Source organism: Geobacillus sp. BMUD, from assembly GCF_013096845.1.
GTDB classification, from domain to species: Bacteria; Bacillota; Bacilli; order Bacillales; family Anoxybacillaceae; genus Geobacillus; species Geobacillus vulcani.
On the sequence record NZ_SDLA01000016.1, the window covers coordinates 1 to 57,671 of the forward strand.

Below are 57,671 nucleotides of genomic sequence, written 5' to 3' on the forward strand. Positions count from 1 at the left end.
GCCGCGTTTCGCTCTCGAAGCCAAATGTTCTTCACCCGCAGGGGCGCTCGCGCCCCGAGGGGGAAGGTTATTTGGCAGAAGAGAGCTAGGCGCTGGAACTGGACAATAGAAAAGCGCAGGCGAGCGGCTTCTTCCGACGGTTATCTAGTTTTGAAGGAATGAACTTCCTTCTTGACATTGTTTATTTTTCGAGTATAATAAATGATGTCATAATCCAAATGCTTGCCTAGTGGCTATGGCGGAGGGGAAACACCCGTTCCCATCCCGAACACGGAAGTTAAGCCCTCCAGCGCCGATGGTAGTTGGGGCCAGCGCCCCTGCAAGAGTAGGTCGCTGCTAGGCAGGCAAAAATGAGGGAGCTATACGGTTCTCTCATTTTTTTGCCTATTGTCATTAAGTCATTTTTAATGACGCCATTTTCAATCCTCTCCCCCAAAATTAAAGCGTGATCATCGTTTCCTAGACCCCCTTTTTTCATAAAAGCGATAGGAAACGGAAACTCGTGTAAGGGTGTCCTGTACGGCTTGGGACACCCTCTTTTTTTATTTTTTTCGGAAAGGCAGGTATCTCCTTTTGTGGACTCGTGGGGGAGATTATTCGCTTTTTTTGATGACAATTTTCTTTTTCGGCTCGTCAGGGATGAGTCGATGCAGGTGGATGAACAACAGGCCGTTATGGTATGTTGCTTCGATGCGGTCCTCTTTGACGGCGAACGGCAGTGGGATTGTTTTTTGAAATGGGCCTTGGAAAATGCCTTCTTCCACCAGCTCAAACCCTTTAAAGTTGAGATTAATGGCTGCCTTCACTTCCAACGTTTTATATGATACATACACTTCTGCATCTTCGATTTTTTCGAGCCCTGGGAGGCTGATGACAACGAGCAGCTCGTTGTCTTTTTTGTAGATGTTCATGCCGGATGACGGTTTGTTTGATGACGGCAACAACGGCTGGATGTTTCCCCAAAAATCATTTTGGAAAAATTGTTGCCAATGTTTTGTCCAATCGGCAAACGGCATAAATGGGTTTTCGTTGGCCATAACGTCTCCCTCCTCTGCTCCTTCATCATATGCCGTTATCTTCATTTGGTGATTGCAAAAACACGAACATTCGCTTTGTTAATATGTCGAATGTTCGATTTTTTCCTTGACACCTCTCAAAAACACCTGTTACTATAAAAGTAACTTCATACGTATATGAGAAGATCCCTCATATAATTTTGGGAATATGGCCCAAAAGTTTCTACCCAATAACCGTAAATTATTGGACTATGAGGGAAAGGATCGGTTTTGGCTTTTTTTCGATCAGCAACTGTCAAAGCCCAGAACGATGCTTTCCCTCGTTTATGGATGGGAACGCATATTCTGGGTTTTGTTGTGCTAGCAAAAGGAGTGAAACGATATGAACCCGCTCGTCGGAGTGGTAATGGGAAGTCACTCGGATTGGGAAACGATGAAGCACGCTTGTGCCATTTTAGAGGAATTGGGTGTTCCGTTTGAGAAAAAAGTCGTATCGGCACATCGGACGCCGGACGAGATGTTTCAGTATGCGGAGACAGCCGAGGAGCGCGGCATCCGTGTGATCATTGCTGGAGCTGGCGGGGCAGCTCATTTGCCGGGAATGATCGCGGCGAAAACGACGCTGCCCGTGATTGGAGTGCCGGTGCAATCCAAGGCGCTGAACGGATTGGATTCGTTATTGTCGATTGTGCAAATGCCAGGCGGGGTGCCGGTGGCGACGGTGGCGATCGGCAAGGCGGGGGCGACCAATGCCGGATTGCTCGCTGCGTCCATTCTTGGGCTTCTTGAGCCACACTATATGGAGGCGCTCAAAGCGCGACGGGAAGCCATTCGAAAACAAATTGTGGAAAGCAGTGATCAGCTTGGCTAAGCGGCGGATTGTTCCGGGACAGATGATCGGCATCATCGGCGGGGGCCAGCTCGGGCGGATGATGGCTTTGGCGGCGCGCGAGATGGGCTTTCGCATTGCCGTTCTCGATCCAACGCCTGATTCCCCGTGCGGGCAAGTGGCTGATGTGGAAATCACTGCGCCGTACCACGATCTGGATGCGATAGCTGAACTGGCGCGCATCAGTGATGTGATCACGTACGAGTTTGAAAACATCGATGCGCGGGCGCTTGAGTGGCTTGTGGAAAACGCCTATGTCCCACAAGGAAGCCGGTTGCTTGCGGTGACGCAAGATCGGGCGTTGGAGAAAGCGGCGATCGTCGCTGCCGGTTTGCCGGTGGCGCCCTATGTCGAAGTGAATGGGGCGGAGGAGCTCGAACAGGCCGTCCAGGCGATCGGATTCCCGTGTGTTTTGAAAACGCGGCGTGGCGGCTACGACGGCAAAGGGCAATATGTGCTGCGCGGCGAAGGCAATGTAGCCAACGCGGTTGATTTGCTTCGGCTTGGCCCATGCATTTTGGAAGGTTGGGTACCGTTTGTGAAAGAAATGTCGGTCATTGTCGCCCGCAACGGCGACGGGGAGACGGCTGTTTTTCCGGTGGCGGAAAACATTCATGTCGAGAACATTTTGCATCAAACGATCGTTCCAGCACGGATTCCACAACACATCGAGCAGCGGGCGGTCCTTTACGCCAAGACGTTGGCAGCATCATTTTCGCTCGTCGGGACGTTGGCGGTGGAAATGTTTTTGACAGGAGACGGGGATATTTATATTAATGAATTGGCCCCTAGACCGCACAACTCGGGTCATTATACAATCAATGCATGTGCCACGTCCCAATTCGCCCAGCACATCCGCGCCGTCTGCAACTGGCCGCTCGGGTCGACGGAATTGGTAAAGCCGGCCGTGATGGTCAATATTTTCGGCGAACATGTCGAGCCGATCGTTCGGCAAATTGATGCGTTTGCCGGTGCGGTTTACGTCCATCTGTACGGCAAGCATGAAGCGAAGCCGAAGCGGAAAATGGGCCATGTGACTGTACTGGCGGATGATGTTGAGGAAGCGCTGGCGCGAATCGAGTCGTGGCAAATTTGGCATGATCGGAGGCTGGAACGAGGATGATTGAACGTTACACAAGACCGGAAATGGGAGCGATTTGGACCGAGGAAAATCGCTTTCAGGCATGGCTTGAAGTGGAATTGCTCGCGTGCGAGGCGTGGGCCGAGCTTGGCGTCATTCCAAAAGAAGATGTCCGCCGTCTGCGTGAAAACGCGTCGTTTGACGTCAACCGCATTAAAGAAATCGAAGAAGAAACGCGCCATGATGTCGTCGCCTTCACCCGCGCTGTTTCTGAGACGCTTGGGGAAGAGCGAAAATGGGTACATTATGGCCTCACCTCGACCGATGTCGTCGATACGGCGTTAGGTTACTTGCTGAAACAGGCGAACGCCATTTTGCGGCGCGATTTGGAAAACTTCATTCAAGTGCTGAAAGAGAAAGCACGCGAACATAAATACACGGTCATGATGGGACGTACGCACGGCGTTCATGCCGAACCGACGACGTTCGGGCTGAAGCTGGCGCTTTGGTATGCGGAGATGGTGCGGAATTTGGAACGGTTTGAACAAGCAGCAAAGATGGTGGAAGTGGGAAAAATTTCTGGAGCGGTCGGCACATACGCCAATGTGGATCCGTTTGTGGAACAGTATGTTTGTGAAAAACTTGGCTTGACGCCGGCGCCGATTTCGACGCAAACGTTGCAGCGCGACCGCCACGCTTACTACATGGCGACGCTCGCGCTCATTGCGACATCGATTGAAAAATTTGCTGTGGAAATTCGCGGCTTGCAAAAAAGCGAAGTGCGTGAAGTCGAGGAGTTTTTTGCCAAAGGGCAGAAAGGTTCGTCAGCGATGCCGCATAAGCGCAATCCGATCGGTTCGGAAAACATGACCGGCATGGCGCGCGTCATTCGCGGATATATGGTGACGGCGTATGAAAATGTGCCGCTTTGGCATGAGCGCGACATTTCCCATTCGTCAGCGGAGCGCATCATTTTGCCGGATGCGACGATCGCGTTGAACTATATGTTGAACCGGTTTGCTAACATTGTGAAAAACTTGTTGGTGTATCCGGAAAATATGAAGAAAAATATGGAGCGCACATTCGGGCTCATTTACTCGCAGCGCGTCTTGCTCGCTTTGATTGACAAAGGGATGACGCGCGAGGAGGCGTACGATTTAGTGCAACCGAAAGCGATGGAAGCGTGGGAGAGACAAGTTCCGTTCCGCTCGCTTCTCGAGGCGGATGAGCGGATTACGAGCCGGTTGACGAAAGAAGAGCTCGACGATTGCTTTGATTACCGCCACCATTTGAAACACGTCGATACAATTTTTGCCCGCTTAGGATTAGAGTAAGTGGAAGCCGGCTGGCCTCATGCTGGCCGGTTACACGAAAAATTTTCAATCTTCTGGATAACGGAGGCTTGCATGATGCCGGCAAAACAACAGCTGTTGTATGAAGGGAAAGCGAAAAAAATTTACGCGACGGATGAACCGGATGTCCTTTGGGTGGAGTACAAAGACAGCGCCACGGCGTTTAACGGCGAGAAAAAGGCGACGATCGCCGGCAAAGGGCGGCTCAATAACGAGATTTCCAGTTTACTGTTTGCGAAATTGCAAGAAGCAGGCGTTGCCAATCATTTTATTGAAAAGCTGTCGCCAACGGAACAATTGGTCCGACGCGTGACGATCATCCCGCTGGAAGTCGTCGTCCGCAACGTCGTGGCCGGAAGTTTGGCGAAACGTCTCGGCTTGGCGGAAGGAACGCCGCTTGAGGCGCCGCTTGTCGAGTTTTACTACAAAAACGATGACCTTGGCGACCCGCTGCTCGTCGAAGACCACATTGCGATTTTGAAGCTCGCGAGCCGCGAGGAGATCGTCTGGCTGAAACGGGAAGCGCTGAAAGTGAACGACGTGTTGCGCGCCCATTTTGCCGAGCGAAAAGTGAGATTAATTGATTTTAAGCTTGAGTTTGGCCGCACGGCGGACGGCGCGATCCTTTTAGCGGATGAGGTGTCGCCGGATACGTGCCGGCTTTGGGACGCCGAGACGAATGAGAAATTGGATAAGGACGTATTTCGCCGTGATCTTGGCAGTTTAACCGAGGCGTACGAGGTTATTTTCCAACGGTTAGGGGGAGAATCGGCATGTATAAAGTAAAAGTGTATGTCACGTTGCGCGAAAGTGTGTTGGATCCGCAAGGGACAGCGGTGAAGGGGGCGCTGCACAGCTTATCGTATACGGAAGTGAAAGACGTCCGAATCGGCAAGTTTATGGAGCTGGTGATCGAAAAAAGCGATCGCGACCTTGATGAGATGGTCCGTGAAATGTGCGAGAAATTGTTGTCCAACCCGGTCATCGAAGATTACCGCTATGAAATCGAGGAGGCCGTCGCCCGATGAAGTTTGCCGTCATTGTCTTTCCGGGATCGAATTGCGATGTCGATATGTACCATGCGGTCGCCGATGAACTCGGCGAAGAAGTGGAATACGTTTGGCATGATGAAGAGAATCTCGATCGGTTCGACGCCATTTTGCTTCCGGGCGGCTTTTCGTACGGCGATTACTTGCGCTCAGGGGCGATCGCCCGCTTTTCCAAAGTGATGGCCGCCGTGAAGCAAGCCGCGGAAGCCGGGAAACCGGTGCTTGGGGTGTGCAACGGGTTTCAAATTTTGCTTGAAGCCGGCTTGCTTCCTGGGGCGATGCGCCGCAATCAAGGATTGAAATTCATCTGCCGGCCGGTGCAGCTTGTCGTGGAAAACAATGAAACGATGTTTACCTCTGCCTATGACAAGGGCGAAGTGATTACCATTCCGATCGCCCATGGTGAAGGGAATTATTATTGCGACGAACAAACGCTCCAGCGCCTTGTCGAAAACCGGCAAATCGTCTTCCGCTACCATGGGGAAAACCCGAACGGCAGCTTGGCGGATATCGCCGGCATTGTCAACGAGCGCGGCAACGTGCTCGGCATGATGCCGCATCCGGAGCGGGCGGTCGACGCTTTGCTCGGCAGCGCGGACGGATTGAAACTATTCCGATCGATCGTCAATTATTGGAGGGAGACTCATGTCGTTACTGCTTGAGCCGAGCGCGGCGGTGATCAAAGAACAAAAGCTGTATCGCGAGATGGGGCTGACCGATGAAGAGTTTGCCCGCATTGAAGCGATTTTGGGGAGGCTGCCGAACTATACGGAAACCGGCATTTTTGCCGTCATGTGGTCGGAGCATTGCAGCTACAAAAACTCGAAGCCGGTGCTGAAAAAATTCCCGACCGATGGTCCGCACGTATTGCAGGGGCCAGGCGAGGGTGCCGGCATTGTCGATATCGGCGACGGGCTGGCGGTAGCGTTTAAAATCGAAAGCCATAATCACCCGTCGGCGATCGAGCCGTACCAAGGAGCAGCGACGGGGGTCGGCGGCATCATCCGCGACGTCTTTTCGATGGGAGCGCGGCCGATTGCGCTGCTTAACTCGCTCCGATTTGGCGAATTGACATCGCCGCGCGTCAACTATTTGTTCGAACAGGTTGTCGCCGGCATTGCAGGGTATGGCAACTGCGTCGGCATCCCGACCGTCGGCGGCGAGGTGCAGTTCGATCCGGCGTATGAAGGCAATCCATTGGTCAACGCCATGTGCGTTGGGATCATCCGCCATGAGGACATTCAGCGCGGCATCGCGACCGGGGTCGGCAACACGGTCATGTACGTCGGGGCGAAAACGGGCCGCGACGGCATCCACGGGGCGACGTTTGCTTCGGAAGAGTTGAGCGAACAGTCGGAAGCGAAGCGTCCGGCCGTGCAAGTCGGCGACCCGTTTATGGAAAAACTGCTGCTTGAGGCGTGTCTTGAAGCAGTCAAGTCCGATGCGTTAGTCGGCATTCAAGATATGGGCGCCGCCGGACTGACGAGCTCGTCGGCCGAGATGGCGAGCAAAGGCGGCTTTGGCATTGAAATGAATTTGGATCTTGTTCCCCAGCGCGAGGCGGGCATGACGCCGTATGAAATGATGTTGTCCGAATCGCAGGAGCGGATGCTGCTTGTCGTCAAGCAAGGCCGTGAAGACGAAATCGCTGCGATTTTTGCGAAATATGGCCTCGAGGCGAAAGCGATCGGCAAAGTAACCGATGATAAAATGCTTCGTCTGTTTTTCCGCGGCGAGGTGGCGGCCGAGATTCCGGTCGATGCCTTGGCGAAAGACGCACCGGTGTATCATAAACCGTCTGCGGAGCCGGCTTATTACCGTGAGTTTCAAGCGATGCCGCCGTATATTCCGCACATTGAAGATTACAGTCAAACATTGCTCGCGCTGCTCGCCCAGCCGACGATTGCCAGCAAAGAATGGGTGTACGATCAGTACGACTATATGGTACGGACGAATACGGTTGTCGCTCCAGGATCAGACGCGGCCGTCGTGCGCATCCGCGGTACAAACAAGGCGCTTGCGTTGACGACGGATTGCAACTCGCGCTACTTGTATTTGGATCCAGAGATGGGCGGGAAAATCGCGGTCGCCGAGGCGGCGCGCAATGTCGTCTGTTCCGGAGCGAAGCCGCTCGCCATTACCGACTGCCTCAACTTCGGCAGCCCGGAAAAGCCGGACATTTTCTGGCAGCTGGAAAAAGCGGTCGACGGGATGAGCGAAGCGTGCCGGGCGCTTGAGACGCCGGTCGTGAGCGGCAACGTCTCGCTTTACAATGAAACGAACGGCGAGGCGGTGTACCCGACGCCGGTTGTCGGCATGGTCGGCCTGATTGAAGACCTTTCCCATATCACGACGCAATCGTTTAAGCAAGCAGGTGACTTGATTTACGTGATCGGCGAGGCGAAGCCGGAGTTTGGCGGCAGCGAGCTGCAAAAGTTTCTAGAAGGCCGCATTTTCGGAAAAGCGCCGGAAATTGATTTGAAAGTGGAAGCAAGCCGCCAGCGCCAGCTGCTTGCGGCGATCCGCGCGGGGGTGGTGGCGTCCGCGCATGATGTGGCTGAAGGGGGCTTAGCCGTTGCGCTTGCCGAGTGTGTCATGGGGGCTTCAGGGCTTGGCGCGAAGGTGACGATCCGCGGTGATCTCATCAGTGAACTGTTCAGCGAAACGCAGTCTCGTTTTGTGGTTTCGGTGAAAAAGGAACATCAAGAAGCATTTGAGCAGCTTGTAGAAGCGAAACGGATCGGGGAAGTGACGGATGACGGCACATTCACCGTGAACGGGGAGCAGGGGGAAACGATCATCCGCCTTTCGGTCGACGACATGCGAAACGTCTGGAAAGGGGCCATTCCATGCTTGCTGAAATCAAAGGATTGAACGAGGAGTGCGGCATTTTCGGCATTTGGGGGCATGAAGACGCCGCCCGGCTCACATACTACGGCCTTCACAGCTTGCAGCACCGTGGGCAGGAAGGGGCTGGCATCGTGGTGGCGGGCGGCGGAAACTTGTCTGGCCATAAAGGGCTTGGCTTGGTGACGGACGTGTTTCAAAGCGGTACGCTCGATGCGCTTTGTGGGTCGGCGGCGATCGGCCATGTCCGCTATTCGACGGCGGGTGGGGGCGGCTATGAAAACGTTCAGCCGCTCTTATTCCGCTCGCAAACCGGCGCGATGGCGCTCGCCCATAACGGCAACTTGACGAACGCCATCGAGCTGAAGCTTGCGCTTGAAGCGCAAGGAAGCATTTTTCAGACGACATCGGATACGGAAGTGTTCGCCCATCTCATTCGCCGCAGCCAAGCGCCGACGTTTGTCGAGCAAATGAAAGAGGCGCTCAGTCAGATCGAAGGGGCGTTTGCGTTTTTGTTGCTGACGGAAACGGCGCTGTATGCGGCGCTGGATCCGCACGGGTTTCGGCCGCTTTCGATCGGCAGGCTCGGTTCAGCGTATGTCGTGGCGTCGGAAACGTGCGCGTTTGATGTCATCGGCGCCACATATGAGCGAGAAGTGTCGCCAGGGGAATTGCTCATCATCAGCCATGAAGGGGTGCGTTCGGAACGGTTTGCTCCGGAGCAGCCGCGGTCGATTTGCAGCATGGAATACATTTATTTCGCTCGTCCGGACAGCCATGTCGACGGCATCAATGTCCACACGGCCCGAAAAAACTTAGGAAAGCGGCTCGCCTTGGAAGCGCCGGCAGAGGCCGACATCGTCACCGGCGTGCCGGACTCAAGCATTTCGGTCGCCATCGGTTACGCTGAGGCGAGCGGCATTCCATACGAATTGGGCTTGATTAAAAACCGATATGTCGGGCGGACGTTCATCCAGCCGTCGCAGGCGTTGCGCGAGCAAGGAGTGAAAATGAAGCTGTCGCCGGTGCGCGGGGTTGTGGCCGGCAAGCGGGTCGTGATGGTGGATGATTCGATCGTGCGCGGAACGACGAGCCGGCGCATCGTCTCGATGCTCCGCGAAGCGGGAGCAGTCGAAGTGCACGTGCGCATCAGCGCGCCGCCGATCACCCATCCTTGCTTTTACGGCATTGATACGTCGTCAAAGGAAGAATTGATCGCGGCGAATCGTACGATTGAAGAGATTCGGCGCTTGATTGGCGCTGACTCCCTCGCCTTTATCAGCCAGGAAGGAATGCTTGAGGCCATCGGGCGTCCGGACGTTTCGCCGCAGCGCGGGCAATGTTTGGCGTGTTTCACTGGCCAATATCCAACCCGCCTCGGCCAAGCGGTCCGTCCTTGCTTGACGGTGAAATAAACGACGCGCTGAACAACGGCGGCTGTCGCACAGGTGAGCGCGTTTTCTCGGAAAGAAGCGCCACCGAGCGGAGGCGCCGCTTCAAAGGATGGTTTCGTTATGGTGTCATGGTCTCCTTTCATCGCCAACTTTCTCGTGGAGCGATGGGAGACGAAAAGGAGGAAAGGAACGTGGCAAAGGCATACAAACAAGCAGGGGTCGACATTGAGGCCGGTTATCGGTCCGTCGCCCTGATGAAAGAGCACGTGCAAAAAACGATGCGTCCGGAAGTGATAGGGGGGATCGGCGGGTTTGGCGGCTTATTTGATCTTTCGGCGCTCAACTACCGCCATCCGGTGCTTGTGTCCGGCACGGATGGCGTCGGAACGAAACTGAAGCTCGCGTTTTTGCTTGACCGGCACGATACGATCGGCATCGATTGTGTGGCGATGTGTGTCAACGACATCGCGGTGCAAGGGGCGGATCCGCTCTTTTTTCTTGATTATATTGCTTGCGGCAAGGCGGTGCCGGAGAAAATCGCCGCCATCGTCAAAGGGGTGGCCGACGGCTGCGTCGAGGCTGGCTGCGCCTTGATCGGAGGAGAGACAGCAGAGATGCCGGGCATGTATGCTGACAATGAGTATGATTTGGCTGGGTTTGCGGTCGGCATTGCGGAAAAAGATCAGCTCGTGACCGGAGAGGCGATTCAAGCGGGCGATGCGCTCGTCGGATTGCCATCGAGCGGCCTGCACAGCAACGGCTATTCGCTTGTGCGCCGCATCGTGTTCGAGCAGGCGAAGTTGGAGCTTGACCGCATTTACGAGCCGCTTGATGTTCCGCTCGGCGAGGAGTTGTTGAAGCCGACGCGCATTTACGCGAAACGGTTGCGCTCTGTGCGCGAGCGGTTTACGATCAAAGGGATGGCGCATATTACCGGCGGCGGGTTTATCGAAAACATTCCCCGCATGCTGCCTTCGGGGCTTGGCGCGCGCATTCAGCTCGGTTCATGGCCGGTGCTGCCGATTTTTGAGCTTCTGCGTAAAATGGGCCGTCTGGAAGAGCAAGAGATGTTTTCCGTCTTTAATATGGGCATCGGCCTTGTGCTCGCCGTCAGTCCGGAAACGGCTTCGCCGCTTGTTGAGTGGCTTTCGGAACAAGGCGAACCGGCGTACATCATCGGCAACGTGGTCGAAGGCGCGGGCGTGTCGTTTGCTGGAGGGAGCCGGGGATGAAGCGGTTGGCGGTGTTCGCTTCGGGAAGCGGCACGAACTTTCAAGCGATCGTGGATGCGGCCAAACGCGGCGATTTGCCGGCGGAGATTGCTCTCCTTGTTTGCGACCGGCCGGGGGCGAAAGTGATCGAGCGGGCGGTGCGCGAAAACGTGCCGGCATTCGTGTTTTCCCCAAAAGACTACCCGTCCAAAGCCGCGTTTGAGAGCGAGATTTTGCTTGAACTAAAGGGGCGTCAAATCGACTGGATTGCGTTGGCCGGCTACATGCGCTTGATCGGGCCGACGCTGCTTTCCGCTTATGACGGGAAAATTGTCAACATTCATCCGTCGCTGTTGCCGGCGTTTCCGGGTAAAGATGCGATCGGTCAAGCGTACCGGGCCGGCGTATCGGAAACAGGCGTCACCGTTCATTACGTTGATGAGGGGATGGACACCGGACCGGTCATCGCCCAGCGTGCTGTTCCGATCGTGCCGGGAGAGCCGATCGAAGCGCTTGAGGCGCGCATTCATCAAGTCGAACATGAGCTATATCCGGCGGTGTTGCGCATGCTGCTAGGGGAAAAGGAACAACAAGAAGAAAGGATCGAAAACGATGGCAGTGAAACGAGCATTGATCAGCGTGTCCAATAAGGAAGGCATCATTCCGTTTGCGAAGCAGCTGGTCGAACTTGGCATTGACATCATTTCGACCGGTGGGACGAAACGAGCGCTTGAGGAAGCAGGCGTTCCCGTCATTTCGATTTCCGATGTCACCGGTTTTCCGGAAATTTTGGACGGGCGCGTCAAAACGCTGCATCCGGCCATTCACGGCGGCATTTTGGCGGTGCGCAGCGATGAGCGCCACCAAGCGGCGCTCGCAGAGCATGGCATTCGCCCGATCGATTTGGTCGTCGTCAACCTGTATCCGTTCCAACAAACGATCGCCAAACCGGACGTGACGCTGGCTGAGGCGATTGAGAACATCGATATCGGCGGTCCGACGATGGTGCGCGCGGCAGCCAAGAACTATGCCGATGTCGCCATTGTCGTCGATCCAGCCGACTATCCGATGGTGATCGAGGAACTGAAAACAACCGGCTCGATCCAAGCAAAAACGCGGCAACAGCTGGCGGCGAAAGCGTTCCGCCATACGGCGGCGTATGACGCGATGATTGCCGAGTATTTAACAAACCTCGCTGGAGAGGACTACCCGGAAACGCTCACCATCACGTACACGAAAAAACAATCATTGCGCTATGGCGAGAATCCGCATCAATCGGCGGCGTTTTACGCCAAACCGCTTGGCGCGGCGTTCTCGATTGCCAAGGCAGTACAGCTGCACGGCAAAGAGTTGTCGTACAACAACATTAACGACGCCAATGCGGCGATCAACCTTATTCGCGAATTTCAAGAGCCGGCTGTGGCAGCCATCAAACATATGAATCCGTGCGGCGTCGGCGTCGGCGCGACGCTTCTTGAGGCGTTTACGAAGGCGTACGAGGCGGACCCGGTGTCGATTTTCGGCGGGATTATTGCGGTCAACCGTGAAGTGGACAAAGAAACAGCCGAACGGATGCATGACATCTTTTTGGAAATCGTCATCGCTCCGTCATTCAGCGACGAGGCGCTTGCCATTTTGACGAAAAAGAAAAACATCCGTCTATTGACGCTTGATTTTACTGCGCCGGACGTCAAGGAAAACATGCTCGTTTCCGTCAATGGCGGTTTGCTCGTACAAGAGGCCGATACGTTCACGCTCGAAGACGCTGAATGGCATGTCGTTACGAAGCGCGGGCCGACCGAGGCTGAGCGCGAGCAGCTCCGCTTCGCCTGGAAAGTGGTGAAACACGTCAAATCCAACGCCATCGTTCTGGCGAAAAACGGCATGACCGTTGGCGTCGGCGCTGGGCAAATGAACCGGGTGGGTGCGGCCAAGATTGCGATCGAACAAGCGGGAGAACAGGCGGCTGGTGCTGTGTTGGCTTCCGATGCGTTCTTCCCGATGGACGATACTGTTGAAGCGGCGGCGAAAGCCGGCATTACGGCGATCATCCAGCCGGGCGGCTCGATCCGCGATGCGGATTCGATCCGCAAGGCCGATGAATATGGCATCGCCATGGTCTTCACCGGCGTGCGCCACTTTAAACATTAGGCGGGGCAAAGGAGAGGGAGACGATGAATGTACTCGTGATCGGACGCGGCGGACGTGAGCACGCCATCGCTTGGAAAGCGGCGCAAAGCCCGCTTGTCGGTAAGCTGTATGCGGCGCCGGGCAACCCGGGAATGAGGGATGTAGCGGAGTTGGTCGGCATCGATGAACTCAACATAGAGGCGCTAGTGCAATTTGCAAAAGAACGGGCGATCGATTTGACGATTGTCGGGCCGGAAGCGCCGCTTGCTTCCGGCATTGTTGACCGTTTTATGGCCGAGGGGCTTCGCATTTTCGGCCCAAGCCAAGCGGCGGCGCTCATCGAGGGAAGCAAGGCGTTCGCCAAAGAACTGATGAAAAAATACGGCATTCCAACGGCGGACCATGCGGCCTTTACGTCGTACGAAGAGGCGAAAGCTTACATTGAACAAAAAGGTGCGCCGATCGTCATTAAAGCGGACGGGCTGGCCGCCGGAAAAGGCGTCACCATCGCCCAAACGGTGGAAGAAGCGCTTGCCGCGGCGAAGGCAGCGCTTGTCGACAGACAATTCGGCACAGCCGGCAGTCAAGTCGTCATTGAGGAGTATTTAGAAGGGGAAGAATTTTCGTTTATGGCGTTCGTGAACGGCGAGAAGGTGTATCCGCTCGCCATCGCCCAAGACCATAAACGGGCCTATGACGGTGACACAGGACCAAACACCGGCGGCATGGGGGCCTACTCACCGGTTCCGCAAATTCCAGCGGAGACCGTCGCCATCGCATTCGAAACGATTTTGTGTCCAATGGCGAACGCGTTAGTGGCTGAAGGGCGTCCGTTTACAGGTGTTCTTTACGCCGGATTGATGGCGACGGCCGACGGGCCGAAAGTCATCGAGTTCAACGCCCGCTTCGGCGACCCAGAGGCGCAAGTGGTGCTGCCGCGCCTCAAAACCGATCTCGTAGAAGCGATTTTGGCGGTCATGGAAGGAAGACAGCTGGAGCTTGAATGGACGGATGAGGCAGTGCTTGGCGTCGTGCTGGCAGCGAAAGGCTATCCCGGCGCGTACGAGCGCGGGGCCGAAATCCGGGGGTTGGACGAGATCTCTTCTGATGCGTTGGTGTTCCACGCCGGCACGAAACAGGAAGGCGGCGCATGGTATACGAATGGCGGACGCGTTCTCCTGTTGGCCGCCAAAGGGGGAACGCTTGCCGAAGCGAAGGAAAGAGCGTACGAGCAATTGGCGGCGATCGAATGCGACGGCTTATTTTACCGGCGCGACATCGGCCGGCGCGCTATCGAACGCGCCTCCGCCGCATATACACGTATAAAAGGGCGATAATGCCGCCGATTAACGCGGCCAAAACAAACGACATATCGGTCATATACTCGAGCAACATGATGGTTCACTCCTTTGCAGTCGAAGGTGTCCCAACGACGGGACACCTTTTTTGATGGTATTTGGCCAGTCCGCAGTGCCGGCTGCCGATCATTTTGCTTTTTTTCTTTCGCTGACAGTTGGCGTTTTTCACTAGCCGTTGCGAACGGTGCTCTTTCGATCCATAGCAGCACGTATCGTTCAAGATGAGGAAAATTTTACCTAATAACAGTGGGACGGAAGACATCGGCAAAAGTGGTGAGCAACGCCGAGTGGATGTCTTTCCTCATGTCGGATTGACGACCGCTTCCTTTTCCTCTTCAAGCAGCTGCCGGCGCTGCATATTGTCAAACAAGGCGGTCATCGGACAAAAACGGGTGATTCCTTCCCCAACTTTCATCGCCCCAAGCAAAGCAGCCCATAAATACGATGTACACCATGGCCGCCGGGCGAGGCGGGCGGTGGCCCAGGCGATGACGGTTAGTCCGAACGTAATGCGAATGAGGGCGTTTACAATGCCAATGTTCGCCATTCGTTGTCCCCTCTTTCTTTCAATATTTTTTATTGTGAAAGTCGCTTTTGTACGTTAAAATGGTTACATGGAACGATTAGGAAACAAGGGACGGGGTGGCAATGGGCGAACAACGTTACCGATGGAAAGGCAGCGAGCTGCGCGAACAGGCAGCGATCATGGATGGCAAACAATCACCGACGAAAGTATTGGTGAACGCGACATATTTGCATTCGTATTTTCGTGAATGGGTAAAGGGAAATATATGGATACATGGCGACCGCATCGTGTATGCCGGCGAGCGGTTCCCCGATCGTGTCGACGACGCATGCGAGATCGTCGATTGCCGTGGGTATGTGCTCGTTCCCGGCTACATTGAGCCGCATGTGCATCCGTTTCAATTATATAATCCCCATTCGTTTGCCCGTTATGCAGCGGCGCACGGAACAACAACACTCCTCAACGACAACTTGTTTTTGCTTTTGCAGCTGAATGATGAAGAGGCGTTTTTCTTTTTGCAAGCTGTGAATGCGCTTCCAACATCAATGTATTGGTGGTGTCGATTTGATGGACAGACGGAGCTTGAACGCGAAGAGGAGCAAGTGTCCAATGCGCGGATCAAGCGATGGCTTGATCAAGAGGTGGTGCTTCAGGGGGGCGAACTGACCTCATGGCCGAAAGTGGTGAGCGGCGATGACATCATCTTGTATTGGATGCAAGAAGCGCATCGGCGGCGCCGTAAAATTGAAGGGCATTTTCCTGGGGCGTCGGAAAGGACGCTTGTCAAAATGGCGCTCTTTGGCGCGGATGGCGACCATGAGGCAATGACGGGAAAAGAGGTGCATATGCGCCTTTGGCACGGCTATACCGTCGCGCTCCGGCACTCCTCAATTCGCCCGGATTTGCCGGTGCTGCTCGAAGAAATGAAAGCGCTTGGCATCCGGCATTATGATAAATGCTTGTTGACGACAGACGGTTCGCCGCCCTCTTTTTACGAAGACGGGGTGATTGACCGGCTCATCCGCCTAGCAATGGAGCACGATGTACCGGTGATCGACGCCTACGCCATGGCGACGATCAACGCCGCACGTCACTACGGCATTGAGCATCTTCACGGCAGCATCGCCACAGGAAGAATCGCCCATATCAATTTTTTGCGTTCGGCTCATGATCCGACGCCGGCGCAAGTGCTCGCCAAAGGCGAATGGGTGAAGCGCGATGGAGAAGCGCCGCCTCTCTGGCCGGAGCTGGAATGGGGGCGGTTTGGCATTCGGCCGCTGTCGTTGCCATGGGAGATTGACTGGGATGATTTGCAATTTTCGATGCCGATGGGGTTGCGTATGGAAAACGCCGTCATTTTAAAGCCGTATTCCGTGTCGATCGATACGTCGCGCGACCGTTTAGGATATGACCATGATGAATGTTTTCTCGCCTTGTTTGACCGAAATGGCCGCTGGCGCGTCAATACCATGTTGAAAGGCTTTGCATCGGCGCTTGGCGGGTTGGCGAGCTCCTACTCCAACACGGGGGATTTGATTTTGATTGGCAAGCGCAAGGACGATATGATGCTTGCCTTCCGACGGATGAAGGAAATCGGCGGCGGCATTGTTCTTGCTGAAGAGGGGGACATTTTGTTTGAGCTTCCGCTTCCATTGGGCGGCATGATGTCTCCTATGGAAATGGACGAACTGATCCAAGAGGAAAAAACGTTTGTCCGCTTGTTGCGCGAGCGTGGATATTCCTTCGAAGATCCGGTGTATTCGTTGCTTTTTTTGCAGTCAACCCATCTGCCATATGTGCGCGTCACGCAACGAGGGATTTATGATGTGATGCACAAAACGGTACTCTTTCCTTCGATAATGCGGTAAAATAAAAAAGAAAAGGTTGTGTGTCCATTGAAACGTTGGCTGTTCACCATCAGTTGCACGGCATTGTTGTTAGGTGGCTGCACGACCAAAAGCGAGCCGAAGCAGGCCGAGCCGGCCAAACCAGCTCCCCGGCAGGAGCAGCCGTCCGAGCCTCCGGCTGAGGAAAAACAAACGTTTCCGCTGACGGGGCTGCCGGCGGAAGGAACGATCGACCGACGGGTTGTCGGGGTCATGATCAACAACCATCCGAAAGCGCGGCCGCAGTCGGGGCTTTACGCGGCAGACATCGTGTATGAGGTGCTCGCCGAGGGCGATATTACTCGTTTTTTGGCATTATACCAAAGCGAATGGCCCAAGCGGGTCGGACCAGTGCGAAGCGCACGTGATTACTATATTGACTTGAGCGAAGGCTACCATGCACTGTATGTATGCCACGGCTGGAGCCCAGAAGCGAAAGCACGTCTTGAAGGAGGCGGCATCGACTATTTGAACGGATTGTTTTACGACGGCACGCTGTTTCAGCGCGTCTCGTTCCGCAAGGCGCCGCACAACTCCTACATTACGTTTGCCAACATCGAAAAAGGAGCGAAACAAAACGGCTACGCTTGGACGGACCACGTAGCCCCGCTATCGTTTCGCACCGATGAGCCGAGCGGCCAAAAGGTCGAGACGGTTCACATCGCCTATTCGCACCGCGCCTACGCTCAAGTTGAATACAAATATGTCCCTGAACAAAAAGGGTATTACCGGTACAGCGGCGGCGAGCAAACGATTGATTATGATACGCATAAGCCGGTTGTCGTGCAAAACGTCATGATTATCGCTGCTCGGCATCAAGTCATCGACAGCCACGGACGGCGCGACATCGATCTCACCTCCGGCGGCAAGGGGTACTTGTTTCAGGATGGTGTCATGCAGCCGATCGAATGGAAAAACGTCGACGGCCGGCTGCTGCCGTACCATAACGGGGCTCCGATCGGATTCGTGCCGGGAAAAACGTGGATCCATATCGTGCCGGAACTGGCAATCGTTCAATGGAAATAGTGAAACCGCCTTTTGTCCGCTGCAAGGCAGGAGGAGCTGTGGATGGATACATCGGTCGGTAGCTGGAAGACGGCTGCCGATTATCACATTTTCGCGCCAAAAGCAAGGAGGGAACAACTATGCAAATTGACAAACTGCGCGGCAGAGAGTTGGATCAATTGTTTAAGGCGATTTTATCGCTGCGCGATTTAGAAGAGTGTTACCGTTTTTTCGATGATTTATGCACGGTGAATGAAATCCAAGCGCTCGCCCAGCGGCTCGAGGTCGCCCGCATGTTGCGCGAAGGGTATACGTACCATAAAATCGAAACGGAAACCGGAGCGAGCACGGCGACGATTTCGCGCGTCAAGCGCTGCCTCAACTACGGCAATGACGCTTACGCCATGGCCCTTGACCGGATCAAAGAGGAGCAGCAAGAAGAGCACGAGGGGAAAGAGGCAAACGAAGCGGTCACAGACTGATGCAGCTAGGAGATTCCTTCCATTTGTAAAGGAACTCCTTTTCTTTTTGCGGATTTGTTATAATGGAACAATGGAGAATGAGTGGAGGTTTACGGCTATGGAAGAGATTCGCGCTTGGCGCCATGTGTTTAAACTCGACCCGAATAAACCGATTGATGACGAGCGCCTTGAGCGCCTTTGCGAGTCGGGTACGGATGCCGTCATCGTTGGGGGAACCGATGGGGTGACGATCGACAACGTGCTTGATTTATTGGCCCGCATTCGCCGTTTTTCGGTGCCATGCGCGCTCGAAGTCACGGATGTCGAAGTGTTGACGCCGGGGTTTGACGTATATTTGATCCCGATCGCCTTAAACAGCCGGCAGCCGGAATGGATCATCGGCCGCCATCACGAGGCGGTGAAACAATACGGCGATATGATGAACTGGGATGAGATTGCCGCGGAGGGTTATTGCATTTTAAATCCGGAATGCAAGGCCGCCAAGCTGACGAGAGCCGATACGCAGCTTGACGTCGACGATATTGTGGCCTATGCCCGTTTGGCTGAGCATTTGTACAAGCTGCCGATTTTTTACCTTGAGTATAGCGGCGCTTATGGTGATCCGTCTGTCGTGGAAAAAGTGAAACAAGCGCTTGATCGGACGCAGCTGTTTTACGGCGGCGGCATCACAACGCCTGAGCAGGCGGTGCATATGGCGCGCTATGCCGATACGGTCGTCATCGGCAATGCGATTTACGACGCGTTCGAACAGGCGTTGGCGACGGTGGCGGCGGTGAAGCAGGTGGCTGGCCAACGCACCGGCGATGATGGAAAATAGAACATACGTTTATTGGTGGTGGACATGATGAATTTTTTATCGGAAAAGCTGCTTGCCCATTTAAACAAAGAGCAGCAAGAAGCCGTTAAAACGACAGAAGGCCCGTTGCTCATCATGGCGGGGGCGGGCAGCGGAAAAACGCGCGTGCTGACGCACCGGATCGCCTATTTGATGGCGGAAAAACAGGTGGCGCCGTGGAATATTTTAGCCATTACGTTTACGAACAAAGCGGCGCGGGAAATGAAGGAGCGGGTGCAGGCGCTTTTAGGCGGGGCGGCGGAAGACGTATGGATTTCGACGTTTCACTCGATGTGCGTCCGCGTGTTGCGCCGCGACATTGACCGCATCGGCATCAACCGCAATTTTTCCATCCTCGACCCGACGGATCAGCTTTCGGTCATTAAAGCGATTTTGAAAGACAAAAATATCGATCCGAAAAAATTTGAGCCGCGGACGATTTTAGCGACGATCAGCGGGGCGAAAAACGATTTGCTCACGCCGGAGCAATTCGCGAAGCGGGCGTCGACGTATTATGAAACGGTCGTCAGCGACGTGTATCAAGAGTATCAACAGCGCCTTCTCCGCAATCATTCGCTCGATTTCGATGATTTAATCATGACGACGATCCACTTGTTTGACCGCGTGCCGGATGTGCTTCAATATTACCAGTATAAGTTTCAGTACATCCATATCGATGAATACCAGGATACGAACCGCGCTCAATATACGCTGGTGAAAAAGCTCGCGGAGCGATTCCAAAATATTTGCGCCGTTGGCGATGCCGACCAGTCAATTTACCGGTGGCGCGGGGCCGACATCCGCAACATTTTGTCGTTTGAGCGCGACTACCCGAACGCGAAAGTGATTCTGCTTGAGCAAAACTACCGTTCGACGAAACGTATTTTGCAGGCGGCAAATGAAGTCATTGCGCATAACGTCAACCGAAAGCCCAAGCGGTTGTGGACGGAAAATCCGGAAGGGAAGCCGATCATCTATTATGAAGCGATGAACGAGGCGGATGAAGCGCAATTTGTTGCCCGCCGCATTCAAGAGGCGGTGGAACGCGGGGAGCGCCGCTACCGCGATTTTGCCGTGCTTTATCGAACGAATGCCCAGTCGCGGATCGTCGAGGAAATGTTTTTAAAAGCGAACATTCCGTACCAAATCGTCGGCGGCTTAAAGTTCTATGACCGGAAAGAAATCAAAGACATTCTCGCTTACTTGCGCGTCATCGCCAATCCTGATGACGATTTGAGCTTGCTGCGCATCATCAACGTGCCAAAGCGCGGCATCGGCGCCTCTACGATCGACAAACTTGTCCGCTATGCAGCCGAGCATGAGCTGTCCTTGTTTGAAGCGCTCGGCGAGCTGGAGATGATTGGTTTCAGCGCGAAAACAGCAGGGGCGCTTGCGGCGTTTCGTGGGCAGCTTGAACAATGGGCGCAACTGCAAGAATACGTTTCTGTCACCGAACTCGTCGAAGAAGTGCTCGACCAATCGGGCTACCGCGAGATGCTCAAGTCGGAACGGACAATTGAAGCGCAAAGCCGGCTTGAGAACTTGGACGAATTTTTGTCGGTGACAAAGCATTTCGAAAATGTCAGCGATGATAAATCGCTCATCGCCTTTTTAACTGACTTGGCGCTCATTTCCGACTTGGACGAGCTGAATGGGGCGGATCAGGCAACCGAGGGCGATGCCGTTGTCTTCATGACGCTGCACGCCGCCAAAGGGCTTGAGTTTCCGGTCGTGTTTTTGATTGGCATGGAGGAAGGGATTTTCCCGCATCTTCGTTCATTGGAGAATGAGGATGAAATGGAAGAAGAGCGGCGGCTGGCGTATGTCGGTATTACCCGCGCCCAGGAAGAGCTCGTATTGACGAATGCACAAATGCGGACGCTGTTTGGCAACATCCAAATGAACCGGCCCTCGCGCTTTTTAGATGAGATTCCAGCGCATTTGCTGGAGACGGTCTCGCGCGGAAAACCGTCCGTTTCCCGTTCAGCGCCCGCTCGCTTGCAGGCAGGCGGCGCCATCGGAGTGTGGAAAGTCGGCGACAGGGCCAACCACCGAAAATGGGGGATCGGTACGGTTGTCAGCGTCCGCGGCGAAGGCGACGAACAAGAACTCGATATCGCTTTCCCGAGCCCGATCGGCATTAAACGGCTGCTCGCTAAATTTGCGCCGATTGAGAAAGTGTAAGAAAGGAGAACGGGTGAACGTATGGACCGCCAACAAGCCGAACGGCGCGCGGCCGAGCTGCGCGAACTGCTCAACCGCTATGGCTATGAATATTATGTGCTCGACCGGCCGTCCGTCCCGGACGCCGAGTATGACCGGCTCATGCAAGAGTTGATGGCCATCGAGGAACAGTATCCGGAATTGAAAACGAGCGACTCGCCGACCCAGCGCATCGGCGGCCCGCCGCTTGAGGCGTTTCGCAAAGTGACGCACATTGTTCCCATGATGAGTCTGGCAAACGCGTTTGACGAAGGGGATTTGCGCGATTTCGACCGCCGCGTCCGCCAAGAAGTCGGCGAAGCTGCGTACGTGTGCGAATTGAAAATCGACGGCCTCGCCGTTTCCGTCCGCTATGAAGACGGCTATTTCGTTCAAGGAGCGACGCGCGGCGACGGAACGACCGGCGAGGACATTACGGAAAATTTGAAAACGATCCGCTCGCTGCCGCTTCGGCTGAGGGAGCCGGTGTCGCTTGAGGCGCGCGGCGAGGCGTTCATGCCGAAAGCGTCGTTCCTGCGCTTGAATGAGGAGCGGAAAGCCCGAGGCGAGGAGCTGTTTGCCAACCCGCGCAACGCTGCGGCCGGCTCGCTTCGCCAGCTCGACCCGAAAGTGGCGGCGTCGCGCCAGCTCGATTTGTTCGTTTACGGATTGGCTAATGCCGAAGAGCTTGGCATTGAGTCGCACAGTGAGGCGCTCGACTATTTGCAGGTGCTTGGGTTTAAAGTGAATCCCGAGCGGCGGCGCTGCGCCAACATCGATGAGGTGCTCGCTTTTATTAACGATTGGCACGAAAAACGGCCGCAGCTGCCGTACGAGATCGACGGCATCGTCATTAAAGTCGACTCGTTCGCCCAACAGCGGGAGCTTGGTGCAACGGCCAAAAGCCCGCGCTGGGCCATCGCTTACAAATTTCCAGCTGAGGAAGTGGTGACGACGCTGATCGGCATTGAAGTGAACGTCGGCCGCACCGGCGTTGTCACTCCGACGGCGATCCTCGAACCAGTGCGCGTCGCCGGAACGACCGTGCAGCGCGCCACTCTTCATAATGAAGATTTTATCCGCGAAAAAGACATCCGCATCGGCGATGCGGTCATTATCAAAAAAGCAGGCGACATCATTCCGGAAGTGGTCGGCGTCGTCGTCGACCGGCGCGACGGGGACGAAACGCCGTTTGTCATGCCGACGCATTGTCCGGAATGTCAAAGTGAGCTCGTCCGCCTAGAGGGGGAAGTGGCGCTCCGTTGCTTAAACCCGAAATGTCCGGCCCAGCTGCGCGAACGGCTCATCCATTTTGCCTCAAGGGCAGCCATGAACATTGAAGGGTTGGGCGAAAAAGTCGTCACCCAACTGTTTAACGCTGGTCTCGTCCACGACGTCGCCGATTTGTATCGGCTGACGAAAGAACAGCTCATCGGTTTGGAACGGATGGGCGAAAAGTCGGCAGCCAACCTGCTCGCGGCAATTGAAGCGTCAAAGCAAAACTCGCTCGAGCGGCTGCTGTTCGGCCTTGGCATCCGCTACGTCGGAGCGAAAGCTGCTCAACTTTTGGCCGAGCATTTTGAAACGATGGAACGGCTGGAGAGAGCGACGAAAGAGGAATTGATGGCCGTGCCGGAAATCGGCGAGAAAATGGCGGACTCGATCATCGCCTTCTTTTCCCAGCCAGAAGCGGCCGAACTGTTGAATGAGTTGCGGCTTTACGGCGTCAACATGGCATACAAAGGGTCGAAGCGGGCGGCTGAGGCGCCTGCTGACTCCCCCTTCGCCGGCAAAACGGTCGTTTTGACCGGAAAGCTTATGTCTATGTCGCGCAATGAGGCGAAAGAACAAATCGAGCGGCTGGGCGGACGCGTTACTGGCAGCGTCAGCCGCAGCACCGACATCGTCATCGCCGGCGAAGATGCTGGGTCGAAGTTGGAGAAAGCCCAACAGCTTGGCATTGACATTTGGGACGAAACGCGATTTTTGCAAGAGATCAACAGGGGGAAACGATGAAACAGACGTTACGACTTCGCACCACAGTTGCCTATCGTTGGACAAACCGAATCCGAAAGCCACTGGTCGTCATCGGGATCGCCTCTGTTTGTTTGCTGTCCGCGTGTGCGCCGAAGTTTAATGAAGGCGAGGAAGTCGTGCAAGACAAAGGCAACAAACAGCAAGAAGCCGTCATCCCGAAATACAACATTTCCGACTCGTATTATCGCGTCATCTTGCCGTTCAAACCGTCCGGTGCGCGCGGCGAGGTCGTCAATGATTTAAACACGCGCCTTGATGTCGACGAGTTTGAGACGGGGCTTATGCGCCTTGCCACCGAGCAGTTTCCGACGGATGAGTACTTGTTTCAAGAGGGGCAATATTTGGACAGCGAAACGGTCAAAAAATGGCTTGCCCGCAAGCGGACGGCCAGCCAGCTGAAAGCGGAGAAAATGAAGCCGGAAGACAACCTCGGCTTAAACCCGCCGATTGGCGACAAGGGAACGAATGAGCAAAAAAACAAACAAAGCCCGATTTATTTGGCGAGCATTTTGGAACATGATTATTTGGTCAAAGTCGACAACGACAAAGTGAAGCTCGGCGGCGTCGCCATCGGTTTGGCATTAAACTCCTTCCACTATTACTCGACCGAGCAAGGCTATCCGCGCGAGGTCAAAATCAAAGACGATGTCATCGAACGGGAAGGAAAGCGGATCGCCGCCGAGGTGCTGAAGCGGCTGCGGAGCATGAAAGGGCTCGGCAACGTGCCCATCATGATCGCCCTGTACAAACAAGCGCCCCGCTCATCTGTCGTTCCAGGCCACTTTTTCGCCGTCGCCCATATCGATGGAGGGGACAGCACGATCAATGATTGGGAGACGGTGAACGAGGAATATTATTTATTCCCATCCGATGAGGCGGAAGAAAATCATCGCGACGACTGGCTGAAATTCAACAATTTTAAATCCGATGTGGAAGATTTCTTCCCCAACTACACGGGTGTCGTCGGCAAAGGATTGTACGTCAACGACCAACTTCAGAAGTTAACGATTAACATTACGATGCCGTTTTACGGCAAAGCGGAAGTGATCGGCTTTACACAATACGTGACCGGTCTTGTGATGGAAAAATTTCCGGACTACATCACGGTCAACGTCTACATCGCCTCCGCCGGCCAGCCGGAAAGCCTCATCGTGCGCCAGGCGAAAGCAGACGAGCCGTTTGTGCATATTTATCAATGACAACACAACGTGCCGCATCCTCTCTGGCCGAGCCAGAGGGGATGTGTTTTTTGCGATGTTGCGGTTCGAAAAGGCTGGTGAAAACGGAATCGCTGGCAGCCTGTCGGCGTGATTTGCCGAATGGGAGACAGACTGGTAAAATAATGAAGACTTAGATGCGAGTAAAGGTGTGTCACGATCATGAAAGCCATTTGTGTGTTTTGCGGATCAAGTTATGGACGAAGCATGAAATATAAGGAAGCGGCCCAAGAGCTCGGAACGTTTTTAGCCCAAAGCGGCATGACAATCATTTACGGCGGCGGGATGCGGGGCTTGATGGGAGAGGTTGCTGAGGCGGCGCTGCGCCATCAAGGGCGCGTGGTCGGGATCATTCCGCAATTTTTGAAAGACCGGGAAGTGGCGCATAACCGGTTGAGCGAACTGTTGGTCGTTGATACGATGCACACCCGCAAGGCGAAAATGTACGAGGCGGCCGACGGGTTTATCGCCATGCCAGGGGGCTATGGAACATACGAAGAGCTGTTTGAAGTGCTCTCGTGGTCGCGCGTCGGCCTCCATCAAAAGCCGATCGGCCTGCTCAATGTGGACGGGTTTTTCGACCCGCTCCTTGACTTGCTTCGGCATACGGTCGAAAACGGATTTGCCGCGCCGGAAGATCTCGATCTGATTGTCAGCGCTGAGGATGTTTCGACGCTGTATGAGCGGATGAAGACGTTCCGCCATCATCACTGTTCTGGAACATGAAGGAGCGGTTGACCGCTCCGCCGGTAGAGATGCTGCTAAGCTGGCGAGTTGTTCACTTCATACGCGGCGCAGATGCCGGATTCAATCGCTCCCTGAATCCATCCGTGGTGGGTGGACGCATGTTCGCCGGCAAAATGGACCCTTCCTTCGGGGAGAGCGATGTACGGCGACAGCTCCGTCACTTGGTTCGGCTTCATCATCGTGAAGGCGCCGCCCGAGTACGGATAGCGCACCCAACTATGGCTTGTTCCGGTTTCAAATTCACGGTACACCTGTTCGCCATGGATGACGGCTAAGTTTTTTAACGTATATTCAAGCCGCTCTTCATCGCTTAAGCTGTCCCACGGGATCGTGTCGTCTTCCCACGTATAGCTGGCCAATACGACGCCAGGTCCTGCCGTGCCGATGCCTTGGCTTGGATATTGGGTGTATCGAATCGGCAGATCCGACACGGTTTTTCCTCCGAACATCCCTTCTTTTTCCCAAAACCGTGTTTTAAACTGGATGCCAGTTTTCGTTGAACCGGCATAATGAAGTTCACGAATGGCCTTCCATTTGTTTTCGGAAAACGAATGGCGCGGTTCGATGTCGACAAACTGCAAAATGGAAAACGGGATGGTGACGATCACCCGATCGGCGGTGATTTGAAGCGGCTGAAGAATTTTTGTATGGGTCGCATGGACGGTGACGCTGTTTTCGTGCTGGATTATTTTTTGCACTTTATGACTAAAGAGAATCTCGTCCTTCAGTTGCGGCAAAAAAGCTTTGGGAAGCCGATCGTTGCCTCCGGCGATTTCATAAAAGCGAATATTCGGCGTAAACAGCACCATGAGTTCACGCAACATCTCAAGAAACGAAAGTTCGGGGAATCCTTCTAATGAAAGAACGGCTTTGATCATATCGATGGCTCCCACGGACAACGGTAGGCCGAATGGGTTGTAGCGCAAATAGGCGTCCAGCGAGTAGCGGTCGAGCCGTTCGATGACAATCGGCCAATGTTGTTCTGGATTTTGTTCAATGAATTGAATGACCGGACGAATGGCCATTTGCAACAGTTCGGAAGCGGTTTTGCCCCGTTCGTGGGGGGCGACGGGAAAGCCGAAGAGGTCGGGATGCCGCTCGTATTCGCTCAGGCGCGCTTTGACGCCGCGAAAATATAAAATGTCGCGCGGGGTGCTGTTGATAAACGGGTGGAGCGGCAAGTTGAATTTTTTGATATATTCCAATGTCAATGGATGGGTGTGCGGGATGCGCATCGCGCCCGCCTCGAGATACTGGTCGTCGCGGAAGTCGGAGCGGAGCGTGTAGATTCGGCCGCCGACCCGCTCGGATGCTTCAAGAATCGTGATGCGATGGCCGGCTTGCTTCAGCAATGACGCCGCGACAAGCCCGGCCATGCCGGCGCCGATAATGACGATCTTTTTCGGAGCGGATGGTTTCTTTAATCCGTGTCGAATGATCGAGATCATCGTCTCCATCGGCAGCCTCGGAGAAACATACGGATGCGCCACGTGTCCATCCTCCTTTGCCATGGGGTAGCTCCCCGGGTGGAGCTGCGGTTATTCCATCCTATTCAGCGGCAAAGGAGGATATGTGGGGGAGCGGTCACAATTCGGAAAAGATATACGTCCCTCCGGCTAACTGAAGGCGGCGCTGCAGCTTGCTGCCGACGATGCGGCAGGCAAACGGCCTTGTCGACGAGGGTTCATCCGCTTGGTAAAAGCGGAGGCTGACGCCGCCAACCGTTAGTTCGGCATAGGTCCCCGCCTCATCGCGCCCCACATTCGCTGCCGGCAAATCAAACAGCCGACGGTAGCTGTTGACGGCGCGGTCGAGGCTACGCACATAAACGCTGACGGACGACAACGACGGCGCCCCATTTGCATGGCGCATGAGCGGCGCCAGCTCGTTCATCCGCACGTCATCGCGCTCGTCCCACTGGATGAAAAACGGGTAGCGGAACGCGCCGTCTGTATCGTCGTTGATAAACAGCAGCGACCATGTCAGCCGCTTGCCGTCATCGCGCTGGCGGCTGCCAGGGAGCGGGCCGATCGGAGTGAATCCCTTGTTTTTGAGCTGTGCAGCCAGCTGTTGGATATCGTTCGTTCGAAAGGCAAACTGGGAGAAGCCATTCCCCTCTTGACGGTCAGCGACAAGTTGGGCAATAAGCGGATTTTGGCAGGTGTTCGCTGTCTGCTCATCGGCGATGCCGATCCATTCGATGTAGCTTAGCGGCGCGAAATAGCATAACGCGTTATACGTTCCCCATGCCTCATGGCGGCCGCCGTGGATGGCCGTAAACCCTAACTGTTCAAACGAGCCTTTCGCCTGTTCCGGGCGCTCGGTGAGGTGGACGAGATGGTCAAACGCGACGTTCATGGCGGCGAACTCCTTCTGTATTAGGAATAGATGAGCGGAACAGCATTTCTTTAAGCTTGTAGATGATGCGTTCGTTATCGACGGTGCGGTGGGCGATAAAATTCAAGTCCAGCTTGATGTCTTCGATTTGGGCAGCCAATTGCTCATAGCGGGAATCCATTTTCTGTTCGAGGCGGTCCACCGTTTGTTTCAATGAGGCAAATTCTTGGTGAAGATGGCGAACATCGGCGGCGAGAGCTTCTAGTTTGGCGTCTGTTTCGTCTTGGCGGTGGAGAAGAGCGGCCACGATGCCGTTTAATTCCTTTTGCCCGGCGCGAAGCGAATCTTGTTCTTGGCGCAGACGCTGCTGTTCCAGACGGATTTCCTGCTGCTCTTTTCGGATTTCTTGTTGTTCTTTTCGAATTTCTTGCTGTTCTTTTCGAATTTCTTCTTGTTCCTGACGAATGGCGATTTGTTCACGCTCGAGCCGCTCTTGCCCTTCAACAAGCAGTCGGAGTGTGCCATCCATCGCGTTCAAGCGGTCGAGCACTTGAGCGAGCAGCGCTTCACTCATCGTCATCATCCCCCCTTTTTTCATACGTTATGGCCATTATAGTACATATGTTCGAATTCGTCAATGGACAACAAAGGAAATGTTAGCCGGAATGTTGCTTTATTTCCTTTTATTTTGGTATCATCATAGTATTGTGAAAGGTCGACCATGTCGGAGGTGAACACGATGTCGCGAATTTCGCTCGAACAAGTGAAGCATGTCGCCGACTTGGCGCGGTTGGCGATTACCGAAGAAGAGGCGGAGATGTTTACGAAACAGCTCGACGCGATCATTACGTTTGCCGAGCAGTTGAATGAATTGGATACCGAAAACGTGCCGCCGACTTCGCACGTGCTTGATATGCGAAACGTGATGCGCGAGGATATTCCAGAACCGGGGCTGCCGCGCGAGGAAGTGTTGAAAAACGCGCCGGACCAGCAAGACGGCCAGTTCCGCGTGCCCGCTATTTTAGAGTAAGGAGGGGGATTTATGTCGCTCTTTGACCATACGGTGTCGGAATTACATACGCTGCTGCAGAAAAAAGAAGTATCGGTTTCCGACTTAGTGGAGGAATCGTATCGCCGCATCGGCGAAGTGGAAGAGAAAGTGCAGGCGTTTTTAACGCTGAACGAAGAGCAAGCGCGGGCGAAAGCGAAAGAGCTTGATGACAAGTTGGCGAAAGGCGAGGAGACCAACCCGCTGTTCGGCTTGCCGATCGGCATTAAAGACAACATTGTCACCAAAGGGTTGCGCACGACATGCGCCAGCAAAATTTTATACAACTTTGACCCGATTTACGATGCGACCGTCATGGAGCGGTTGAACGCCGCCGGCGCGATTACGATCGGGAAGCTGAACATGGACGAGTTCGCCATGGGCTCGTCAACGGAAAACTCCGGCTTTCAGCTGACGCGCAACCCGTGGGATTTAGAGCGCGTGCCGGGCGGTTCCAGCGGCGGTTCGGCGGCGGCGGTGGCGGCAGGCGAAGTGCCGTTTGCGCTCGGCTCGGATACGGGCGGTTCGATCCGCCAGCCCGCGGCGTTTTGCGGGGTTGTCGGATTGAAGCCGACGTACGGCCGCGTGTCGCGTTTCGGGCTCGTCGCGTTCGCGTCATCGCTCGACCAAATCGGCCCGATTACGCGCACGGTGGAAGATAACGCCTACTTGCTGCAAGTGATTTCTGGCGTTGACCCGATGGATTCGACGTCAGCGAACATCCCCGTGCCCAACTATGTCGAAGCGTTGACGGGCGATATCAAAGGCTTGAAAATCGCTGTGCCGAAAGAATATTTGGGCGAAGGCGTCGACGAAGGCGTGCGCCAGTCGGTGCTTGCCGCGCTCAACGTGCTCGAGAAGCTCGGAGCGACATGGGAAGAAGTGTCGCTACCGCATTCAAAATACGCCTTGGCGACGTACTATTTGCTCGCTTCGTCGGAAGCATCGGCCAACCTTGCCCGCTTTGATGGCGTTCGCTACGGATATCGGACCGACAACGCGAAAAACTTGATCGACATGTACAAATTGACGCGGAGCGAAGGGTTCGGCAACGAGGTCAAGCGCCGCATCATGCTCGGGACGTTTGCCTTAAGCTCAGGTTATTACGATGCGTATTACAAAAAAGCGCAAAAAGTGCGGACGTTGATCAAGCGCGACTTCGAAAACGTTTTTGATCAATACGACGTCATCATCGGTCCGACCACGCCGACGCCGGCGTTTAAAATCGGCGAGAAAACGAGCGATCCGCTGACCATGTATATGAACGATATTTTGACAATTCCGGTCAACCTTGCGGGCGTGCCGGCGATTTCCGTGCCGTGCGGCTTTGTCGACGGCTTGCCGGTCGGCTTGCAAATCATCGGCAAGCACTTTGATGAAAGCACGGTCTATCGCGTCGCTCACGCCTTTGAACAAGCGACCGACTACCATAAGCAAAAACCGGTGTTGTAAGGGGGGATCGACGATGAATTTTGAAACGGTGATCGGACTTGAGGTCCACGTCGAGCTGAAAACGAAATCGAAAATTTTCTCCAGCAGCCCGAACGCCTTCGGGGCGCCCCCGAATACGCAAACGAACGTCATCGACTTAGGGTATCCGGGCGTGCTGCCGGTTTTGAACCGGCAAGCGGTCGAATTTGCGATGAAGGCGGCGATGGCGCTCAACTGCGAAATCGCGACTGAGACGAAATTTGACCGCAAAAACTACTTTTATCCGGACAACCCGAAAGCGTACCAAATTTCGCAATACGACCAGCCGCTCGGCAAAAACGGCTGGATTGAAATCGAAGTGAACGGGAAAAAGAAAAAAATCGGCATCACCCGCATTCACCTTGAAGAAGACGCCGGCAAATTGACGCACACGGGCGACGGCTACTCGCTTGTCGACTTTAACCGCCAAGGGACGCCGCTCATTGAGATCGTCTCGGAGCCGGACATCCGCTCGCCGGAAGAAGCGTATGCGTATTTGGAAAAATTAAAGGCGATCATCCAATACACCGGCGTCTCCGACTGCAAAATGGAAGAAGGGTCGCTCCGCTGCGATGCGAACATCTCGCTCCGCCCGATCGGGTCGGACCAATTCGGCACGAAAACCGAATTGAAAAACTTAAACTCGTTCAACTTCGTCCGCATGGGGCTCGAGTACGAGGCGAAACGGCAGGAGAAAATTTTGCTCTCCGGCGGCGTCATCCGCCAAGAAACGCGGCGGTTTGACGAAGCGACGAAAACAACCGTGCTCATGCGCGTCAAAGAAGGATCGGAAGACTACCGCTACTTCCCAGAGCCGGACTTGGTCATGCTCTATATTGACGACGAATGGAAAGAACGCGTCCGCGCCTCGATTCCGGAGCTCCCGGATGCCCGCCGGAAGCGGTATGTCGAAGAATGGGGCTTGCCGGAATACGACGCCAAAGTGCTCACCTTGACGAAAGAAATGGCCGACTTCTTTGAAGCGACGGTCGCCAACGGCGCCGACCCGAAACTGGCGTCCAACTGGCTCATGGTCGAAGTATCCGGCTACTTAAACGCCGAGCAAAAAGAGCTCCATGACATCGCCTTGACGCCGGAAAGCTTGGCTGGAATGATCAAGCTGATCCAAAACGGCACGATTTCGTCGAAAATCGCCAAAAAAGTGTTCAAAGAGCTCGTCGAACACGGCGGCGACCCAGAGAAAATCGTCAAAGAGAAAGGGCTCGTGCAAATTTCCGACGAAGGAGCGCTGCGCAAAATCGTACTCGAAGTGCTCGACGCCAACCCGCAATCGGTGGAAGACTTCAAAAACGGCAAAGACCGCGCGCTTGGCTTCCTCGTCGGCCAAGTGATGAAAGCAACGAAAGGACAAGCCAACCCGCCGCTTGTCAACAAGCTGCTCATCGAGGAAATCAACAAGCGGTAACTCATCGGACAAGCCTGCGATTCGCAGGCTTGTTTCGTTCATTGATTTTTTAGACTTTTAAAAAAACACGATTGACATCCCCCGATGGGAATGGTAGATTTTTATATAAAACCAACTGAATTAGTTGGATATCAACACCAAGAGGAGCGGGAGAGGAAGAAACCAAACCGAGGGGGAGGAAAACGATGAGCAATGAACGCACATTCCGCCCGGAGACGCTCGCCATCCACGCCGGGCAAAAACCGGATGGAGAAACGGGCGCGCGGGCCGTGCCGATTTACCAGACGAGTTCGTATGTCTTCCGCGACAGTGAGCACGCGGCCAACTTGTTTGGGCTGAAAGAGGAAGGGTTTATTTATACGCGCATTATGAACCCGACGAACGATGTGCTGGAAAAGCGGATCGCAGCGCTAGAAGGCGGCGTCGGGGCGCTCGCGCTCTCATCGGGGCAGGCGGCGGTGTTTTATTCGATCATCAACATCGCCTCAGCGGGCGATGAAATCGTGTCATCTTCGTCCATTTACGGCGGCACGTACAACTTGTTCGCCCATACGCTGCGCAAGTTTGGCATTACGGTGAAGTTTGTCGATCCGTCCGATCCGGAAAACTTCGAAAAAGCCATTACTGACAAAACGAAAGCAGTGTTTGCCGAAACGATCGGCAACCCGAAAAACGATGTGCTCGACATCGAAGCGGTCGCCGACATCGCCCATCGCCACGCCATTCCGCTCATTGTCGACAACACGGTCGCCAGCCCGTACTTGCTGCGGCCGATTGAATTCGGCGCCGATATCGTCGTCCATTCGGCGACGAAGTTTATCGGCGGCCACGGCAATTCGATCGGCGGCGTGATTGTGGACAGCGGCAAGTTTGACTGGAAAGGAAGCGGTAAGTTTCCAGAGTTCACCGACCCCGACCCAAGCTACCACGGGCTGGTGTATGTCGACGCCGTCGGCGAAGCGGCGTACATCACGAAAGCGCGCATCCAGCTGTTGCGCGACTTAGGGGCGGCGCTGTCGCCGTTTAATGCGTTTTTGCTGTTGCAAGGGTTGGAGACGCTTCACTTGCGGATGCAGCGCCATAGCGAAAACGCCCTCGCCGTTGCGAAGTTTTTGGAAGCGGAAGAGGCTGTCGAATCGGTCAGCTATCCAGGGCTTCCAAGCCATCCGTCGCATGAGCTGGCGAAAAAGTATTTGCCAAACGGGCAAGGAGCGATCGTCACATTTGAAATCAAAGGCGGCGTCGAAGCCGGGAAAACATTGATCGACTCGGTCAAGCTGTTCTCGCACTTGGCCAACATCGGCGATTCGAAATCGCTCATCATCCACCCGGCCAGCACGACGCACGAGCAGCTGAGCCCGGACGAACAGCTGTCTGCCGGCGTCACCCCGGGTCTTGTCCGCCTGTCCGTCGGCACCGAAGCGATCGACGACATTTTGGACGACTTGCGTCAAGCCATTCGCCAGAGCCAGACGGTGGGGGTGAAATAGTTAGGAAGGAAGAAGCCACCCAGCGAGCGGGTGGCTTTCAAAGTGCGGGGAGTTCTATACGAAAAACGCTTGACGATGGCTCTTTATTCGAATATGCGTTCCCTATTCGCATGATCTGAGGGAGAGACTCATTAGTATTGACGCCATCCTGTTCCGGCCGTTCCGAGGTGGAAGGGCAGGGGGCGCGGTGTTCCGATCACGTTGGGTCGGTGCCAAAGGGCTGATCACAGCCCTTTGGGTGTCACTTTCTTTTCTATTTTTCGCAGCAGCCAGTCGAAGGCAATCGCCAAAATGGCGGCTGGGATGGCGCCGGCGAAAATCAAGTTTTTGTCGGCGATGCGCAAGCCGCGGTCGATCAAGTCGCCAAGCCCCCCGGCGCCGATAAACGTCGCCAAAGCGGCGACCCCGATCGTCAGCACCGTCGCGGTGCGCACGCCGGCCATAATGACGGGAAGCGAGAGGGGAAGCTCGACCATCCATAAAATTTGCCGCGATGTCATCCCCATCCCTCGTCCGGCATCAACGAGCGCCGGGTCGACGCCAAGAATGCCGGTGTACGTGTTGCGCAAAATCGGAAGCAAGGCATAAAGCGTCAAGGCGATGATCGCCGGCAGTTTGCCGATGCCGAAAATCGGCAGCATAAATCCAAGCAGCGCCAAGCTCGGAATCGTTTGGATGATGGCGGCGATGCCGATGATCGGCTCAGCGAGTTTGCGATACCGCGTCAACACGACGCCGAGCGGCACGGCCACCGCGATGGCAATGCCCATGGCAATAGCGGATAACAGTACGTGCTCTTGAAAAGCGATCCAAATCTCTTCTCGTCGCTCAATAAACGTTTGCAATAATTCCATTGTATCCCTCCTTGGTGAAAAAGCAGTGGACGCGCATCGTCGTCTTCCTTGTTGGAAAAACGGTGACGGATGAGCCGCTGCTATCATGCTCTTCCCTCTTTGGTGAAAAAGAGGCGGTGGGCCAACCGCCTCCTTGTCATCGGCGGAATTCAGCCGCCAATGGAGGATTGTTTCCCCGTCGTATTCTGAAGGGGAAGTTGCGGCCACGCCGGTCAGCTGCCAACGGGAGAAGTGTTTCCCATCGCCTGTTTTTGGGCGAGCGGCTATCGAGCCAATCACGCCAGATTCGCTTTTGATGTGCGGCCGTCTTCCATCCGTCCACAAGACTAGAAGGTTGGTGAAAAACAGCTGGTTCCCCTGGTTGATGAGTGAACATGTGAAAAGCAGGACCGATGCTGCAAGGTTTTTTATTTGAGAAATGATATTGTGAAGCGGCATGCTCCCGTAAATCACTGGGCCTGTGGGGGAACTGGAAACCTCCCCCTCTGCCCATGGTTGATGTCTTTATGCGTGCTGCTGGAACGTCCACTCAGCGAGCGCGCGCATCATGCTGGAGCGCGTAATGCCGCCGACAAGGCGATCGTCATCGAGCACCGGAATGATGCGTACATCCGGGTCTTGGAACAAGGCGGCGACGTCTGTCACATCCGCTTCTTTCTGTAATGTCGTCACATCGTAATCGGCGATGTCGGCGACAAGCAAATGTTCCTCATTGTATCGTTGCTCGATTTGTTTGAGCGTCACGATGCCAAGAAACGATTGCTTTTTATCGACGACGACCAAACTGTCGACTTTTCGCGCCTTCATCAGCCGGAACGCTTCGGCCAAGCCGCGCCGCGGTGCGATCGTGGCGACGGCGTCGGACATTAAATCTTCCGCTGTCGGCACGGCCGTCTGGCGGGTCAGCAGACGGTCTTCACCAATAAACTCGCGGACGAAGGAGTTCGCCGGCCGCCGAAGCATTTGGTCCGGCGTCGCAAACTGGACGACTTCCCCGTCTTTCATCAGCGCAATGCGATCAGCGATTTTAATCGCCTCGTCCATATCGTGGGTGACAAAGACGATCGTTTTGCGAATTTCTTCTTGCAAGCGGACGATGTCATCTTGCAGCTGTTCGCGGCTGATCGGGTCGAGGGCGCTGAACGGCTCATCCATCAAAATAATATTCGGTTCCGCGGCCAACGCGCGGACGACGCCGACGCGCTGCTGTTGGCCGCCGCTGAGCTCTGACGGGTAGCGGTGCTTGAACGTCGCTGGATCCAAGCCGACGAGGTCAAGCAACTCATCGACCCGCTTTTCATAGGCGCTTTTTTCCCATTTTTTCAGCTTCGGCACGAGCGCGATGTTTTCCGCGATCGTCATATGTGGAAACAGCCCGATTTGCTGGATGACGTAGCCGATGTTGCGGCGCAGTTCGACCGGGTCAAGCGTAGAAATGTCTTGCCCATCGATATACACGGTTCCCGACGTCGGCTCGATCAACCGGTTGATCATTCGCATCGTCGTCGTTTTTCCGCAGCCGCTCGGTCCGATGAGGGCGACAAGCTCGCCTTTGCGGATTTCAAGATTGATATTTTTTAAGGCGACAAATCCATCCTCATACTGTTTTGTGACGTTTTCAAATCGAATCATCCACATTCCTCACTTTCTAGTCGATCAGTCCTTCCGATTTCAAAAAGTCTATCGCCACTTCGCGCGGCCGTTTTCCTTCCAAATTCACTTCGCCGTTCAGTTCCATCATTTTTTCGTCCGTTACAATGTTGGCCAGTTTGTTCAACGCTTCCTCGAGTCCTGGGTTGGCGTCCAACACGTCTTGGCGGATGATCGGCACGGCGTGGTATGGCGGGAAGTAATGTTGGTCATCCTTGAGCACGACGAGGTCGTATTTTTTGATGCGGGCATCCGTCGTGTAGGCTGTGATGACGTCAATCTCTCCGTTTTTCGCCGCTTCGTATTGCAAGTCCGGATCGATGTTGACCGTTTTTTTGAATTGGAATCCGTACGTATCGACAAGCCCGTCATAGCCGTCGCTTCGCTCAAAAAACTCGGCGTCTGACCCAAAGGTGAGGGAAGACGAGTGGTTCGCTAAATCGGAGTACGTTTTGACCCCGAGCTTTTCGGCAAGGTCTCTCCGCATCGCCAATGCGTACGTATTGTTAAATCCGAGTGGTTTGAGCCAAGCGATGTTGTACTTTTCCTTATATAATTTCTTCGTTTCATTATAGATTTGTTCGGGCGTTTTTGCGGGATCGTACGGCTGTTTTAAAATGTTCAAATACCCTGTTCCCGTGTACTCGACGTACATGTCGACGTCTCCATTTTCAATGGCTTGCTGGAGCATAAAGGCGCCGCCTAGACTGTCCTTCACTTCCACGTCCAAATCGGTGTTGGCCTTCACATACTCAGCCAATAAGTGCGTCAAAATCACCTGCTCGGTAAATTTCTTTCCGCTAATCACAATGTGCCCTTTCGCATCACGTTTCCCGCTGCAGGCGGCCAGTCCGAACACAAGCCCGACAGCAAGCAATGACATGAACCATTTACGCAAAACGATTCCTCCTTTTTTGGGTCCGAAAATGCCGGTAAAAAGATCCATCCGACCTGTTAAACACCCGGATGATGGTTTAGAAAGGTTTTCCTTATTTGGAAAAATGTTGGACAGCAGTTCTCCCTTTGCATCACCAGCCTTCTAACGTAAGGGGAAAAAGCAACAAAACGACACGGAGGGAAAACGTCACAAAAATAGGGTAACGCAAATTGGGTCCGATTGGCAAATTTGGTATCAGCCGATCTATCCGCGTTTGGCTGCTTCTCACCTTGAGAACCGTTCTCTCCGCCGCGATGCTTACAAATGCTCGGGAATGCGCCCCAATCCTCCCGAATCCTCCGAATTCGAGATGTTCGAGTCAAATGGAATAAAAAACCAGCTGCGGTAAGCAGCCGGATCCATCGAAACGAGTGGGTTCATGATCTGTTGAGGAATCATCTTACGCATGAACGAGGCGGTGAAGAATGCTTTCGGTTTTGAAGACGCGGGCGTTGAGGACATGCAGTCCCGCTTCATGTTCGGCGAGAGCCGGCAACACCTTGTCTTCGAGGATCGATGTGACGTGAGTGAGGTCGCCTTTCATTTGGTGGAGGTCGTTCGCCATCGCCTCGTATTTCGCGGTCAGCACTTCCTGCCCATGGCGAAGCGCTTCGGCAATCGCCTTCGTTTCCGTCGTGCGCTCGTAAAGCAAATCGATGCGCTGTTCCAGCGTGGTCGTCCGCTCATTCAATTGGGCGAATTGCTGCTCAAGAGCGCTCGTCCGCTCATTCAATTGGGCGAATTGCTGTTCAAGAGCGCTCGTCCGTTCATTCAACTGGGCGAATTGCTGCTCAAGAGCGTTCGTTCGTTCATTCAACTGAGCGACTTGTGTCTCGAGCGCGCTTGTTCGCTCATTGAGCTGGGCGACTTGCGTCTCGAGGGCGCTCGTTCGTTCATTGAGTTGGGCGACTTGCGTCTCGAGCGCGCTTGTTCGTTCATTGAGCTGAGCGACTTGTCCCTCTAAAGCGCCGACTCGCCGTTCGAGCGACTCGACTGCCGCGCGCGTTGCTTTCACCTCGTGCAAAATTTCCCGCAATAGCGCTTCCATGTCGATTCACCTCCTTTTCGTCTCTATTTTACAAAAAAGGGGCATGGATGGCGAGAAAAATTCGGAAAAATAGCTTTCACTAGCCAAAGGAAGAATGCAATCGTTACAATAATAATTAGGAAAAAGAGAGGAAAAGGTGGACGAGGATGGATGCTTCTTGGTTGAAGCCGATTGTCGAAACAAAGTATTTGTCGGCGGAAAATGCGCACCGTTACCGCGCGATTTTGCGGTATTTCTACATTCAGCACGAACGGATGCGGCAATATTTGTTCCCTGAAGAAGTGTATGCGTTTTTGAAACAGCATGCCGAATTTGCCGATTATACTGAGGATGATTTGCAGCAAGACCTCGATCAGCTTGTCAAATGGAACAATTTGATCGCCCGCCAAGAGACTTCCCATGTACGGACGATCGAGGAATTTAAGAAAAAGCGGTTTCGTTATCAATGCAGCCCGTACACAGTGGAAATAGAGCGAATGATTCGCACGCTCGAACAGTTGGGCGACTCGTTTGGCGGTTCGCTCGAGAAAACACGGTTTGACCGTCTGTACGCCTCCCTTTCTCGCATGGAAACGATCATATCTGCTAATTTCCAAGAAAAACCGGACGAAATACACCAAGTGTGGGAGGAGACGTTTGATTATTTCAAAAAAATCATTCACCATTCGGCTGATTATATCGCCTATTTGCATAGCGAAAATTTGGAAGAACGGATGACGGCGGAATCGTTTCTCGTTTACAAGGAACAATTTACCGCTTATTTGCGTGATTTTATCGTCGCCTTACAGAAGACGTCGATGCAAATTGAGAGGCTGTTGGAAGACCTTCCAGACGAAGGGGTGGACCGGTTCATTGAGCACGTAGTCGATTATGAGCGGTCGATTCCACGCTTTGCCGAGAGCGCCCCGTCGCGCGCCGAATGCATCGAAGAAAAGCGCGAGACGTGGCGCAGTTTGCGCGAATGGTTTTTAGGTCGGGACGGCCACGAAAGCGAGCTGGCGTTTTTGCAGCATCAGACGAATGAAGCGATTCGTCGCTTGACGCGCATCGTGCAGCGGCTTGGTGAGCGGCATCACCACTTTCGCAGCCGCAAAGGCGATTATTTGCACTTGGCACGCTGGTTTTCGCAACTGTCTTCGATCGAAGAGGCGCACTGTTTGTCAGCGGTCGTGTTCGGCTGCTTCCATACGAAACATCTGATCGCAGACAATGAGGCGACAGATGATATGTATCGCGATGTTTGGGAAGAGGCGCCGATGGAATGGGTGACGAAGCCGCGCGTGCGCCATTATGGAGAAAAGAAGAAACCGCAGGCGATCGAGGAGAAAAAACGGGAAAAAGAAGAAGCGCGCCGCCGCTATTTGGAGGAGAAAGCACGCGAGGAAGCCGAACTGAAACAGCTGGTGAAAGACGGAAAAATTGTGCTGGCCGAACTCGGCGAAGTGACCCCGTACGTACGGAAGACATTGCTCGCCTGGATCGCCAAAGCCATGGGGAAAGAACAGCCAACTGTGAAAACAGAGAACGGCTGGGACATCCGCATTGTTCGTCGGGACGACACGATTTGCCTTCATGCTGAAGACGGAACGCTTGTGATGCCCAACTACGAAATCGAAGTGATGGCGAAAGGAGGGAGCGAAGATGGAGGCGTCGTTTGATGACAAAGCAAAAGAAGCGTTGGCGGCGCTGTTTGAACAATTTTGGATCGTCCGCGACGCCGACCCGGAACGGTATCAGCTTGTCCGCGAACGCGAACACGTGCTCAAAAGATACGTCGAGGAGAAGTTTGGCTACCGATTGATCGTGCACCGGCATTTCGCGAAGCTCGAAAAAATTCCGGCTGAGCCGGAGCCGTGGATGGGGATTCCGTCGTTTCAAGAGCCGCTCGATTACGCGCTGTTTTGCTGCTTGATGGCGTATGTTGAAAGCAAGGCGGTTGAAGAAAAATTTTTGCTTTCCGATGTATGCGAGGAAATCCGCTCCATGTATCCGGGCGATGTGCCGGTCGATTGGACGAACTATTCGCATCGGCGCGCGCTCATTCGCGTGCTGAAAGCAGCGGAACAAATCGGGCTGATCCGCCGGATGGATGGAGAGATTGAAGCGTTCGCGCAACATGCGGACGAAGAAGCGCTTTATGAAGTGCCGGTGTTGGCGCGCTATTTTATGCGCACATATCCGAAAGACTTGCTGCAATATACGTCGATTGACGAACTGTTGGCGGAAGAATGGAAAGCAGCGCCGCAAGATTACCGGCGCCATCGTCTGTACCGGAAGCTGTTTTTATCACCGGCTGTGCACCGAACAGAAGGCGACGAGCAAGATTTTTATTACTTGCGCAACTTCCGGCATCGGCTGCGTGAGGATATTGAGTCCCATACGCCGTTTCGTTATGAGCTGTACAAAAACGTCGCCATGTTGACGATTCCGGAACGGCAGGCGCCTTATACGCTCTTTCCTGATCTAAAAGGAACGTCTGACATCATCCTTCATTTTGCTGCCGTTGTCCGCGAGCGGTTGGCATCCTTTCCGCCGGACGAGTACGGGCGCCTTTGGCTGACGCCGGCGCAGTTTTCTGAATGGCTCGCCGATACGAAGCGTCGTTACGAAGCTGGATGGGGGAAGACGCATCGCGAAGCATCGCTTGCGGAGTTAGCTCGCGAGGTGTTGGCGGAGTTGAAAGCATGGCGAATGGCAGACACGGATCCCGAGACGGGCATGGTCGTCCTCTACCCGCTCCTTGGGCGGCTGTGTGGGCGATACCCGGACGATTTTCAAGCGAAAGAGAGGGAACTATGATGGCGGATCGATGGATGTTGCATCGCGCGGGATTGATCAATTTCTGGTATTATGATGAACAATATTTTCATTTTGCCGACGGAAAGTTGTTTTTGCGCGGAAGCAATGGAGCGGGCAAATCGGTGACGATGCAAAGCTTGATCCCGGTGCTGCTTGACGGGAAAAAGACGCCCGACCGGCTCGATCCGTTCGGTTCGCGGGCGCGGCGAATGGAAGATTACTTGCTCGGGGAAAAAGATGTCGTCAACCGCGATGAGCGGACCGGTTATTTGTTTCTCGAATATAAGCGGACCGAAACCGATCAATATCTTACGACCGGCATCGGTTTGCGAGCGAAACGGCAAAAAAATCTTGACTTTTGGGGCTTTGTCATTTTGGACAACCGCCGCATCGGCCATGATGTTTACTTGTACAAAAAAGAAAAAACAGGCGAGAAAATTCCTTTGACAAAGCGCGAGCTCGCCGATGCGCTCGGCGCTGGGGGAACGGTGGTCGAGACGCAAAAAGAATATATGGAGCTGGTCAATAAGCATGTGTTCCGCTTCGAATCGCTCGAGGCGTTTCAAGAGTTGATCGAGCTGTTGATTCAATTGCGGAGCCCGAAGTTATCGAAAGATTTCAAGCCGACGGTGATTTACGAAATTTTGGAAAGCGCATTGCCACCGTTAACCGATGAGGAATTGCGCCATTTGTCCGAGACGATTGAAAATATGGACCAAGCAAAGCAGCAGCTGGAGCAGCTCGAGCGCGATGCGCGGGCGCTCAAGCGGCTTTGCGACCACTACCGTCATTACAATGAATATATGATTGCCGAAAAAGCCGTGGAATACGAGAAAGCGGTCCAACGAGCCGAACAGCTCGCCGCTGAGCAGCGAACAAGGTCAGAAGAGGAGAACAAAGCGCGGCAGCGGCTTGATGAGCTGGATGAGGAGATCACCCGCCTCAGCCGGGAAGAAGACGTGTTGCGTGCACGGGAAGTGGAGCTTGCGGGCCATGAAGTCTTTCAACAAGCCGAAACGTACGAAAAGTTAAAGGAACAGCAGCGCGACCTAGCGAGGCGGCGGGAGCGACAAGAGCGGGTGATCGAAGAGAAGGAGCGACTTGAACGGCAGCGCCGCCATCAAATTGATGAGGCGGAAGCGCGCCTCGATGAGCTGGAACGGAAGGTGGAAGAGACGTTGGCGCAGTTGCGCGCCGACGCGGACGAAGGGGCGTTTGCCGGCCATAAAGTGAATGAAGACGATTTTCTCCGTCATCATCGTCAACAGCGCGAGTTTCCGTTTACAGTTTGGAAGCAGGAAGCGGACCGCCATGCGGAACGGCTCGAAGCGCTCGCCGACCTTTGGCGGCGTCATGAGGGACTGCAAGCGCGCTATGAAGAAGCAAGCAAAGAAGCGGGCGAACTGCAGCGGGAAGTTGACGAATGGCGGCATCAATACCGCAAATGGGACGAGCTGCTTGACCAAGAAAAAGAACGGTGGGAACAAGCGGTGCTCGTTTGGTTGGAGCGCGGCGGCGTCACAGTGGACGAAGCGCGCATTCAGACGTTTTTGCGACAGACGGACGGCTTGTATGATCAATATTCCATCGATGACCTCAAGCAGCCGTTCGCGGCGGCGTATTACGATGCCGTCGGGAAGAAAAACGATGAAAAATGGCGGCTTGAACACGAAATGCGCTTGCTTGGCGACCAGCTCGCCGAGCGCGAGCAGGAGCTTCGCCATTGGCAGACGGAACAAGACCCAGAACCGGAACGCGATCCACAGACGGACGCCATGCGCGCAGAATTGGAGCGGCAAGGAGTTGTTTCCGTCCCGCTGTATGCGGCGGTCGAATTTTTCGACCATGTGCCGGAGCCTGTCCGCGAGCGGATCGAATCGGCGCTCGCCCATGCCGGACTGCTCGACGCGCTGATCATTGACCGCGATGTGGCGGTGACGTATGACCGGGTGCTCGTCCCGAACCCGGTGCATATGGCGCATACGTTGGCCGATTATCTCCAGCCAGATGCAGGTGTCCCTGTCGCTGCGGAGCGGATTGATGCCGTGCTTCGCAGTATCGTCATTGCCGATGAGGCGCAAGACGGTGGCATGACGCTTAATGAAGCCGGACGCTATGCGCTTGGTCTCGTGCGCGGTCATGCGCCCGCCCGCGAGCGCGCCATGTTCATCGGCCGCACGGCAAGGCGGCGGTGGCGGATGGAGAAGATCGCTTCATTGGAAGAAGAGATCGCTTCCTTGCGGCAAGCGGTTGACCGCCTGCAGGCGGAACACAAAGCGGTGGAAGCTCATATAGCCGCATTGGCGGAGTGGTTTGCCGCGTTTCCATCGGACCGCGATGTGCGCGCGGCGTTTGAGGAACGGGAGGAAGCGCGCCGCCGCGCAGAAAGCAAAGAGCGCGACTGGCAGCGGCAACAAGAAAAAGTATCCCGTCTCGCCCGCGAGTGGCAGCACCTCAAGCAAACGTTGCGTGAGCAATCGGCAGGGCTTGACGTGGCGTTTTCCGTGGAAGGATGCGATCGAGCCCGCTTGGCGATGAAATCGTATCTCCGCTTTTTGCATGAACTTGAAGTGCATGTTCGAGAAGCGCTCTATGTCGCGGTGATGATCGCCCAGCAGCGCGAGCAGCTGCAGGCGCTCCGCGACGACATCGATGAGGCCAAAGGGGAGCGGAACCGCCTGCTCGATGAAGACGAACGTCTGGCGCTCCGCATGGCCGAGATCGAACGAACGCTCCAACAAATGGGGGCGGATGACATTCGCGCGGAAATCGCCCGCGTGCGGGAGCGGCTCAGCACTCTGCGCGAGGCAGTTCCGCGTCTAGTCAACGAGCGGGCGCGGACCGAACAGCGCCTCGCCCGTCTCGCCGAAGAACGGGAACAAGGAGAGAAACGGGCAACGTTCGCTCGCGAGCTGGCCGCCGCATGGGAGCAGGCCTTTGCCCGTGAAGCGGCGCTCAAGTTGGTGGAGCTGGACCGTTCACGCCCGCTTCGCGAGCAGGCGAGCGAAGCGAAACAGCGGTATGGGGGGACGTTGAAAGACAGCCGCTCTTCGCTGCTGGCTCGGCTGAACACAATCTTTTTCCAAGAGTCATCCAATTTGACCGAATACCGGGCGACGTTCGAATCGCTGCCGTTCGAGGAGAAAGAATGGAGCACCGCGGCGCCGGATGACGAAATGGCGATGAAAGCAGCTGATTGGAGGGAAAAACAAGAGCGAAACGTCATTTTCCTTGACTACAAAGGGCAGCGTGCCACGCCATCTGTCGTCTTGGCGGAAGTCGAGCGGGAAATCGTGCTGCAGCACGAGTATATGAAAGAACAAGACCGGGAACTGTACGAAGAAGTCATTTTAAAGTCGGTCGGCCGCATTTTGCGCAGCCGCATCCAACGCGCGGAGCGATGGGTGAACGACATGAACAAGCGGATGAGCGAAATCGATACGTCATCAAGCCTCGTTCTATCCATTCAATGGAAGCCGAAAACGGCGGAGACGGAAGACGAGCTCGATACGAAAGAGCTGGTGGGGTTGCTGCGGATGGATTCACGGCTGCTCAAGGAGGAAGATTTGCAGCGGGTGACGAACCATTTCCGCTCGAAAATCGCCCGCGCCCGCGAACTGCTTGAGGAACGCGGCCAAGGCAATACGCTTCATCAAATTATAAAAGAAGTGCTCGACTATCGGAAATGGTTTTCGTTTACCCTCTACTATGAAAAAGAACACGAACCGAAGCGCGAACTGACAAACCAACGCTTTTATCGGTTCAGCGGCGGGGAAAAAGCGTTGGCGATGTACATTCCGCTGTTTGCGGCGGCGTATTCACGCTATCAGGAAGCAGGCGATGATGCGCCGTACATCATCTCGCTTGATGAAGCGTTCGCCGGCGTCGATGAAAACAACATCCGCATGATGTTCGGCCTTGTTGAACAGCTCGGCTTTAACTACATCATGAACTCGCAGGCGCTTTGGGGTGACTACGACACCGTGCCGGCCCTGTCGATTTGCGAGCTCGTCCGTCCGCGCAATGCGCCGTTTGTCACCGTCATCCAGTATTATTGGAACGGGCGCATCAAACAGTTAGTAGCGAATGAGGAAGAATGGGAGTTGATCGAGACATGAACCGGGCCGAAGAGGCCGCCGCCTTTTTCCGTTCCGAGCCGGGCTTTCACCGTTTGTTTGTCGAGATGAAGAGGAAATACGAGTCGCTCGGTCGTGTTGGTGGCGTCGTCTCCTTGGCATCGTTCAGCGAGAACGAGCGCGAAGCCATCGCTGCCTTTTTCGGCCGAGACGTTTCCCGCGTTTCCCTGCCCGCCTTTGAACGGCAGCTCGAACGAACACGGTTTGCCGGCGTTGGCCTCATCGAGCTGCTCGAGCACTATTTCGGTGAGCCGCTCGTGCCGAAAAAAGAACAGCGCCAGGCGGCCGAAAAGGAGCGGGAGCGGTTTTTCGGGCACCTCGCCCACGAGCACCCTTGGCTTGAAGACATTTGTGGCCAACGGTTCATCCAAGCAGCGTATGAGGCAAACCGCGAAGAGTTGGCGGCGGCGATCCGTCTTGTCGGCGCCGCCCTTCACCGCTTGCCGCTCGGCTCGTATGAGCGGCTTCCATTGTTTGCCCAGCACATCGCCGGTGATCCACACGCTTTTGACCTGTCAACGCTCCCCGGCAAGGTGTTGCTGTCGGCCTTGCAAGCAACCGTGCCAGGCGAGTGGGATGTGACCTCTATAGAGAGCGTCAATGAATTGCTGCAGTCCGTCGGCCTGCTCCGCGAGGATATTTTGAACTTTGCCACCTGCGCCAACTTGTTGGCCGAAACGAAGAAAGGCCCTCACCCGGTCTTCACCGCTGCCGTCGAAGCCAACAGCGCATTGAATGCACCGCTAAGGGACGTGTTGTCGCTCATTCGCGTCTATCCAGCCAACGGCGGCATCGTATACGTCGTCGAAAACGCGGGCGTTTTCTCGACCTTGCTTGACACCCGCGCCCCGCTTGTCTGCACGAACGGGCAAATGAATTTAGCGACGATGCGGCTCCTTGATTTGCTCGCGGCTTCAGGCGCCAAGCTGCATTACTCCGGCGACTTTGACCCGGAAGGTTTGAAAATGGCCGACCGTTTTCTCGAGCGATACGGCTCGGTGGCTGTTCTCTGGCGCTACAGCGTCGATGACTACTTCGCCGCCAACCCATCGGTTCACTTGCCTGCGGAGCGGCTCGCCAAACTCGCCTCCGTAGCGTCAGTGCCGCTGCAGTCAGTGAAAGAAGCGATGGCGAAAACGGAAAAAGCGGGATACCAAGAGGCGATCATCGGCCGACTGCTTCGAGACATAAAAAGTTAGCACTCGCCCTTGTTCATGCAAGTGTTGGGATTCCAATGTTTGTATTCGTCTTGCCTGCGATGGATGAGCAGGCGGTGCCCGGGTCTTATTCACCGCACGACGAGCGTTTGTCCTCGCTTAGGCAAACAGCAATCGGCAAACAAGGCAAGTCAAACGCCAGGAAGCAGTCTTCATTTGTCGTCGACCTCCAATCACGCAAAAACCCCAGGGGGTCGACGACAGTGGTTTTGATCGCTTGATCCCTACAGCCATCAAGGATAGACTTGATTGACAGAATCTTCGAAACGTGTTATTCTGATGATGACGTTGAAGGGAAAAGGTTGATATGACAACACTTTTTTGGGGTTTTTATCGTACCTATGAGGGATTGAAACACGACTAAACTGAATCAGACGCGCGACATGATTTTGTTTTTATCGTACCTATGAGGGATTGAAACGTCGGGAAGACCGGTGCTGGCTTTTTGATGGAAAACGTTTTTATCGTACCTATGAGGGATTGAAACCTTCCCTGTTTATACGGGGCTTCTTACCCCCGAACAGTTTTTATCGTACCTATGAGGAATTGAAACTTCGTCTCCGCCGCTTTATTGGTGTATTCAACCATGGTTTTTATCGTACCTATGAGGGATTGAAACTTTTGCGGAAAATTTTTCGTTTCAAATCAGGGTATTCGGTTTTTATCGTACCTATGACGAATTTCTCACTGTGAGCAGGATGCCGCCTTGAGGACGGCGAATAGAAAAAGGGAGACCGTCAAGGTGAGGTGATTGAATGGCGATTGACCATGATCGGCTGTTCAAAGAGCTGATCCGCACGTTTTTCGAAGAGTTTCTGCTCCTCTTTTTCCCCGACATGCACGAGCACATCGATTTCCACCATCTGTCCTTTTTATCCGAAGAGCTGTTTACCGATGTGACGGCCGGTGAAAAGTACCGCGTCGATCTGCTGGTCGAGACGAAGCTGAAAGGCGAAGACGGGCTGATCATCGTGCACGTGGAAACGCAAGGGTATGTCCAGCCATCGTTTGCCGAGCGCATGTTCCTCTATTTCAGCCGCTTGTATGAAACCTACCGGACCCGCATCGTCCCGATCGCCGTCTTCCACTATGATTCCTTTCGCGAGGAGCCGTCTGTGTTTTCGATGGAATTTCCGTTTGGGGAAGTGCTGCAGTTTCGCTTTTTTCCGGTGGCGCTGCGGAAGAAGCAGTGGCGGGAGTACATCCGGCAGGACAATCCGGTTGCAGCTGCGCTGCTCAGTCAAATGGGGTATACTGAAAGGGAGAAGGTGGAGCTGAAAAAAGAGTTTTTGCGCATGCTGGTGCGGTTGGAGCTCGATGAGGCGAGGCAGCGGCTGCTGCTTGGGTTTTTTGAGACGTACGTGAAGTTGACGGAGGAAGAGGAACAACAGCTGCAAAGCGAGGTGAAGGCGATGGAAACGAAAGAACGAGAGAAAGTGCTGGAGCTGATCATCTCCTACGAGCAAAAAGGGAAGAGAGAAGGGCTGGAAGAAGGGGTAAAACGCGGCCTTGAGCAAGGGATGAAGCGGCTTATTCAGACGATGGCGCAAAAAGGGATGACGGCCGCCGAGATTGCCCGGTTGGTGGATCTTTCTGAAGAAGAGGTTCGAAGCTTGCTGAGCGAGTAAGAGGAAAAGGGTTGATCGATCTCACCCTGGTGTTTCCTGTTGAATGAGTAAGAGGAAAAGAAGAAGGCGGTCATCCACCGCCTTTTTTTCATGAAGTTCGATTTCAGCCGCTTGTTCCGTGGGAATCGCACCAGTGAGTCGTGATTTTTATTGGGGAGGGAAAAAGGTTGTCTATGGACTTTTGCCTCATCAGTGTGTTATGTGAAGGGGATTTTCATGCAAGGGGTATGCGGATGCTTCTGCATCATCGATGTTTGACGTGTTCTCCTCTATATTGCCTACTTTCAAGGTTTTTATTCGTAATTTTGATCGTAATTTATGACAAAAACATGAAACATTATAAATTTTTACAATAATTTTCTTAAATATGGTATAATTGAATTAGTTTGAATGATGCAGAGGGGTGATAGATTGATCGAAGCGATCGCCCAAATTGGGAAGATAGTGCTTGAAAAGCAAGGAGAGGGGTCAGTGGTGGATCAGTTGGTGGAGAACCCCGGCTATCCTGCTTGTGTGCTTGTTGCAGTGCGTGCGGACGAAGAAGGGAATGTTGGTTGGGAAGGTTGCGAGATTGAGGAATGCGGAAGCGATTACAAAAAATATTTGTTTCGTTCCGGTTCGTCTCGCGGAACCAATTATTCGCCGACGGCGAAAATTACAACGATTGAAAATACATATGAACAGAAAGTCATTGGCTGGTTTCGAACGGTTACCCGCAAAATGGATCATCCCGTTCTTCGGGCGATTGAGCAATTGCTTGTGCAAAAAAAGGAAGCGATCTTGCAGGAGTTGAGGGAAAAGCTCTCTCTCTCAGCCGATCGTTCCCTTATTTCGCTAAAAATGAACGGCTCCTATTTATATGACTGTGAGCCGTTTCGCGATGCTTTTTTGCATCTAGTTCACGAGAAAGATATGGAGTTGTCGGCTCGGGACCAAGTATGCGCTATTTGTGGGGAGCGCAAAGATACGGTCATCGGAAAATTATCCGTGTTTCGGTTTTACACGTTGGACAAGCCCGGATTTATTACAGGAGGGTTTGACGAGGCCAAAGCGTGGCGAAATTACCCTGTCTGTTTATCTTGCAAAGCTCATATTGAAGAAGGAAGAAAGTTTGTGGAGTCCCATTTGCACTATCGCTTTTACGGCTTTTCTTATTTCGTCATTCCGACATTGCTTATCCCTGCTGGCAAGGATGTATTGGATGAATTGCTTCAATATTTGACAGACGGAAAGAAAGACATTCGCGTTCATCAAGAGCAGGCAGATTCCTTTATGACGACGGAGGAAGACTTGCTTGGGCTCATGCAAGACTATGATAATTCCCTGTCGCTTCAGCTGTTGTTCTTGCAGAAGATTCAAAGTGCCGAGCGGATTTTGTTATTGATTGAAGATGTGTTGCCGTCGCGAATTAGTGAATTGTTTCAAGCGAAGAAAGCGACGGAGTTTCTTTTGTATAGAGAAGGGGACCATCCTTTTCACTTTGGCTTTCTTCGCACCTTTTTTCGGCCGGGTGTCTATGATAAGTACTTTTTGCAAGTGGTGGAGTATGTATTCCAAAAGAAGCCCCTTTCGATCTCGTTTTTCGCTCCCTTTTTTATGGAGCAGCTTCGGGCTGATTTTTATGATTATGAAGCTGGCGATTGGTCGTTTGTCAACAAAACACGTCAAGCGCTTGCGGTTGTGCTTTTTTTAGAACAGGCGGGCGTGCTGGTCAGGAAAGGAGAGAAGGCGGTGCAAGGGAAATTTGCGCAGTTGTTTGATGCGTACGGGGGACAGCTGGAGTCTCCGGAAAAACAAGCTGTTTTCCTGTTGGGGGCATTGACGCAAATGTTGCTTGACATCCAGCAACAAAAACGGGGAAGCAAGCCATTTGTGAAGCAATTAATGGGGTTGAAGATGGACGAGAAGGCGATCAAAGGGCTGCTTCCGAAGGTCATCGGAAAACTCGAAGAATACGAGTCTTACTATGCGAGCCATCGACAGTTGGCGGAAGAAATTTCCCATTTATTCCTATCCTCTTCCCCAAGATGGAAATTATCTGTCGATGAATTGAATTTTTATTTCGCCTGCGGGATGAACTTATCGTGGAAGGTCAAAGAAATCGTAGCGAACAAGGAGGAGAAATAATATGGTCAAGCACCGTTCCGAGCTGCTCTTTTTGTATGATGTGCAATGGGCAAACCCGAATGGCGATCCGGTTGACGGGAACAAGCCGCGCATCGATGAGGAAACGGGGAAGAATATTGTCACCGATGTTCGGCTGAAACGGACGATTCGGGATTATTTATATGACTATCGTCAACAAGAAATTTTTGTCCGCGAAATTGCGCAAGACGATGAGTATATTCAAGATGCGAAGGCCCGGGCAGAAGACTTTTTAGTGAAAGACGGCGAGAAACTAGATAAATCGAAGCTGACCTTACGCGAAATGAAAAAAATCATCAACGATGAAGTGCTGCGTCAATGCATTGATGTGCGGTTGTTTGGCGTGACATTGCCGATTGAAAAAAATCAAAAGGAAAAAAGCTCAATTACCCATACAGGGCCGGTCCAATTTAAAATGGGGCAATCGCTACATCGGGTGAAGATAGAGTATATCAAAGGAACCGGAGCGTTTGCCTCAGGTGGGCAAATGACACAAAAGACGTTCCGGGAGGAATATGTGTTGCCTTATTCCCTCATTGCTTTTTACGGGATGATCAATGAGGCGGCGGCGCGCTTCACAGGATTAACGGAAGAAGATGTGGAGCTGCTGATGGAAGCGATGTGGGAAGGTACGAAAAACTTAATTTCGCGTTCGAAAGTTGGACATGTTCCGCGGTTGCTTCTTCGCGTCGTCTATCAAGAGCCGTACTTCCATATCGGAGAGCTGGATAAGTATATTTCTCTTCACACCGAAAAAGCGGAAGAGGAAATTCGGGATGTCAGCGATTATGTGCTTGATGTGTCGCGATTGGTTGAAGTATTGGTTCAACAGAAAGAACACATCGCCAACATCGAGTTGCGTCAAGACGGAAGGCTTGCGTGCAGCGAGAATCTGGCTGAGCGCTTGCGCAAAGAAGGAATCGCTGTCGATATTCAGTAACAGGGAATGAGTGCGATGAATGTGCTTGTATTTGATGTTCGAGCCGATTTTGGCCATTTTCGCCAAATGTATTCGACTTCCTCGCCGCTGACGTACTCGTTTATTCCCCCAACGGCTCTTTTTGGTTTGCTTGGCGCCATCGTTGGAGTGGGAAAAGAGGAAAATGACTATTTGCGGGTGTTTAACCATGAGACGACGAATGTGGCTGTACGCCTGATGGAACCTGTACGAAAAACAAGAGTCGGCATCAACTATGTCAACACAAAAGGGAATATATGGGTTCCGAAGCAGCGGCGGGAAGGAGCACGAACGCAAATTCGTGTAGAGTTTTTGCGTTTTCCTCGTTTCCGTTGCTACGTATATATGAACGATCACGAGCGATTTTCGCAGCTTGTTGATTTCGTTCGGCAGCACAAAAGCGTCTATACGCCGTGTCTAGGATTGAGTGAATGTTTAGCGGATGTACAGTTTGTCGCTGTAGACGATTTTCATCGGGTTGAAGCGATCGACAAAGAGCCTGTGCCTATTTGTTCGGTCATCCCAGGAAGAAACATACAAGCGTTGAAAGTAGAGCCGGGAAAAGAGTATCGCAAGGAACGAGTGGCTTGGGAGATGGATCCGGCCCGGGTAGTTTCTCGGTATGAAGAAGTGATTTTCGAGGCGGGGGCGCGTCCGCTCCTCGCTTCGGCCCCTTATTATTGGCAGAATGCGCAAGGAGAACGGATTGTCTTTTTCTATTCGAATGGAAAGGGAGAGTAGGATGTATTCTCATCCCCATTATTTTTTGTCGGATCATTTGCGAGGGGTGGAACAGCTTTCCTCCCTCTTTTTGTCTGAAAAGTCCGTCCGTCTCGCCGAGTCCGGACAGTTGGCGGAAGTGAATCGGTGGATTGCGCTTTTTCATGATATCGGCAAAAGTCATGCCTTCTTCCAGCGATACATCCAATCACCGGATTCTTTTCAAGATCCGCCTGCATTAAAAAGCCATGCGCTTTTGTCGGCCGTCCTATTAGCGGTTTTTTTACAAGAAAAGGGGATGGATGAGTTTTGGCGATTGTTGGCGTTTCTTGTCGTGAAGCGGCATCATGGCAATTTAGACGATTGGCTGGAAGAACTAAAGCGGATAGGGGACGAGGCCAAGACGTTGTTGAAACGTCAAGCTGAAGCAACAGACTTTTCCGCACTATCCAAACAGATGGCCTGTTTGGGTGTTGGACAAGAAGCGATTTGGACGAAAGAAGTGTGGTTGACGTGGATTGAACGATTTTTTGCCGAAGCTCGCTCGTTGCGCCGCTGGATCATGAAATGGAATCGAAGCAATGATTCGCTTGTGCCATATTTGCAACTGTTGTTTCTCTTCTCTCTGCTCATTGATGCAGATAAGTCAGAAGTTGGAATTTTGCAAAAGCAGTCATGGTTGTTTTCCGGGCGCAAGGACATTCCGGCCGACTTGATTCTGCGCTATAAGCAGCAACAATCGTGGCCGAAAACGACGTTGAATGAATGGAGAGAGCGGGCGTTTCAAGAAGTGGATCAGGCGCCGATCGATTTGCGTCATCATGTGTATTCGTTGAACTTGCCAACCGGAATGGGAAAAACGTTAGCCGGTCTCCACTTTGCCTTGCGTCTTCGCCACGAAATCGAACGCCGTCAACGGGTGACGCCCCGAATCATTTACAGTCTTCCTTTTCTCAGCATCATTGACCAGACGGCAAGTGTTCTAAAAGACGTTTTTGCCGCGAGCGGAATGCAGGAGGATCACCAGCTTTGGCTTGCGCATCATCATCTGGCTGATATGCGTTATGTCACAAGGCAAGATGAGGAGCGGTACGACGCTGATTATGAGGCGGCGAAACTGCTGGTGGAAGGTTGGCATTCGGAATTGATTGTGACTACCTTTGTGCAATTGTTCGAAACGATTTTTTCTCACCGCAATGCTTCACTGCGCAAATTTCATCGGTTGGCTAATTCCATTATTCTCATCGACGAGGTGCAGGCCGTTCCTCATCGTTATTGGTTGGCTGTTCGCCGCTTGTTTGCCGCGATGGCGGAAGAACTCGGCTGTTATTTTATCTTCAGCTCGGCAACGGATCCAAAATGGTTTCCAGAAGCGGTTTCCCTTGTCAATGAATCGGCCTATTTTCAACTGCTTTCCCGGGTGACCTTGCATCCAGACATCGACGAGCCGGTAGAGATCGAGGAGTTTGCTCGGCAAATCGAGTGGGATGAGGAAAAAACATATTTATTCATTTTGAATACGATTGAGAGCGCTAAAGCTTTATACCGTGCCTTTCTAGACGAAGGCGTAGATGAGGGGGACATGACGTTTTTGTCCACGCATATTCCGCCAAAAGAACGCCTGCGGCGGATCATGGCGGCGAAAAACGGGGAGTATCGGATTGTCGTTAGTACGCAGTTGATCGAGGCGGGGGTTGATATTGATTTTGATGTGGTCTACCGAGACTTTGCCCCCTTGGATTCCATCCAGCAGGCAGCTGGAAGGTGCAACCGCCATGGACAGCGGGGAGGGGAGGTGCACATTGTTCGCTTAACAGACAACAAAAAGCGATTATACGCGAGCTATATTTATGATGCGATCCGCTTAGACATTACACAGACTTTGTTAAAAGGAAAAGCGAAAATAGAGGAAAGCGAATTTTTACAGTTGATTACAGCCTATTTCGAAACGCTGACTGCACGAATGAGCAATAACGAGTCCGAACGGCTGTTAAAAGGGATGATGACGCTGTACTTTGATGGGGAAGAAACCGTTGATCGCCTTCCTGTGTCGCACTTTCGCCTGATTGAAGGAGAAGGGGAAAAATTCAATGTCTTTATTGAGCTGGATGAGGAAGCGAGCGAAGTGTTTCGTGAATATGAGACCATTTTGCGAATCAGCGATCGGTGGGAGCGGAGGAAGAGATTTTCTGATATTAAAACCCGCTTTTTTCAATATGTCATTGCGATTCCAGCACGGGTAGATCACCAGCCGCCGATTGTCCATGGGATCGGGTATGTGGGACACGATTCGCTGTCAGATTTTTACGATGAGGCGCTCGGGTACCGGACGAAAAGTGAAGGGCTCATTTGGTAGGTGAGGTTGATGGAATATGAAATGCCTGTGACGGGAACAGACATTTGGTACTATTACATTTGTCCGCGCGAAGTTTGGCTGATGAAGCATCAGATTGCTCCAGACCAGGAAGATGAAGCGATAGAAATTGGGAGATTTCTTTCTGAAACAACTTACCAGAGGGACAAGAAAGAAATATCGATAGGTTCCATTGTCATTGACCGCATCCGTCAAGAAGACGGCCAGTTGATTATAGGAGAAGTGAAGAAGTCATCAAGCTATATAAAAAGCGCTCGAATGCAGCTGTTATACTATTTAGATACGTTGAGACAGGCGGGGATCTACGCGAAAGGGGAACTGTTGTTTCCAAAGGAGCGGAAAAAAGAACGTGTCGAATGGACTGAGGAAGGGCGGCATGAGTTAGAACGTGCCATTGCCGACATCCGCCGCATCACGCGAATGCCTGTCCCGCCGCCGCCGAAAAAGATATCATTTTGCAGCAAATGCGCCTATCGTGAATATTGTTGGGCGGAGGAATAAAAATGAAAAAGACGCTTTATATTTTCCAAAATGGTGAGCTGCGTCGCAAAGACAATAGTCTGTATTTCGAAACAGAAGGACGTAAACGTTATATACCGGTGGAAAATACGAATGATATTTATATTTTCGGGGAAGTGGACGTATCGAAACGGTTTTTGGAGTTTGCGGCGCAAAAAGAGATCATCGTTCATTACTTTAATCATTATGGCTATTATGTCGGCTCCTTTTATCCGCGTGAACATTTGAATTCCGGACATGTCATAGTAAAGCAGGCGGAGCATTACATTGATCCAGCCAAACGATTGGAGCTCGCCCGTCTATTTGTGCAAGGCTCCATCCGCCAAATGGAGCGGGTGCTCAAGTATTACCGTTCCCGCCTTTCTGAACCGGAGGAATTGGAAAAAGCGCTGCAATTGATCGAACGGGAAGAAGGGAGGTTGAATCAGGCGGAAACGGTGGAGCAGTTAATGGCGGCAGAAGGCCATATTCGTGAAGCGTATTATGCTTCGTTCGATACCATCATCTGCCATCCAGATTTTGTGTTTGAAAAACGGACCAAACGGCCGCCGCATAATCGTTTGAACGCACTGATTAGCTTTGGGAACTCGATTGTGTACACGATGTGTTTGAGTGAAATTTATAAAACGTATTTAGATCCGCGCATTGGCTTTTTGCATAGCACGAACTTTCGCCGCTTTTCATTGAATTTGGATATTGCGGAAATTTTTAAACCGATCATTGTCGATCGCTTGATTTTCACCTTAGTGAATCGATATATGTTGTCGCATAAGCATTTTGAGAAATTAACCGACGGCATTTTGTTAAATGAAGAAGGAAGAAAGTTATTTGTCAGTGAATTGGAGAAAAAAATGCAGACGACAGTTCAACATCGTCATCTCGGGAAGTCTGTATCGTATCGTCGTCTCATTCGCCTTGAGTTATATAAAGTTCAAAAGCATCTTCTCGGTGAAAAAACGTACGAGCCTTATGCAGCTCGTTGGTAGGTGGAAGCACTGTGTTTGTGATTCTCGTGTACGATTTTAACGAAAAGCGTGTGGCCAAAGCGCTGAAAATTGCTCGTAAATATCTTCATTGGGTACAAAACTCGGTGTTTGAAGGGGAAATCACAACGGCGAATTACGAAAAGTTAAAGATGGAACTGCGCCAAATGATGGATCCTGATGAGGACTCGGTCATTTTTTACACGTTTCGCACCCAAAAGTACTCGAAAAGAGAAGAAATGGGGGTGAAAAAGGGCGGGGATGAGTTCATCTTATAAATGAAGAAGGAATGGTATTTATCTATAGAAGGCAGGGTATTCACATGAGACTGACTATTACGATGAACGGGCGGCAGGGCCCGGTGTCGCTGCCGCTTCATTATCAGCATTTGCTGCAAGGCCTGTTGTATCGTTCGCTAGAAAGCGAACGATTGGCGACGTTTTTGCATGAGATCGGCTTCCGCCATGAGAAGCGATCGTTTAAACTGTTTACATTTAGCCGTCTATTTGGAAGGCATGAAGTGGATAGGGGAAAGAAAACGATACGATTTTTGGACGATTTCCAATGGCATATCGACACGATCCTCCCGGATTTGACCGAGCAGCTCGGACAGCAGTTGTTGCTGCGGCGGGAGATTTGGCTTTACGATCAGCCGGTGGAGGTCAAAAGCGTGAAGATGGAAAAGGTGGAAATTGCCCAAAACACCATCGAGGTGGCCATGCTCTCCCCGCTGACCGTATACAGCACGTATGAAACGATCGATGGCAAAAAGAAAACGCATTTTTTCGGGCCGGACGACGACGTCTTTCCCCACCTCGTGGAGCTGAATTTCCGCCATAAATACGAAGCGTACTATGGCGTCGAGCCAGAAGAGAGATTGATGATCGAGCCTGTCCATGTCCACCACCGTCATCGAGTGGTAACAAGATTCAAAGATATGTATATTACGGGCTGGTTAGGCCATTATCGTCTTTCCTCTTCTCCCGAACAACTGACGTTTCTATACCACGTTGGCCTAGGCAGCCGCAATTCCCAAGGATTCGGCATGTTTCGGTTAATCAGCGAGTGAGCCATTCTGATTGTCGTCGACCTCCAATCGTGCAAAAACCCCAGGGGGTCGACGACATTGGTTTTGATCGCTTGATCCCTACAGCCATCAAGGATAGATTTCATTGACAGAATCTTCGAAACGTGTTATTCTGAGGATGACGTTGAAGGGAAAAGGTTGATATGACAACACTTTTTGGAGTTTTTATCGTACCTATGAGGGATTGAAACTCGACAATCACACCGATTTCGCCACGGTAACCAGCATCGTTTTTATCGTACCTATGAGGGATTGAAACTGGAGAATTTGAAGCTGGAGAATATGAAAATTTCCCCTGTTTTTATCGTACCTATGAGGGATTGAAACATGGCATCCTTGCATATGATGACACCCCCGGCGTGTTTTTATCGTACCTATGAGGGATTGAAACTCACACCGCCCTTCCCGGCCCAAAAGACTACGGGTCGTTTTTATCGTACCTATGAGGGATTGAAACACGAATTGGAGGCGATTTTACATGGGTAAAGCCGAGTTTTTATCGTACCTATGAGGGATTGAAACTGAAGCCGAATTTTTCGCCGGCCAGCCGCCCGTTTAGTTTTTATCGTACCTATGAGGGATTGAAACCGGCGACGTACGCGCAAACTACACTGATGAAATCAGTTTTTATCGTACCTATGAGGGATTGAAACGCAGTAATGAGGACAAAGGAACGTTAAGTGAAAAGGTTTTTATCGTACCTATGAGGGATTGAAACTTCGATTTCAGCACCAGGAAACCCGCGGCACGGCCGTTTTTATCGTACCTATGAGGGATTGAAACCGGCTTGTTCCGGGTGTGGAGGATACGTCCCCACATCGTTTTTATCGTACCTATGAGGGATTGAAACTCGGTACGTAACGTTTTATAACTCAACATACTATCAGTTTTTATCGTACCTATGAGGGATTGAAACCAAAGCTGACAAAAAAGAACGTGTGGAATCATTCGGTTTTTATCGTACCTATGAGGGATTGAAACAGGTGCGGACGTACCGAACAAAGTTCGTGACAGGTTGTTTTTATCGTACCTATGAGGGATTGAAACGTCTCCTCGGCTCCGCTACCCACCGGACTAGGCTAGCCGTTTTTATCGTACCTATGAGGGATTGAAACTTCACAAAAATTCACTAATTTGAATAGATTCCACGTTTTTATCGTACCTATGAGGGATTGAAACGCTGACCGCATTGAGACAATCATCACATACAACCTGTTTTTATCGTACCTATGAGGGATTGAAACCCCAAATGCGGGCGCCTTCAGCCCCCTTTGGAAATGGGAGTTTTTATCGTACCTATGAGGGATTGAAACTTGAAATTCATGAATCCAATGTTGCGTTCCTGATTTATGTTTTTATCGTACCTATGAGGGATTGAAACCATTGAGGTGAACCATGAAACCAAGCATTCATTTTCGGTTTTTATCGTACCTATGAGGGATTGAAACCATTGCATGAGCACTTCAAAAGACTCGAGGAAATATGTTTTTATCGTACCTATGAGGGATTGAAACAGAAAATGGAGATATACGGCGACATATTGGAACTGATCGGTTTTTATCGTACCTACGAGGGATTAAA

At 53.0% G+C, this 57,671-nt stretch carries 47 protein-coding genes, 1 rRNA gene, 2 CRISPR repeat arrays and 1 riboswitch (1 of these 51 running past the window's edge); of the genes, 38 read left to right on the top strand and 10 right to left on the bottom strand.

The window, feature by feature from the left end; all coding sequences use genetic code 11:
• Positions 1–225: 225 nt before the first annotated feature.
• Positions 226–342: ribosomal RNA gene (rrf, locus tag ETC05_RS14455) — 5S ribosomal RNA — on the top strand.
• Between the two features lie 251 nt (positions 343–593).
• On the opposite strand, the gene ETC05_RS14460 is transcribed toward rrf, so the two are convergent.
• The gene (locus ETC05_RS14460; protein WP_171661326.1) at positions 594–1,037 is read right to left on the bottom strand and encodes an Hsp20/alpha crystallin family protein; all 444 of its coding nucleotides are present in this window, start codon (positions 1,035–1,037) and stop codon (positions 594–596) included.
• 149 nt (positions 1,038–1,186) lie between these two features.
• A riboswitch (purine riboswitch) is annotated at positions 1,187–1,288 on the top strand.
• Between the two features lie 110 nt (positions 1,289–1,398).
• On the opposite strand from ETC05_RS14460, the gene purE reads away from it, so the two are divergent.
• The 12 genes from purE (at position 1,399) to purD (ending at position 14,306) form a co-directional block, all read left to right on the top strand.
• A complete protein-coding gene (gene purE, locus ETC05_RS14465) occupies positions 1,399–1,887 on the top strand; it encodes a 5-(carboxyamino)imidazole ribonucleotide mutase (RefSeq protein WP_031405979.1) in 489 nt (162 codons plus the stop codon).
• Positions 1,880–3,028, top strand: a complete 1,149-nt coding sequence (gene purK, locus ETC05_RS14470) for a 5-(carboxyamino)imidazole ribonucleotide synthase (RefSeq protein WP_171661327.1) — start codon at positions 1,880–1,882, stop codon at positions 3,026–3,028. Before purE ends, purK begins: the two co-directional genes overlap by 8 nt.
• Entirely contained in the window at positions 3,025–4,320 is a 1,296-nt protein-coding gene (gene purB / locus ETC05_RS14475) for an adenylosuccinate lyase (protein WP_031405974.1), read from the top strand. The genes purK and purB overlap by 4 nt, the downstream gene beginning before the upstream one ends.
• A gap of 75 nt (positions 4,321–4,395) precedes the next feature.
• A complete protein-coding gene (purC, locus tag ETC05_RS14480) occupies positions 4,396–5,124 on the top strand; it encodes a phosphoribosylaminoimidazolesuccinocarboxamide synthase (protein WP_031405972.1) in 729 nt (242 codons plus the stop codon).
• Entirely contained in the window at positions 5,112–5,366 is a 255-nt protein-coding gene (purS, locus tag ETC05_RS14485) for a phosphoribosylformylglycinamidine synthase subunit PurS (RefSeq protein WP_031405970.1), read from the top strand. Before purC ends, purS begins: the two co-directional genes overlap by 13 nt.
• Positions 5,363–6,049 carry a phosphoribosylformylglycinamidine synthase subunit PurQ gene (gene purQ / locus ETC05_RS14490; protein ID WP_031405968.1) on the top strand — a complete coding sequence of 229 codons (687 nt, stop codon included), beginning with the start codon at positions 5,363–5,365 and terminating at the stop codon, positions 6,047–6,049. Before purS ends, purQ begins: the two co-directional genes overlap by 4 nt.
• Positions 6,033–8,261 (top strand): phosphoribosylformylglycinamidine synthase subunit PurL, encoded by a 2,229-nt coding sequence (purL, locus tag ETC05_RS14495; protein ID WP_031405966.1) that lies wholly within the window; start codon positions 6,033–6,035, stop codon positions 8,259–8,261. Before purQ ends, purL begins: the two co-directional genes overlap by 17 nt.
• Entirely contained in the window at positions 8,237–9,649 is a 1,413-nt protein-coding gene (gene purF / locus ETC05_RS14500) for an amidophosphoribosyltransferase (RefSeq protein WP_171661328.1), read from the top strand. The genes purL and purF overlap by 25 nt, the downstream gene beginning before the upstream one ends.
• A gap of 170 nt (positions 9,650–9,819) precedes the next feature.
• Entirely contained in the window at positions 9,820–10,860 is a 1,041-nt protein-coding gene (gene purM / locus ETC05_RS14505) for a phosphoribosylformylglycinamidine cyclo-ligase (protein ID WP_171661329.1), read from the top strand.
• The gene (gene purN / locus ETC05_RS14510) at positions 10,857–11,489 is read left to right on the top strand and encodes a phosphoribosylglycinamide formyltransferase (protein ID WP_171661330.1); all 633 of its coding nucleotides are present in this window, start codon (positions 10,857–10,859) and stop codon (positions 11,487–11,489) included. Before purM ends, purN begins: the two co-directional genes overlap by 4 nt.
• Positions 11,452–12,990 carry a bifunctional phosphoribosylaminoimidazolecarboxamide formyltransferase/IMP cyclohydrolase gene (gene purH / locus ETC05_RS14515; protein ID WP_171661331.1) on the top strand — a complete coding sequence of 513 codons (1,539 nt, stop codon included), beginning with the start codon at positions 11,452–11,454 and terminating at the stop codon, positions 12,988–12,990. The genes purN and purH overlap by 38 nt, the downstream gene beginning before the upstream one ends.
• Before the next feature lie 23 nt (positions 12,991–13,013).
• Positions 13,014–14,306 (top strand): phosphoribosylamine--glycine ligase, encoded by a 1,293-nt coding sequence (gene purD / locus ETC05_RS14520; protein ID WP_171661332.1) that lies wholly within the window; start codon positions 13,014–13,016, stop codon positions 14,304–14,306.
• On the opposite strand, the gene ETC05_RS18240 is transcribed toward purD, so the two are convergent.
• Together ETC05_RS18240 and ETC05_RS14525 are read right to left on the bottom strand one after the other, a co-directional pair.
• Positions 14,260–14,364: an EYxxD motif small membrane protein gene (locus ETC05_RS18240; RefSeq protein WP_337588972.1), complete on the bottom strand. Its 105-nt coding sequence runs from the start codon at positions 14,362–14,364 to the stop codon at positions 14,260–14,262. The two genes, purD and ETC05_RS18240, sit on opposite strands and share 47 nt — an antisense overlap.
• 264 nt (positions 14,365–14,628) lie before the next feature.
• On the bottom strand, positions 14,629–14,874 hold the full coding sequence (locus ETC05_RS14525) for a YgaP family membrane protein (RefSeq protein WP_031405954.1): 246 nt from the start codon (positions 14,872–14,874) through the stop codon (positions 14,629–14,631).
• 101 nt (positions 14,875–14,975) lie between these two features.
• On the opposite strand from ETC05_RS14525, the gene ETC05_RS14530 reads away from it, so the two are divergent.
• The 8 genes from ETC05_RS14530 to ETC05_RS14565 all read left to right on the top strand — a co-directional run bounded on the left by ETC05_RS14530 (position 14,976) and on the right by ETC05_RS14565 (position 25,243).
• Positions 14,976–16,721: an adenine deaminase C-terminal domain-containing protein gene (locus ETC05_RS14530; RefSeq protein WP_171661333.1), complete on the top strand. Its 1,746-nt coding sequence runs from the start codon at positions 14,976–14,978 to the stop codon at positions 16,719–16,721.
• Positions 16,722–16,748: 27 nt separating this feature from the next.
• Positions 16,749–17,765: a DUF3048 domain-containing protein gene (locus tag ETC05_RS14535; protein WP_031405950.1), complete on the top strand. Its 1,017-nt coding sequence runs from the start codon at positions 16,749–16,751 to the stop codon at positions 17,763–17,765.
• 119 nt (positions 17,766–17,884) lie between these two features.
• A complete protein-coding gene (locus ETC05_RS14540) occupies positions 17,885–18,226 on the top strand; it encodes a YerC/YecD family TrpR-related protein (RefSeq protein WP_031405948.1) in 342 nt (113 codons plus the stop codon).
• Between the two features lie 97 nt (positions 18,227–18,323).
• Positions 18,324–19,043 (top strand): heptaprenylglyceryl phosphate synthase, encoded by a 720-nt coding sequence (gene pcrB / locus ETC05_RS14545; protein WP_031405946.1) that lies wholly within the window; start codon positions 18,324–18,326, stop codon positions 19,041–19,043.
• A gap of 27 nt (positions 19,044–19,070) precedes the next feature.
• Positions 19,071–21,245, top strand: a complete 2,175-nt coding sequence (gene pcrA, locus ETC05_RS14550; RefSeq protein ID WP_031405944.1) for a DNA helicase PcrA — start codon at positions 19,071–19,073, stop codon at positions 21,243–21,245.
• 21 nt (positions 21,246–21,266) lie between these two features.
• Positions 21,267–23,279 (top strand): NAD-dependent DNA ligase LigA, encoded by a 2,013-nt coding sequence (ligA, locus tag ETC05_RS14555; protein ID WP_031405942.1) that lies wholly within the window; start codon positions 21,267–21,269, stop codon positions 23,277–23,279.
• Complete coding sequence (locus ETC05_RS14560; protein WP_031405940.1) at positions 23,276–24,499, top strand: CamS family sex pheromone protein; 1,224 nt, start codon at positions 23,276–23,278, stop codon at positions 24,497–24,499. The genes ligA and ETC05_RS14560 overlap by 4 nt, the downstream gene beginning before the upstream one ends.
• A 180-nt stretch (positions 24,500–24,679) precedes the next feature.
• Complete coding sequence (locus tag ETC05_RS14565) at positions 24,680–25,243, top strand: LOG family protein (RefSeq protein WP_031405937.1); 564 nt, start codon at positions 24,680–24,682, stop codon at positions 25,241–25,243.
• A gap of 35 nt (positions 25,244–25,278) precedes the next feature.
• Here the strand turns inward: ETC05_RS14565 and ETC05_RS14570 are convergent, their stop codons facing one another.
• From ETC05_RS14570 to ETC05_RS14580, 3 genes are all read right to left on the bottom strand, one after another.
• Positions 25,279–26,754, bottom strand: coding sequence for a flavin monoamine oxidase family protein (locus ETC05_RS14570; protein WP_368668045.1), 1,476 nt, complete (start codon positions 26,752–26,754; stop codon positions 25,279–25,281).
• Positions 26,755–26,848: 94 nt separating this feature from the next.
• Complete coding sequence (locus ETC05_RS14575) at positions 26,849–27,622, bottom strand: VOC family protein (RefSeq protein ID WP_171661334.1); 774 nt, start codon at positions 27,620–27,622, stop codon at positions 26,849–26,851.
• Positions 27,606–28,181: a hypothetical protein gene (locus ETC05_RS14580; protein ID WP_171661352.1), complete on the bottom strand. Its 576-nt coding sequence runs from the start codon at positions 28,179–28,181 to the stop codon at positions 27,606–27,608. The genes ETC05_RS14575 and ETC05_RS14580 overlap by 17 nt, the downstream gene beginning before the upstream one ends.
• Positions 28,182–28,340: 159 nt before the next feature.
• On the opposite strand from ETC05_RS14580, the gene gatC reads away from it, so the two are divergent.
• The 4 genes from gatC to ETC05_RS14600 all read left to right on the top strand — a co-directional run bounded on the left by gatC (position 28,341) and on the right by ETC05_RS14600 (position 33,035).
• Positions 28,341–28,631, top strand: a complete 291-nt coding sequence (gene gatC, locus ETC05_RS14585; RefSeq protein WP_031405929.1) for an Asp-tRNA(Asn)/Glu-tRNA(Gln) amidotransferase subunit GatC — start codon at positions 28,341–28,343, stop codon at positions 28,629–28,631.
• 12 nt (positions 28,632–28,643) lie between these two features.
• Complete coding sequence (gatA, locus tag ETC05_RS14590) at positions 28,644–30,101, top strand: Asp-tRNA(Asn)/Glu-tRNA(Gln) amidotransferase subunit GatA (protein WP_171661335.1); 1,458 nt, start codon at positions 28,644–28,646, stop codon at positions 30,099–30,101.
• A 13-nt stretch (positions 30,102–30,114) separates the two neighbouring features.
• The gene (gatB, locus tag ETC05_RS14595; RefSeq protein ID WP_031405925.1) at positions 30,115–31,545 is read left to right on the top strand and encodes an Asp-tRNA(Asn)/Glu-tRNA(Gln) amidotransferase subunit GatB; all 1,431 of its coding nucleotides are present in this window, start codon (positions 30,115–30,117) and stop codon (positions 31,543–31,545) included.
• Positions 31,546–31,730: 185 nt separating this feature from the next.
• The gene (locus ETC05_RS14600) at positions 31,731–33,035 is read left to right on the top strand and encodes a homocysteine synthase (RefSeq protein WP_171661336.1); all 1,305 of its coding nucleotides are present in this window, start codon (positions 31,731–31,733) and stop codon (positions 33,033–33,035) included.
• Positions 33,036–33,259: 224 nt separating this feature from the next.
• Here ETC05_RS14600 and ETC05_RS14605 read toward each other — a convergent pair whose 3' ends face one another.
• From ETC05_RS14605 to ETC05_RS14620, 4 genes are all read right to left on the bottom strand, one after another.
• A complete protein-coding gene (locus tag ETC05_RS14605) occupies positions 33,260–33,889 on the bottom strand; it encodes an ABC transporter permease (RefSeq protein ID WP_031405912.1) in 630 nt (209 codons plus the stop codon).
• A 504-nt stretch (positions 33,890–34,393) separates the two neighbouring features.
• Entirely contained in the window at positions 34,394–35,521 is a 1,128-nt protein-coding gene (locus tag ETC05_RS14610; RefSeq protein ID WP_171661337.1) for an ABC transporter ATP-binding protein, read from the bottom strand.
• A 16-nt stretch (positions 35,522–35,537) separates the two neighbouring features.
• Positions 35,538–36,422: a glycine betaine ABC transporter substrate-binding protein gene (locus tag ETC05_RS14615; protein WP_031405908.1), complete on the bottom strand. Its 885-nt coding sequence runs from the start codon at positions 36,420–36,422 to the stop codon at positions 35,538–35,540.
• 454 nt (positions 36,423–36,876) lie between these two features.
• Positions 36,877–37,524 (bottom strand): hypothetical protein, encoded by a 648-nt coding sequence (locus tag ETC05_RS14620; protein ID WP_171661338.1) that lies wholly within the window; start codon positions 37,522–37,524, stop codon positions 36,877–36,879.
• A gap of 146 nt (positions 37,525–37,670) precedes the next feature.
• Between ETC05_RS14620 and ETC05_RS14625 the strand changes: the two genes are divergently transcribed.
• From ETC05_RS14625 to cas6, 13 genes are all read left to right on the top strand, one after another.
• Positions 37,671–39,182, top strand: coding sequence for a TIGR02677 family protein (locus tag ETC05_RS14625; protein WP_031405904.1), 1,512 nt, complete (start codon positions 37,671–37,673; stop codon positions 39,180–39,182).
• Entirely contained in the window at positions 39,166–40,323 is a 1,158-nt protein-coding gene (locus ETC05_RS14630) for a TIGR02678 family protein (RefSeq protein ID WP_171661339.1), read from the top strand. The genes ETC05_RS14625 and ETC05_RS14630 overlap by 17 nt, the downstream gene beginning before the upstream one ends.
• Positions 40,323–44,441, top strand: a complete 4,119-nt coding sequence (locus tag ETC05_RS14635) for a TIGR02680 family protein (RefSeq protein WP_171661340.1) — start codon at positions 40,323–40,325, stop codon at positions 44,439–44,441. Before ETC05_RS14630 ends, ETC05_RS14635 begins: the two co-directional genes overlap by 1 nt.
• Positions 44,438–45,658: a TIGR02679 family protein gene (locus ETC05_RS14640; protein WP_171661341.1), complete on the top strand. Its 1,221-nt coding sequence runs from the start codon at positions 44,438–44,440 to the stop codon at positions 45,656–45,658. Before ETC05_RS14635 ends, ETC05_RS14640 begins: the two co-directional genes overlap by 4 nt.
• Before the next feature lie 344 nt (positions 45,659–46,002).
• Positions 46,003–46,295: direct repeats of the CRISPR family, unit length 30 nt; unit sequence GTTTTTATCGTACCTATGAGGGATTGAAAC.
• Between the two features lie 136 nt (positions 46,296–46,431).
• Complete coding sequence (locus ETC05_RS14645; protein ID WP_171661342.1) at positions 46,432–47,304, top strand: Rpn family recombination-promoting nuclease/putative transposase; 873 nt, start codon at positions 46,432–46,434, stop codon at positions 47,302–47,304.
• Positions 47,305–47,715: 411 nt separating this feature from the next.
• On the top strand, positions 47,716–49,431 hold the full coding sequence (locus tag ETC05_RS14650) for a TIGR02556 family CRISPR-associated protein (RefSeq protein WP_171661343.1): 1,716 nt from the start codon (positions 47,716–47,718) through the stop codon (positions 49,429–49,431).
• 1 nt (position 49,432) lies between these two features.
• Positions 49,433–50,389, top strand: coding sequence for a type I-B CRISPR-associated protein Cas7/Csh2 (gene cas7b, locus ETC05_RS14655; protein ID WP_171661344.1), 957 nt, complete (start codon positions 49,433–49,435; stop codon positions 50,387–50,389).
• A 15-nt stretch (positions 50,390–50,404) separates the two neighbouring features.
• A complete protein-coding gene (gene cas5b / locus ETC05_RS14660; RefSeq protein ID WP_171661345.1) occupies positions 50,405–51,148 on the top strand; it encodes a type I-B CRISPR-associated protein Cas5b in 744 nt (247 codons plus the stop codon).
• A 1-nt stretch (position 51,149) separates the two neighbouring features.
• Entirely contained in the window at positions 51,150–53,483 is a 2,334-nt protein-coding gene (gene cas3 / locus ETC05_RS14665) for a CRISPR-associated helicase Cas3' (protein ID WP_171661346.1), read from the top strand.
• Between the two features lie 9 nt (positions 53,484–53,492).
• Positions 53,493–54,002 (top strand): CRISPR-associated protein Cas4, encoded by a 510-nt coding sequence (gene cas4, locus ETC05_RS14670; protein ID WP_171661347.1) that lies wholly within the window; start codon positions 53,493–53,495, stop codon positions 54,000–54,002.
• A gap of 2 nt (positions 54,003–54,004) precedes the next feature.
• Positions 54,005–55,006, top strand: a complete 1,002-nt coding sequence (gene cas1b / locus ETC05_RS14675; protein ID WP_171661348.1) for a type I-B CRISPR-associated endonuclease Cas1b — start codon at positions 54,005–54,007, stop codon at positions 55,004–55,006.
• Between the two features lie 11 nt (positions 55,007–55,017).
• Positions 55,018–55,281 (top strand): CRISPR-associated endonuclease Cas2, encoded by a 264-nt coding sequence (gene cas2, locus ETC05_RS14680; RefSeq protein ID WP_033022484.1) that lies wholly within the window; start codon positions 55,018–55,020, stop codon positions 55,279–55,281.
• Positions 55,282–55,325: 44 nt separating this feature from the next.
• The gene (cas6, locus tag ETC05_RS14685; RefSeq protein ID WP_171661349.1) at positions 55,326–56,072 is read left to right on the top strand and encodes a CRISPR-associated endoribonuclease Cas6; all 747 of its coding nucleotides are present in this window, start codon (positions 55,326–55,328) and stop codon (positions 56,070–56,072) included.
• Between the two features lie 179 nt (positions 56,073–56,251).
• Positions 56,252–57,671: a CRISPR direct-repeat array (repeat unit 30 nt; unit sequence GTTTTTATCGTACCTATGAGGGATTGAAAC) (it continues 70 nt past the right edge of the window).

Bases quoted from the DNA above. Each gene is read 5' to 3' on its own strand.
- purE (WP_031405979.1), top strand. From the start codon at position 1,399: ATGAACCCGCTCGTCGGAGTGGTAATGGGAAGTCACTCGGATTGGGAA.
- purS (WP_031405970.1), top strand. From the start codon at position 5,112: ATGTATAAAGTAAAAGTGTATGTCACGTTGCGCGAAAGTGTGTTGGAT.
- ETC05_RS14645 (WP_171661342.1), top strand. From the start codon at position 46,432: ATGGCGATTGACCATGATCGGCTGTTCAAAGAGCTGATCCGCACGTTT.
- purL (WP_031405966.1), top strand. From the start codon at position 6,033: ATGTCGTTACTGCTTGAGCCGAGCGCGGCGGTGATCAAAGAACAAAAG.
- cas4 (WP_171661347.1), top strand. From the start codon at position 53,493: ATGGAATATGAAATGCCTGTGACGGGAACAGACATTTGGTACTATTAC.
- pcrA (WP_031405944.1), top strand. From the start codon at position 19,071: ATGAATTTTTTATCGGAAAAGCTGCTTGCCCATTTAAACAAAGAGCAG.
- purB (WP_031405974.1), top strand. From the start codon at position 3,025: ATGATTGAACGTTACACAAGACCGGAAATGGGAGCGATTTGGACCGAG.
- ETC05_RS14615 (WP_031405908.1), bottom strand. From the start codon at position 36,422: ATGTCATTGCTTGCTGTCGGGCTTGTGTTCGGACTGGCCGCCTGCAGC.
- gatB (WP_031405925.1), top strand. From the start codon at position 30,115: ATGAATTTTGAAACGGTGATCGGACTTGAGGTCCACGTCGAGCTGAAA.
- ligA (WP_031405942.1), top strand. From the start codon at position 21,267: ATGGACCGCCAACAAGCCGAACGGCGCGCGGCCGAGCTGCGCGAACTG.
- ETC05_RS14580 (WP_171661352.1), bottom strand. From the start codon at position 28,181: ATGACGATGAGTGAAGCGCTGCTCGCTCAAGTGCTCGACCGCTTGAAC.
- purH (WP_171661331.1), top strand. From the start codon at position 11,452: ATGGCAGTGAAACGAGCATTGATCAGCGTGTCCAATAAGGAAGGCATC.
- ETC05_RS14635 (WP_171661340.1), top strand. From the start codon at position 40,323: ATGGCGGATCGATGGATGTTGCATCGCGCGGGATTGATCAATTTCTGG.
- ETC05_RS14605 (WP_031405912.1), bottom strand. From the start codon at position 33,889: ATGGAATTATTGCAAACGTTTATTGAGCGACGAGAAGAGATTTGGATC.
- ETC05_RS14565 (WP_031405937.1), top strand. From the start codon at position 24,680: ATGAAAGCCATTTGTGTGTTTTGCGGATCAAGTTATGGACGAAGCATG.
- ETC05_RS14625 (WP_031405904.1), top strand. From the start codon at position 37,671: ATGGATGCTTCTTGGTTGAAGCCGATTGTCGAAACAAAGTATTTGTCG.
- ETC05_RS14620 (WP_171661338.1), bottom strand. From the start codon at position 37,524: ATGGAAGCGCTATTGCGGGAAATTTTGCACGAGGTGAAAGCAACGCGC.
- cas1b (WP_171661348.1), top strand. From the start codon at position 54,005: ATGAAAAAGACGCTTTATATTTTCCAAAATGGTGAGCTGCGTCGCAAA.
- ETC05_RS14525 (WP_031405954.1), bottom strand. From the start codon at position 14,874: ATGGCGAACATTGGCATTGTAAACGCCCTCATTCGCATTACGTTCGGA.
- cas3 (WP_171661346.1), top strand. From the start codon at position 51,150: ATGTATTCTCATCCCCATTATTTTTTGTCGGATCATTTGCGAGGGGTG.
- cas5b (WP_171661345.1), top strand. From the start codon at position 50,405: ATGAATGTGCTTGTATTTGATGTTCGAGCCGATTTTGGCCATTTTCGC.
- gatC (WP_031405929.1), top strand. From the start codon at position 28,341: ATGTCGCGAATTTCGCTCGAACAAGTGAAGCATGTCGCCGACTTGGCG.
- ETC05_RS14640 (WP_171661341.1), top strand. From the start codon at position 44,438: ATGAACCGGGCCGAAGAGGCCGCCGCCTTTTTCCGTTCCGAGCCGGGC.
- ETC05_RS14540 (WP_031405948.1), top strand. From the start codon at position 17,885: ATGCAAATTGACAAACTGCGCGGCAGAGAGTTGGATCAATTGTTTAAG.
- purN (WP_171661330.1), top strand. From the start codon at position 10,857: ATGAAGCGGTTGGCGGTGTTCGCTTCGGGAAGCGGCACGAACTTTCAA.
- cas6 (WP_171661349.1), top strand. From the start codon at position 55,326: ATGAGACTGACTATTACGATGAACGGGCGGCAGGGCCCGGTGTCGCTG.
- purF (WP_171661328.1), top strand. From the start codon at position 8,237: ATGCTTGCTGAAATCAAAGGATTGAACGAGGAGTGCGGCATTTTCGGC.
- ETC05_RS14630 (WP_171661339.1), top strand. From the start codon at position 39,166: ATGGAGGCGTCGTTTGATGACAAAGCAAAAGAAGCGTTGGCGGCGCTG.
- cas7b (WP_171661344.1), top strand. From the start codon at position 49,433: ATGGTCAAGCACCGTTCCGAGCTGCTCTTTTTGTATGATGTGCAATGG.
- pcrB (WP_031405946.1), top strand. From the start codon at position 18,324: ATGGAAGAGATTCGCGCTTGGCGCCATGTGTTTAAACTCGACCCGAAT.
- purQ (WP_031405968.1), top strand. From the start codon at position 5,363: ATGAAGTTTGCCGTCATTGTCTTTCCGGGATCGAATTGCGATGTCGAT.
- ETC05_RS14460 (WP_171661326.1), bottom strand. From the start codon at position 1,037: ATGGCCAACGAAAACCCATTTATGCCGTTTGCCGATTGGACAAAACAT.
- ETC05_RS14530 (WP_171661333.1), top strand. From the start codon at position 14,976: ATGGGCGAACAACGTTACCGATGGAAAGGCAGCGAGCTGCGCGAACAG.
- gatA (WP_171661335.1), top strand. From the start codon at position 28,644: ATGTCGCTCTTTGACCATACGGTGTCGGAATTACATACGCTGCTGCAG.
- ETC05_RS18240 (WP_337588972.1), bottom strand. From the start codon at position 14,364: ATGTTGCTCGAGTATATGACCGATATGTCGTTTGTTTTGGCCGCGTTA.
- purD (WP_171661332.1), top strand. From the start codon at position 13,014: ATGAATGTACTCGTGATCGGACGCGGCGGACGTGAGCACGCCATCGCT.
- ETC05_RS14575 (WP_171661334.1), bottom strand. From the start codon at position 27,622: ATGAACGTCGCGTTTGACCATCTCGTCCACCTCACCGAGCGCCCGGAA.
- ETC05_RS14600 (WP_171661336.1), top strand. From the start codon at position 31,731: ATGAGCAATGAACGCACATTCCGCCCGGAGACGCTCGCCATCCACGCC.
- ETC05_RS14610 (WP_171661337.1), bottom strand. From the start codon at position 35,521: ATGATTCGATTTGAAAACGTCACAAAACAGTATGAGGATGGATTTGTC.
- ETC05_RS14560 (WP_031405940.1), top strand. From the start codon at position 23,276: ATGAAACAGACGTTACGACTTCGCACCACAGTTGCCTATCGTTGGACA.
- purC (WP_031405972.1), top strand. From the start codon at position 4,396: ATGCCGGCAAAACAACAGCTGTTGTATGAAGGGAAAGCGAAAAAAATT.